The following is a 53,524-nucleotide window of genomic DNA, read 5'->3' on the forward strand; positions in this document are numbered from 1 at the left end:
CTGGCCTGCATGATCTTCGCCGCCGTCTCCGGCTCGTCGCCCGCCACCGTCGCCGCCATCGGCTCGATCGTCATCGCCGGCATGGTCAAGGCGGGCTATCCCGAGGAACTGGCCGCCGGCGTCATCACCAACGCCGGCACCCTGGGCATCCTCATCCCGCCCTCCATCGTCATGCTGGTCTACGCGGCGGCGACCGAAGAATCGGCCGCCCGGCTGTTCATGGCCGGATTTCTGCCCGGCCTGCTGATGGGCACCATGCTGATGATCGTCATCTACGTGGTGGCCCGCATCAAGAAACTGCCCCCCCAGCCCTGGCAGGGCTTCGGCAACCTGGCCAAGTCGTTCGCCAGCGCCTTCTGGGGGCTGATGCTGATCTTCATCGTGCTCGGCTCGATCTACGGCGGCATCTGCAGCCCGACCGAAGCGGCGGCTATCTCGGCGGTCTACGCCTATTTCGTCGCCATCTTCGTCTATCGCGACATGGGTCCGCTCAAGGGCGTTCCCTGGCGGCAGAACCCGGACGACTCCATCGGCCGGATCATCTTCCACAACGTCAGCCAGCTCCTCCTGGCCCTGCCGCGCTCCATCGTGCATCCGGATACCCGCAAGGTGTTCAGGGACGCCTCCAAGGTCTCCATCATGCTGCTGTTCATCATCGGCAACGCCATGCTGTTCGCCCACGTGCTGACCAGCGAACGGATTCCGCACCACATCGCCGAGATCATCGTCGGCTGGGGCCTGCCGTCCTGGGGCTTCCTCATCGTCGTCAACCTGCTGCTGCTGGCTGCCGGCAACTTCATGGAGCCATCGGCCATCCTGCTGATCATGGCGCCGATCCTCTTTCCCATCGCCGTCAAGCTCGGCATCGACCCCATCCATCTCGGGGTCATCATGGTGGTCAACATGGAAATCGGCATGATTACGCCGCCGGTCGGCCTGAACCTGTTCGTGACCGCCGGCATCACCGGCCACAACATCACCTGGGTCCTCAGGGCCGCCCTGCCCTGGCTGCTGATCCTGTTGACCTTCCTGGCGCTGATTACCTACATTCCGCAGATTTCACTCTTTCTGCCGGAATATATTGACCATCTCAAAGGCTACTAGCCGAACGTTGAAAAACGGCATCTCCGGACGAAAAAGGCGGGTCTTCCCCGCCTTTTTCGTCCGTGCCCTGCCAGCACGAGCGATTGTGATAAAATTGTAATTCGAACGACAACCCACAGACAGTGCCGCGAAGGAGGTTTGCCATGCTTCCAGCTTACAGAACCATCCTGGTCACCACCGATCTGACGCCCAATTCGGAACATGCCTTCAAGCACGCCGTGGTTCTGGCCCGACAGACGGACGCAAAGATCCACCTGCTGCACGTCGTTCCGGAAATCGACGCCACCTTCCGTACTTACGTCTCGGCGGTGATGGGTGAAGGGAAACTGGCCAAATTCGAAAAGACCCACGAAGAGGAGGCCCGGGAGGAGGTCCGCCAGGAACTCGACCACCTAGCCCGGACCGAACTGAAGAATCACCCAGAAGACCTCGACCGTTTCGCCGGCACCATCGTGCTTCACGGTCACCCGGTGCCGCAGATTCTGAAAACCGCCGACGTGATCGTGATGGGAACGCACGGCAAAGGTGCCCTCGAATACACCTTTCTCGGCAGCACCGCCGAAAAGGTGCTGCGTAAATCGAAGCGGCCGGTCTTCGTCGTTCCACTGCCCGCCTGAACGCCGACAACGATTATGAAGTACCTGCGTCTTCTTGCCCTCTTGCTCGGCCTGGTGCTGTTTCCCGGAGTTGTCCCTGCGACACCGGCCCGGCTCTCCTTCGTCGGCGGGCCCGATGGCGGCACCTTCCAGTATTTTTCCAACGGCATCGCCACCCGGCTCAACCGGCAGCGCCCGGCGACCTTCCAGGTTGTTCACCTGCCCTCCGCCGGATCAGTGGAAAACATACGCCGGGTCAACAGCGGCGATGCCGATTTCGGCATCGCCTACTCGGGAGACACCTGGCTGGCCCGGCAGGGTAAACTGAGCGACGATCCGAAACCCTACCGCAACATCCGGGCCGTGGCCTTTCTCTACGGCGCGCCGGCGCATCTCGTCGTTCCGGCCGACAGTACCATCCGCAGCGTCGAGGACCTTGCCGGCCACAGCATCGCCGTCGGTGCCACCGGTTCCGGCGCCGCCACCGCCGCCCGGCGCTACTTTTCGGTCCTGGGACTCTGGTCGAAGCTGCGGGTGAAGATGATCGGCTACAACCGGGCGGCCCAAGCCTTGGCCGCAGGCCAGGTCGACGCCATGTGGGCCTTCGCCGGTTTTCCCAACGCCAGCATCACCCAGCTGGCGGCCAAGATGCCGATCCGGCTGCTCGACACCTGGCCGGCAGGCCGGAAACAGGGGCTGGACAGGGTCTTCCCCTTCTACACGCCAGTCACCATTCCGGCCGGCACCTACGCCGGGGTCGATACCGAAATTAAAACCTTTCAGGATGCGGCCATCTGGATCGCCGGCAAGCACCTCGACGCCGACCTGGTGCGGCAGGCACTGGAAGAAATCTTCTCTCCCGAAGGGCTGACTTTCATGGTGCGGGTCAAAAAGACGGCGAAAGAGATGTCCATCGGCAGCGGGCTGACCGGCATCGTCATTCCGGTGCATCCCGGAGCGGCCGCTTTCTGGCGCAGCAAGGGGCTGAAAGCGATCCCGGTCGAGTAAACATCGGGACGAAACCGCCCCCACCAGCGTTGGCCGCCCCCCCTGCCTGAGGTTCAAAACCAGGCCCGGCCGCCGCTTCCGTCCAGAGACGGTACTTGCCATCCGGATCGCTTCGATTGGCGACGGCGCGCTCTCCTCAGGCATCCTCGCCGTAGTCGCAGGAAACCAGGGTCACCGGCGCCTCGAGGTAACTTTTCAGGGTCAGCATGAACTCGGCGGCGTCGACTCCGTCGAGAATCCGGTGGTCGGCGGCCAGGGTCATGCGCGCAATCGGGGCCACCGCCGGTTCGCCGTTTTCATCGACCACCACCTCCCCGCGCACGGTGCCGACGGCGAGCACCGCCGCTTGCGGCGGCGTGATGATGGCGCGAAAGGACTCGACCCCCAGCATCCCCATGTTGGAGATGGTGAAGGTGCCGTCTTCCAGATCCTCGGGAGCCAGCCGGTATTGATGGGCCTTTTCGGCAAGCGCCGCCGCCCGGCGGCTGATCTCCTTCAGGCTCAGCCGGGCGCAGTCCTTGAGCACCGGATTGTAGAGACCACGCTCGGTGGAGACGGCCATGGCGATGTTGACCTGCGGCTGCTCCACCGCCTCGCCGTCAACCCACCAGCTGTTGACCCAGGGATGCTCGTGCAGGCTCCGGGCGACAGCGGTCAGCACGAAATCGTTGATGGTAACGCCGAGATCCTTGCGAAAGCGGATGACATCGGTCATGTCGATGGCGTAGGTGACGTAGAAATGGGGGATGGTGGTCCAGCCCTCGGTCATCTTGCGCGCCATGATGCGACGGATTCGGACCGACTTCTGTTTGCCGCGTCCTTTCTCCGGCGGCTGCTGCGCGGCCTTCGCCGCACCGGCGGCCGCCTCGACATCCCGCGCCACCACCCGGCCGCCGGGTCCACTGCCCCGAACAGCCGTCAGATCGACACCGAGTTCGCCGGCCTTTTTCCGCGCCAGGGGTGAGACCGCCCGGCGGTCGCCGGGCGCGGATTCGGCACCTTTCTCCGCTTCGGCCGTCGACGACGCCTGTGGAGCGGCAACGGCCGTTGCGGCATCTGCCGGCTCCCTGTCGGCAGAAGGCCCGAAAGACTCCTGCTTCACGTCTCTGTCGACCGCGGCCTGTGCCGTCGCAACCGGCCCGTCAAGAACGGCGATGACCGTACCGACCGGAACCGTCTCCCCTTCGACCACGGCAATGCGGCTGATCACGCCATCCTCCCAGGCCTCCATTTCCATGGCGGCCTTGTCGGTCTCCACCTCGGCGATGATCTCCCCCTGCCGGACGGCATCCCCTTCCTTGACCCGCCATTCGAGAATGGTTCCCTCTTCCATGGTGTCGCTCAGCTTGGGCATGATGATTTCCGTGGCCATTGTCGCCTCTCTCCTTACTCCACTCAGAACAGCTCTTCGACCCGCCGGCAGACGGCTTCGGCGTCGGGAATGGCGGCCTTTTCCAGCTCGTGGTTGTAGGGCATGGGGACATCGGCGCCGCCGACCCGCAGCACCGGTGCATCAAGCTCGTCGAAGGCAGCCTCCATGATCCGCACCGCCACTTCGCCGCCCCAGCCGCCAGTCAGCCAGCTCTCCTCCACGGTCACCGCCCGGTGGGTCCGGCGGACGGACGCGATCACCGTGGCCATGTCGAGGGGGTTGAGGCAGCGCAGATCGACCACTTCCGCCGCAATGCCCCGGCCAGCGAGCATCTCTGCTGCCTCGAGGCAGACATAGACCATACGCGAGACGGCGATCAGGGTCACATCGCGCCCGGGCCGCTTGATGTCGGCCTGCCCGAGCTGGACCAGGTGTTCGCCTTCCGGCACCTCTCCCTTGACGCCATAAAGCCCTTCGTGCTCGAGAAAGATGACCGGATCCCGGCAGCGGATGGCGCTTTTCAGCAGCCCCTTGGCGTCGGCCGGCACCGATGGCGCCACCACCCGCAACCCGGGACAGTGCATGAACAAGGGCTCGAGGGAATGGGAATGCTGGGCCCCCAGCTGGTTGCCGCCGCCCCCGGGGGCCCGGATGACCAGCGGCACCTCCACCTGCCCGCCGAACATGTAGCGCACCTTGGCGACATGGTTCATGATCTGATCGAGGGCGACGATGGCAAAGTTGACGGTCATCAGCTCCGGCACCGGGCGCAGACCGACCATGGCCGCGCCGCAGGCCAGGCCTACGATGCCGGCCTCGGCGATGGGGGTATCGACCACCCGCTTTTCGCCGAAACGGGCCAGCAGGCCCCGCGTCACCTTGAACGAACCCTCGTAGAGACCGACGTCCTCGCCGAGGATGAAAACCCGTGGATCTCGCTCCATCTCCTCGGCCAGGGCCTGGTTCAGCGCTTCGCGGCAGGTAATCTCAGCCATGGGGTATCGTCCCTTTCTCCGGCAGAATCACCGCCGGCCAGGGTTCGGCATAGATGTCCTGCCACAGCTCCTCGCGGGGCGGATCGGGGCTCTCCTCGGCAAAGTGGATAGCCTCGGCCAGCAGCGCCTTCTCCTCGGCGTCGACAGCCGCCAACTCCTCCTGCGTGGCCAGCCCTTGCGTGGTCATCAGAGCCGCCAGCCGGGGAATCGGGTCGCGCTCCTTCCACAGCCGGCGCTCCTGCTCGCTGCGATAGGTGCCGGGATCGGAAATCGAATGACCGCGAAAGCGGTAGGTCAGCGCCTCGATGTAAGTCGGCCCGCCCCCTTCCCGCGCCCGGACGACGGCCTCGCTGACGGCCTGCAGCACGGTCAGCACATTCATGCCGTCGACCTTGACGCCCGGAGTCTGATAGGCGCAGCTCTTCTTGTAGAGCTCCTCGACGGCACTGGCCCGCCGGACGCTGGTGCCGATGCCGTAGCCGTTGTTTTCGCAGACGAAGACCACCGGCACATGATAGAGGGCGGCCATGTTCATCGCCTCGTGAAAGACGCCCTGGTTGGTGGCACCATCGCCGAAGAGACAAACCACCACTTGGTCGCCTTCCTGGTAGAGAATGCTGTAGCCGATGCCCACCGCCAGCGGCAAATGCCCGCCGACGATGCCGTAACCGCCCATGAAACGCCGGTCGACATCGAACAGATGCATCGATCCGCCCTTGCCGTGGCTGCATCCGGTCTGGCGACCGAACAGTTCGGCCATCACTTCGTGCGGCCGGGACCCGCGGGCCAGCAGCAGCCCGTGCTCGCGATAGGCGCCGATCATGTAGTCGTCCTGGCGCAGGGCATGGGCCACCCCCACACCGACCGCCTCCTGGCCGCTGTACAGGTGGAGAAAACCGCCAATCTTGCCCTGGCTGTAGAGCCGCGGGCAGGCTTCCTCGAACAGTCTGATCCGGACCATGTCCCGGTACAGGGTGAACAGCTCTTCCCGTTCGGGCAGCCCGGCTTCCTTCGGTTCCGTCATGCCTCACCGGCCTTTCCGGTCCCGTAACGCCGGGACCTGAAAAAAGTCTACCAACTGCCCCGAGCATGACAAGGGCGAGAAAATATTACCCGCCCTTTCCCTGCTCCATCCGGCAAGTGCGCAGCCGTAGCCATGACGCCGCACCGGTTGGAGACGACCCGGACAGTCACGATCTCCCTTTGCCCGACGCCCAAACGAAGAAAAGGCCGGGCAAAGCTTGCCCGGCCTGAGATTGCCGACAAAAAAACAGGTGGCGCGAAAAGGTTCGGCTGCAAGACAACCGACGCTTCAAGGCACGAGAGGTGCCATGCACCGCAAGTCGAGTGTCGAGAAACAAGTAACGCAGCAGAAGGGGTTTGTCCAGCAACCCGAAGGCCGGGCGACAGGCCCGGCCTTCGGCATCATTCAGGAGGTAAGGAGTTGAGGTTCAACCAAGGAAGGTGTTGTTGTTTCTGGCGCGGTTGGCGAGAATCGTCGGGTCGATCACCTCACCGCAGGAGCAGCACTTCCAAGCTTCGAACGACCTGACAAAATCGTAGAATTTTTCAGAATACATCCGGCCACGGCATTTGGGACATTTCATGATCTTCCTCCTTGGGATCGATACGACGAGTTGATTGCCGATCGTTTCATGGGTGCCCCTTGGTATTTCACAGGCCGTGCCAAGCGCCGGAAAAAGGCAGGACATCCGCTACAGACAGGCACAAGCAGACATTTTTCCACCGTAAAATCAATATGTTAGTCAGGCATAAAAAATTCCTTCCAGGCAATGATGGTCTGCTCACCGACCCCGCGAACCCGTTTGAGCGCCGACAAGGAGCCAAAATCGCCATTAATTTGACGATTACGTTCGATGCGCGCCGCCAGCGTCGGGCCGATACCGGGCAGATCCTGCCAGTCATCGAAGGTCATCCGGTCCGGATGCAGGGGAACGCCCAAGGCAATGCGCCGGGCCGCCGACATCCAGCGGCGCACGACAAGACGCTTGCCTCCGCCATCAACATCAATGATTTCAATATGTTCCCCCGAAACAAGGGGCCTTGATGCCAACACCTCGGCCAGCAGCCGCCGATCGGCGGTCGCTGCCGTCAATTCAATGACGGTTTTGGCCCTGCAGGCGTCAGAAAATTGATGCACCCCCCTGGAGACAAAGCCGGCGCCAAGAGAAATACAACAGCGGGGCTCGGAAAGAAAACGGGCGGCGGCCTGTCCGGCAGGGACAGACCGGCCGCCCGCAACGAGGCAGACAAGAAGAACCAGCAGACTCAGGCCGCGCCAGCCGCGCGGATCAGTCCTGCCGATTCTGGCGTTCCTGGTGTTGCAACAGCTTGTACTGGTAGGCATCGACCAGGGCCTGGTAGGAGGCGTCGATGATATTGTCGCTCACGCCGACCGTCCCCCAGCGCGCGAGCCTGTCGCCCGATTCGATAAGCACCCGCGTGACCGAAGCGGTCCCCTTGCCGGTCGGCAATACCCGCACCTTGTAGTCGAACAGACGCATGTCCTTCAGCTGCGGATAGAAGCTCTCGAGGGCCTTGCGCATGGCGTTGTCCAAGGCGTTGACGGGCCCCTGCCCTTCGGCGGCGGTGTGTTCGATCCGGCCGCCGACCTTGACCCGCACCGTCGCCTCCGACAGCGGCCGGGCATCACCATGTCCGCGATAGTCGATGACCCTGAAGCCGAGAACCGAAAAGAAATGTCGCATGGTGCCGAGGGCCCGCCGCATCAGCAGTTCGAAGGAGGCTTCGGCGCCTTCGAACTGGAAGCCCTGGTTCTCGAGGTCCTTGATGTTTTCGAGAATCTCCTGGGTCACCGGATCCTTGCTGTCGAGATTGATGTTGAATTCCTCGGCCTTGGCCAGGATGTTCGACTTGCCGGACAGATCGGAAACCAGCACCCGGGTGATGTTGCCGACCTTCTCCGGCCGGATGTGCTCGTAGGTTTCGGGATGGCGCTGGATGGCCGAAACGTGCACCCCGCCCTTGTGGGCGAAAGCTGAATTGCCGACGTAGGGCTGGTGCTTGTTGGGGACCAGGTTGGCCAGCTCGTAGACGGTGCGGGAAACGATGCGCAGGTTGCGCAGCTGCTCCTCACTCATGCAGGGCCGGTCCATCTTCAGGTTCAGCGCCGGCGCGATCGAACAGAGATTAGCGTTGCCGCAACGCTCGCCGAAGCCGTTGATGGTCCCCTGCACGTGGACGATGCCGTGTTCGACGGCGACCAGGGAGTTGGCCACGGCGCATTCACTGTCGTTGTGGGCGTGAATGCCAAGAGGGGTCCTGATCTGCTTTCGGACCTGATCGATGATCCGTCCGATTTCGAAGGGAAGCGTGCCGCCGTTGGTGTCGCACAGAACGATGCAGTCGGCGCCCGCCCGCTCGGCCGCCTCCAGGGTCTTGATGGCGTACTCGGGATTTGCCTTGTAGCCGTCGAAGAAGTGTTCGGCATCGTAGACGACCTCGTCGACATGCTCCTTGAGATAGGCGAGAGAATCGTAGATCAGCTCGAGGTTTTCCTCCAGACTGATGCGCAGCGCCTCGCGCACGTGGAAATCCCAGGTCTTGCCGAAAATGGTGATCGTGTCCGGCTCGGCCTGGATCAGGGTGCGGATGTTGGTGTCCTTGGCCGGGGTCGTCCTGGCGCGGCGGGTCGAACCGAAGGCGGCGATTTTGGCCTGCTTCAGTTCGACCTTGCGGATCTCCTTGAAAAAGGCGATATCCTTCGGATTGGACCCGGGCCATCCTCCCTCGATGTAATGAATGCCCAGCTCGTCGAGCAGCTGGGCGATGCGCACCTTGTCGGCCACCAGAAAGGAGATGTCCTCCGATTGGGTGCCGTCGCGAAGGGTGGTGTCGTACAGGTAAATCTGGCTCATTGGCATTCTCCCCGAAATACAACAGGGCGGCTCCCATCCTGGAGCCGCACCCGGTCAACAATCGATCAGAGCTTCTCTTCCTTGACGTCTTCGTTGCCCAGGCCGAAGGCCTCGTGCAGCACGCGAACCGCCAGCTCGGTGTACTTGGCGTCGATGACACAGGAAACCTTGATTTCGCTGGTCGAGATCATCTCGATGTTGATCCCCTCCTGCGACAGGGTCTGGAACATCTTGCTGGCGATGCCCGAGTGGGACCGCATGCCGACGCCGACGATGGAGACCTTGGCGATGGAATCGTCGCTGCGCACCTCGCTGGCACCGATCTCGCCGGCGGCCGCCTCGACGATCTGCAGCGCCTTCTTGTAGTCGGCCCGCGGCACGGTGAAGGTCATGTCGGTGTGGCCGTCGATCGAGACGTTCTGGATGATCATGTCGACGGTGATATTGGCGTCCGACAGGGGGCTGAAAAGCTGCGAGGCGATACCCGGCTTGTCGGGCACCCGCAAAACGGAAATCTTGGCCTCGTCCTTGTTGTAGGTCACTCCCGAAACCAGAACGGTTTCCATATCGGCATCCTCCTTCATGACCAGGGTCCCTGAATTGTCGTTGAAACTCGAACGGACATGGATGACCACGCCGTATTTCTTGGCGAACTCGACACTGCGAATCTGCAGCACCTTGGCACCGAGCGATGCCATCTCGAGCATTTCGTCGTAGGAAATCTTTTCGATCTTGGAGGCATTCTCGACGATGCGCGGATCGGTAGTGTAGACCCCGTCGACATCGGTGTAGATCTCGCAGACATCCGCCTTCAGGGCGGCGGCTACGGCGACGGCCGAGGTGTCGGAACCGCCGCGGCCGAGAGTGGTGATGTTTCCTTCTTCGTCGATGCCCTGGAAGCCGGCGACGATGATGATCGTGCCCTTTTCCAGATCGGCGCGCATGCGGCTTTCGTCGATGCTGGCGATGCGTGCCTTGGCGTGGGCGCGGTCGGTCATGATGGGGATCTGGTGGCCGAGATAGCTCTTGGCCTTGTAGCCCATGCTCTTCAGGCACATGGCCAGCAGACCGATGGTGACCTGCTCGCCGGTGGAAACAACCACATCGTATTCCCTCTCGTCGGGAATCTCGCAGATTTCCTGGGTCAGGGCAACAAGACGGTTGGTCTCCCCCGCCATGGCGGAGACGATGACCACCACGTCGTTGCCTTCATCATAGGTCTTGGCGACCCTGCGGGCGACATTGCGGATACGCTCGATACTGCCGACCGAGGTGCCGCCGTACTTCTGGACAACCAAAGCCATAGTCCTTCCATCCTCCTTCGATTCCGCCGGCGCATCGCCGGCGGCGGATCAATCGTCGACCAGAGCCGAAAACCCGGCCCCGGCGGTCATTTTTTGCGGCGGCCGACCTTGTGGACGGCCTTGCCTTCGACATCCTCGGCCGCCTCCTTGACCATCTCCGGCAGAGTCGGATGCGCGTGGATCACCTCACCCAGCTGCCCGGCCGTCATGCCGGCCGCCATGGCGGCGCCGATCTCGGCGATCAGGGTCGAGGCATCGGCCCCGGCGATGGCGGCACCGAGGATGCGCCCCGATGCCTTTTCGGCGATCAGCTTGATCGAACCCTGAACCTCGCCTTCACAGACCGCCTTGCTGGTCGCCATGTAGGCGAAGCGCCCCACCGAAACCTCGATCCCCTGCTGCTTGCACTGCTCCTCGCTCAATCCGACCTGGCTCACTTCCGGCAGGGTGAAGATCGAACTGGGAACCACCCGGTAGTCGGCCCGGGCATCGCCGCCGAGGGCGTTCTTCACGGCGATGCCGGCCTGATAGCTGGCGACATGGGCCAGCTGGATACCGCCGGTGACATCGCCGATGGCGAAAATCCCCTCGGCACTGGTGCGCATCCCCTCGTCGACGACGATGGCGCCGCGCTCGTCGGTGGCGACCCCGGCGCTGTCCAGCGCCAGCCCCTCGGTGTTGGGCCGACGGCCGATGGCGACCAGCACCTTCTCCACGGTCAGGCTCTCACCACCGGAAAGCCGCGCCGTCACCTGGCCGTCGCCGACCTCGAGCCCTTCGACGGCGGTCTTGGTCAGAACCTGCACCCCCTGCTGCCTGAAGGCCTTTTCCACCTCGCGCACCGCCTGCCGGTCGGTATTGGCGAGAATGGAGGGCAAGGCCTCGACCACCGTCACCTTGCAGCCGAAGGTGGAAAAAATGCTGGCGAATTCACACCCTATGTAACCACCGCCGACTACCAGCAGGCTTTCGGGAAGCTCCTTGATAGCAAGAATTTCGGTACTGGTCAAAATATTTCGCCCGTCCACCGCCAGCGCCTTCGGCACCGCCGGCAGCGAGCCGGTGGCGATAATGATGTTGCGGGCCTGGATGTGGCCGACCACCCCCTGGCGCCGGATGCGAATCCGGCCGGGGCCTTCCAGCGAGGCAAAACCGCGGAAAATCTCGACGCCGTTCCCCTTGAGCAGCTGCTCCACGCCATTGACCAGCTGCGCCACCACCCTGTCCTTGCGTTCGGCGGCCCGGGCATAGTCGAAAGCGGGTTCACCAACATCGATGCCGTGGTCGGCGGCATGCCGCAGCCTGTTCAGCATCTGCGCCGTGCTGAACAGGGCCTTGGTGGGAATGCAGCCCCGGTTGAGGCAGGTACCGCCGGGGCGGTCGTTTTCGATCACGCACACGCCGGCACCGGCCTGGGCCGCCTGTATCGCCGCCACATAGCCGCCGGGTCCGGCTCCGATCACCGCAATATCGAACTCTTTCATGGCCTCTCTTCCGTTTCCGCCAGCAACTGTCTGGCGCGCTGCAGCCAGGCGGCCGCCTGCGTCCCCCTGGCCGTGAATGACAGATGTCGCTCCCCGGCGCCGGTGCCGTAGTCCAGCCGGACCAGCAGCCCGTCGGGCTGCAGATCGGGAAAGCGATCGAGCCACTCGACCAGGGTCACCCCCTGGCCGTAGAGGCATTCATCGAACCCGATCTGAAGCAGCTCGTCGGGATCACCGAGCCGATAGAGATCGAAATGGTAGAGGGGAAGGCGCCCCTGGTAAAGGTTGAGCAGGGTGTAGGACGGGCTGGTCACCGGCACCGAAGCCGGCACGCCCAGCCCCTCGGCCACGCCCTTGGCGAAACAGGTCTTGCCGGCACCAAGTTCGCCGCAGAGAAAGAGTGCGTCGCCGGCCGCCGCGGTCCGTCCGAAAAAACGGCCGCAGGCGCGGGTCGCTTCATCGCTGTGGCTTGCCAGCTGCCAGTCAGTGCTCATAGGTTCATCGAGCGGATGATGTCGAGGCGGGCCACCACCCCGACCACCCGGCCTTCGTCATCGACCACCGGCACCAGGTGGGCGGCATGGTCGACCATCAGTTGCGCCACCTCGGCCACCGGCGTCGACTCGCGGCAGGTCACCGGGTCCTTCCGGCAGATTTCCTCCACCGTACGGGCGGTCATCCGTTCGACCTGCTCGCGGAAGCGCTTTTCGCCTTCGAGGTAGATGACGGCGTCGAACAGACTGATCACGGTCGGGATGTGCAGCGGCTTGTCCTGTTCGATCAGGTCGTTCTGCGATACCAGTCCGACCAGAACCCCGTCGTCATCGACCACCGGCAGGGCGTTCTTGTTCAGCTCGACGAACATCTTCGCCAGATCGTCGACCGAGGTTTCAGGGGCGACGGTGTACACCTCGCGGGTCATGATTTCACCTGCGGTCAGCATGCTGTCTCTCCTTTCGGATTCAGGGCCGCCCGGGCGGCGGGCAATTCGCGGCAGATGTCGCCTGCCAGCACGCCGGCGGCGCCGTGCCGCCTGGCCAGCCGGTCCCCGGCCAATCCGTGCAGGTAACATCCGAGACGGGCGGCCTCGAAAGGCGCCAGCCCCTGGGCGATGAGCGCGCCGATCAGGCCGGTGAGGACATCGCCGCTGCCGGCGGTAGCGAGAACCGGGCCGCCGCTGCCGTTGATGCCGATCCGCCCGTCCGGCGCCGCCACCAGGGTCGGTGCCCCCTTGAGCACCAGAACCACGCCGTGGCGGACGGCGAAGGTCCGGGCGACAGCGACCCGATCCTGCTCGACCTCGGCGACGGAACAGCCGACCAGGCGTGCCATCTCCCCCGGATGCGGCGTCATGACCGGGGGAATCCGGCGGCCGGGCGCCAGAACCGACAGGTCGGCGGCCAGCAGATTGAGGGCATCGGCATCAAGCACCAGCGGTAGTCCACAGTCCGCCACCAGCTGCCGCACGAAGGCGGCGGTTCGCGGCGTCTGGCCGAGTCCCGGCCCCAGGGCCAGGGCCGCCTTGCCCTCCAGCAGGCGCCTCACCGCCGGCAGGGCGTCGACGCTGATGCCGCCGTCGTCATCGGCCAGGGGCTCGGTCATGGCCTCGGCCAGGGCCGCGGCGACCACCGGCTGTGCGGACGCCGCCGTGGCGAGAGTCAGTAGACCGCAGCCGCCGCGCAGCCCGGCTTCGGCGGCCAGGATGGCGGCGCCGGTCTTGCCGCGCGATCCGGCGATCACCAGCAGATGACCGAAAGTCCCCTTGTGGCCGGTCGCCGGCCGCTCGGGGAGCAGGGTGGCGGCTTCCTCCCACCGGGTCCAGAGATGAAGGTCGTCGGGCCGGGGGCGCAAATGCTTCGGAATGCCGATGTCGATCACTTCCAGCCGGCCGCAGCACTGCGCACCGGGCGACAGCAGATGCCCCAGCTTGGCGGCGGCGAAGGTGAGGGTCAGATCGGCCTGCACGGCGCGGCCGAGAATGTGTCCGTTGCCGGCATCAACCCCGGAAGGAATGTCGATGGCGACGACGGGCAGGCCGCTGGCGTTGATCCAGTCGATGGCCCGCCGGTAATGCCCCCGCACCTCGGACGAGAGGCCGGTGCCGAACAGGGCGTCGACAATCAGGCCGGCACGGGCATCCACCAGCGCCGCGGCGAGGCTCTCGTCGTCGGGAACGAAGCGGACCGTCTGCCCGCAGCGTTCGAGAATGGCCAGATTGACGGCGGCGTCGCCGCCGATCTTTTCGCGCGGCGCCAGGACCAGCACCTCAACCTTCAGTTCCCGGTTGCGCAGATGCCGGGCGACAACGAAGCCGTCGCCGCCGTTGTTGCCCTTGCCGCAGAGGATCAGCACCGGCGCGCAGCAGCGGTCGGCAAAGGCGCGCAGCAGCGCTTCGGCGCTGGCGCGACCGGCGTTTTCCATCAGCACCAGACCGGGAATACCGATCTCCTCGATCGCCTGCCGGTCGAGATCGCGCATCTGTTCAGCGGTCAGCACACGCATGACGCCTCCAGTATAACAGTTGCCATGGCGTAGTCACCGTCGTGACTGTAGGAGAGCAGAGGCGGCCGCAGGCCGCGCTCCGCCAGCAGTTGCGCGGCCCGGCCGGAAAGATGGAAGGAGGGCTTGCCCAGTTCGTCGCGAACGACCTCCATGTCCTGCCAGCTGAGGCCGTCGCGCAGTCCGAGACCGAAGGCCTTGAGCAGGGCCTCCTTGGCCGCAAAACGGGCGGCCAGGTGCGGCGCCGGATCGCGGCGCGCCAGGCAGTAGGCCCTTTCGTCGGGGGTGAACAGCCGCTCGAGAACCCCCTGCCGGGATCCGTCGAGAAAACGCCGGAAGCGGGAGACGCGCACCAGGTCGACCCCGAGCCCGACCGTGGCGGCGCGACCGGGATTCATCCCTCGACCAGGGCGACCATCTCCCGGACCGCCCGTTCCATGCCGACCAGCACCGCGCGGGAGACGATGCTGTGGCCGATGTTGAACTCGTGAAAACCGCTCATGCGCGCTACGGCCCGGACATTCTGGTAGTTGAGACCATGGCCGGCATTGACCCCCAGCCCCAGCTTTCTGCCGGCCCGCAGCGCGGTCTCGATCTTTTCCAGCTCCCGGCGCTGCTGGTCGGCAGCGCGGGCCTCGCAGTAGGCGCCTGTGTGGATCTCGATGAAATCGGCCCCGACCCGATGCGCCGCCTTGACCTGTTCGATGTCCGGATCGATGAACAGGCTGACGCTGATGCCGCCCTGTTTCAGAAGCCCGACCTGCCTCCGGATCAGGTTGCGATGCAGGCAGACGTCAAGCCCGCCCTCGGTGGTCAGTTCCTCGCGCCGCTCCGGCACCAGGGTAACGCTGTCGGGCAGAATGTCCAGGGCGATACCGACCATCTCGTCGGTCGCCGCCATCTCGAGATTGAGGCGGGTCTGCACGGTCTGCCGCAGCAGGCGCACGTCCCGGTCCTGAATGTGCCGCCGGTCCTCGCGCAGGTGCACGGTGATGCCGCTGGCCCCCGCCAGTTCGGCCAGGGCGGCGGCCGTCACCGGGTCCGGCTCACTGCCGCCGCGGGCCTGGCGGATGGTCGCCACATGATCGACGTTGACACCGAGCAGAGCCATCAGATCACCTCCCCCGTTTCGCTTCCGATCTCGCGCCGCACCGCCTCGGCCATGGCGTCCGCCAGGTCGGTGATCTCTTTTTCGTCCTCGCCTTCGAGCATGATGCGCAGCAGCGGTTCGGTCCCGGAATAGCGGACCAGAACCCGGCCTCGGCCTTCGAGCCGACGTTCGGTGTCAGACAGCATCGCATCGAGAGCAGGCACCTGGCGCAGATCCTTCTTCTCGCGCACGCGCACGTTGACCAGCACCTGCGGCAGCGCGGTCATCACCGACGCCAGCTCCGAAAGGGGTCTGCCACTGCGCTGCATGATCGCCAGCACCTGCAGCGCCGACAGCAGACCGTCGCCGGTGGTGTTGTGATCGAGAAAAATCATGTGTCCCGACTGCTCGCCGCCGAGATTGTAGCCCCCCCGGCGCATCTCTTCGACCACGTAACGGTCACCGACGGCAGTGCGCACGACCTCGCCGCCGACCCGACGCAGGGCGATTTCCAGCCCCATGTTGCTCATCACCGTCGCCACCAGGGTCTTCTTCTCCAAGGCGTCGCGACGCAACATGTCGGTGGCGCAGATCGCCATGATATGGTCGCCGTCGACCTCGTCCCCTTTTTCGTCGACAAAGATCACCCGGTCGGCGTCACCGTCGAGGGCGATACCGAGATCGGCACCATGCTCGCGCACGGCGGCGGCGATCCCCTCCGGATGCAGGCTCCCGCAGTCGCGGTTGATGTTGGTGCCGTCGGGCGAAACCCCGAGCAGAACCAGCTCGGCGCCGAGCTCCGACAGTACCGCCGGCGCCACTTTGTAGGCGGCTCCGTTGGCGCAGTCGAGCACGATTTTCAGCCCCTCCAGATCGAGTTCGCGGGGGAAGGTGTTTTTCAGAAAGACCACGTACCGCCCGCCGGCATCATCGACCCGGAAGGCCTTGCCGACCTCCCCGGCGGTCGGCCGCAGCGCGTCGATGCTGTTGGAGAAGATCAGTTCCTCGATTCTGAGCTCCTGCTCGTCCGGCAGCTTGAAGCCGTCGCGCGAGAAGAACTTGATGCCGTTGTCCTGGTAGGGGTTGTGGGAGGCGGAAATGACCACCCCGGCGTCGGCGCGCATCGACGCGGTGATGAAGGCGATGCCGGGCGTCGGCAGGGGGCCGACCAGCAGCACGTCCACTCCCATCGAGCAGATGCCGGCGGCCAGCGCGTTCTCGATCATGTAGCCCGACAGCCGGGTGTCCTTGCCGATGACGATCCGGTGCCGACGGTCACTGTCCCTGAAAATGTGGGCGGCGGCGCGCCCGAGCTGCATGGCGATCTCGGTGGTCATCGGGTGAATGTTGGCCACCCCGCGCACACCGTCGGTTCCAAAGAGGCGTTTCTTCATTTCTCCTTCATGTCCTTTTTCGAAGAGGCGGCGGCGTCGGCCGGAATCTGTTCGACCAACCCCCCGGCCGGCGGCTTCGGTCCTTCGATGGCGACCCGAACCTCGACCGCGGTCTCCTCCTTGAGATAGGTGAACTTGCCGCGGTAGACGACCGGCACCATCAGGGTGAAACTTTCCCGGGACTGGGAAAGGTCGACCGGCTCGGTCTCCACCTCACTGACATCCTTCAGTTCGCTCTCCGCCCCCTCGACCGTCACCAGCCCCGGCCTGACCTTCACCTCGCCGAGACGGTAGCCCTCGGGCGGCTCGCCCTGGAGCAGCACCTTGACCGGCACCTTCTTCTGGCGGATCCGCTCGAGCTTGACATCGACGTACGAAGGCGACAGGCGGGTCACCTTCAGGGCGGTGGGAATGTTGAGACGTTCGTCCAGCCGCTTGAACGAGGTCACGCCCGGCTTCAGGTCGCGCAGATCGACGGAGATGCTGATGTCCTGCGGGCTCAGATTCATCAGCAGGGTGCGCGGCCCGCTGATGCGGACATCGATCAGGTTGGGCACCTCGTTGGCCACCATCAGACCCTCGGGGATGTTGACCAGGTTGAGGGGAACGGGAAAGCCGATCTCCTGCTTGCGCTCGCCCATGACAAAAAACCAGAGCATCAGGGCGAATACCAGGGACACCAGCTTGAGCAACCAGTTCTGCGTCAGACTCTCGAACATGGTCTACCTCTTCCTGGTCCTGCGCTGCCGACGCCGGTCCCGCGGCTCAAGAAGCCGGGTCAGCACCCGCTTCAGGCTGGTGGCGTCGAGGTCGCGGGTGATGCGGCCGCCGATGACCACGGAAATCTTGCCCGTCTCCTCCGAAACAACGATGGCGACGGCGTCGACCAGCTCGGTCAGGCCGACCGCGGCCCGGTGACGAGTGCCGAGATTGCGGCTCACCTCGGTATCCTGCGCCAGGGGCAGAAAGCAGCCCGCCCGCTTCAGCCGCCCCTGCTGCAGCACCAGGGCGCCGTCGTGAATCGGCGACTTGGGATTGAAGATGGCGACGATCAGATCGGCGTTGACCCTGGCGTCGAGTTCGACGCCGATCTCGAGAAAATCCTTCAGGCCGGTTTCGCGTTCGATGACGATCAGGGCACCGATCCGGCGGCCGGCCATGGTGACGCAGGCCTTGACCAGCTCCTCGAGCACCTCGGTCTCTTCACGGAAGGACATGTCAGCGAAAAACGGATTGCGGCCGACATGAATCAGCGCCCGCCGGATGTCGTTCTGGAAGATGACGACGATGACCAGGATGATCGACGAGAGGAAGTTGTCGAGCAGCCAGTGCAGGGTGTAGAGGCCGCCGACCTGCGAGGCGGTGTAGACGATGAGAATGACCACCAGCCCGAGCAGCATCTGCACAGCCCGGGTGCCCTTGATCAGGAGGATGATCCGGTAGATGATGAACGCCACCAGCCCGATATCGATGATATCGAGCAGCCAGCGCATATTCTGGAATCCGTCGGACAATCCTCCCATGACCCAACTGCTCCGCCGGCAACGGCAGGCGATCGAAAAAAACGCTTTTCACCCGCCCGCTAGGTTCCCCTGCCGGACCCTCCCCTTTCGATGGCCCAGGCGACCAGCGCCGTTTCGCGCGCCGGACGCACATCGTGTACCCGGTGAATCATAACGCCGCGGCTGACCCCCAGGGCCACAGTGGCCAGGGTACCGTACAGCCGGTCGCCGGGATCTTCCAGGCCGAGAATGCGGCCGATGAAGCTCTTGCGCGAGGTTCCCAGCAGCACCGGAACGCCCAGCCCGGCAATTTCGTCCAGTCGGCCAAGCAGCTGCAGGTTGCCGTCGAGATCCTTGCCGAAGCCGATGCCGGGATCGACGGCCAGGTGGTCCTTCGGCACACCGGCCGCCCGCGCCCGGGCGAGAGCTTCGCGCAGAAAGGCAATCACCTCCTGGCAGACATCGGCGTAGGCGGTTCGCTGCTGCATGATCTCCGGCCGGGCCGGAGTATGCATCAGAAAGAGCCCGGCCCGGTGACGGACAACCGGAACGAGAATCTCCGGATCGAAGGTCAGTCCACTGATATCGTTGACAAAATGGGCGCCGGCGGCCAGGCAGGCCGCGGCGACTTTCGCCTTGGTCGTGTCGATGGAGAGGGGAATGTCGAACCGCCGGACGATCGCTTCGACCACCGGCACCACCCGCGTCAGTTCCTCGTCGACGCTGACGGCGGGAGCCCCGGGACGCGTGCTTTCGCCGCCGATGTCGATCAGGTCCGCCCCCTCCCCAACCATCTGCTCGACCCGCCGCAAAGCGGCGTCCAGCCCCCGGTAACGACCGCCGTCGTAGAAGGAGTCGGGCGTCAGGTTGAGAATGCCCATGATCCGCGGCCGGTCCAGGACCAGCTCCCGGTCACGCCCTTTCAGAACGGACGGAGCAGCCGAATCAGGCATCCTCCGCCACTCCGGCCTCGCCTTCACTCAGGGCCTTGCCCTTGCCGACGCCCGGCCCTTCCGGGGTGCCTCCCTCGGGACCGAGAACCATTGCCCGCAGCTCCTTGCCGTCGAGGGTTTCCCTCTCCAGCAGAGCCTCGGCCACCTTGACCAGATCGTCGTGGTGCTCCTGCAGCAGCTCGCGGGTCCGTTCGTAACACTGACGGACAATGGCCTTGATCTCCTCGTCGATCTGAACGGCCGTCGCCTCGCTGTAGTTCTTGATGTGCCCTATGTCGCGGCCGAGGAAGACCTCGCCCTCCTTCTCGCCGAAGGTCACCGGCCCCAGCTTGTCGCTCATCCCCCATTCGCAGACCATCTTGCGGGCGATGGCGGTAGCCCGCTCCAGGTCGTTGGAAGCGCCGGAAGTGACACTGTCGAAGGTCAACTCCTCGGCAACCCGGCCGCCGAGGAGGGTGCAGATCTTGGTACAGAGCCCGTCTCGGGTCTCATTGTACTTCTCCTCTTCCGGCAGGTACATGGTCACACCCATCGCCCGGCCGCGCGGAATGATGGAAACCTTGTGCACCGGATCGGCACCGGGGATGAAGAGGCCGATCAGGGCGTGTCCGGCCTCATGGTAGGCGGTGACCCGCTTCTCCTCTTCGGTGATCACCATCGAGCGCCGCTCGGCCCCCATCATCACCTTGTCCTTGGCCGACTCCATGTCCTCCATGTCGACCGCCTTCTTGTCGAAGCGGGCCGCCAGCAGGGCCGCCTCATTGACCAGGTTGGCCAGATCGGCCCCGGAAAAACCGGGGGTGCCGCGGGCGATGACCTCGAGATCGACGTCGGATGACATCTGCACCTTGCGGGCATGCACCTGCAGGATCTTCAGCCGCCCCTTGACATCCGGACGCGGCACCACCACCTGCCGGTCGAAACGGCCGGGCCGCAGCAGCGCCGGATCGAGCACGTCGGGACGGTTGGTGGCGGCAATCAGGATCACCCCCTCGTTCGACTCGAAGCCGTCCATCTCGACCAGCAGCTGGTTCAGGGTCTGCTCCCGCTCGTCATGGCCGCCTCCCAGGCCGGCGCCGCGATGCCGGCCGACGGCGTCGATCTCGTCGATGAAGATGATGCAGGGGGCGTTCTTTTTCCCCTGCACGAAGAGGTCACGCACCCGACTGGCGCCGACGCCGACAAACATCTCGACGAAATCGGAACCGGAGATGGAGAAGAAGGGGACCCCGGCCTCGCCGGCGATGGCCCTGGCGAGCAGGGTCTTGCCGGTACCGGGCGAGCCGACCAGCAGCACTCCCTTGGGAATGCGGCCGCCAAGTCGGGAGAACTTCTTCGGATCCTTCAGGTAGGAGACGATCTCCTCCAGCTCCTCCTTCGCTTCGTCGATGCCGGCCACGTCCTTGAAGGTGACCCGCGTCATGCCGTCGCTGAGCAGCTTGGCCCGGCTCTTGCCGAAGCTCATCGCCTTGCCGCCGCCCGACTGCATCTGCCGCATGAAGAAGATCCAGACGGCGATCAGCAGCAGGATCGGCCCCCAGGAAACCAGCAGTGAAAACCAGAAGCTGCGATCCTCCTCCGGCCGGACCTCGATGACGACATCCTTGGCGCGCAGGTTGTTGATCAGGTCGGGGTCGTCGGGGATGTAGGTCTTGAAATGGCGGTCATCGGCAAAGCTCCCCTCCAGATTCCGTCCCTGGATGGTCACCTCTTTGACCTGGCCGTTTTCGACGGCCTCGAGAAAAGCGGTATAGGATATCGGTTTCTGCACCTGTTCCCGCTGGGTCATCATGTTGAAGAGCAGGATCATGACCAGAGAAATGACCAGCCACAGGGCAAGATTTTTGTAAAACTGGTTCACGCTACCCCCTAGAAGTTTTTTTCAGTCTCGACGCGGCCTTAACAGGCCGGAACAATCAGCAAAACTTAACATGAAAGCGATGCCGCCTCAAGCCGTTTCAGCCACTTTCGCCCTCCGAAAAGGCGACTTTGAGGGTCTTCGCGCCGGCGTGCGGACGCCGGCCCTCGCATCGGCGCAGGCCGACCACCCACAGGATGGTATCGTCCGACAGCAGCAGCGGCAGGGCATCCCGCCTCTCCCGGGGAATCTTGGCGTCGATGAAGAAGTCCTTCAGCTTGCGCCCTCCCGGCGCCCCGGCCGGATGAAACCGGTCTCCCGGCCGCCGGTTCCGCGCCCGCAGCGGAAAGGGCGTCTCGGCCAGGGCGAACTCGGCAACCCCGCCGGTCTCCCCCGCCGGTCCCTCTTCGACCGATACCAGCAGCTCTCCCCCGGTCGGCAGCATATAGCGACCCGGACCGTCGATGAAAACCTCCCAGGATGTGGCAGGTTCCGGCGGCCGGCGCCGGATGAGAATCGCCTGGTAGCGGCGACCGACCCAGAGCGAAGGCAGGTGAATCTCGGCCTGGGGGCGGCCGGACAGCAGGTTGTCGCAGGCGGCGAGGTGAACGGAGGTCAGGTCGGTCTGGCGTCCGGCCACCCGGCGCAGCGCCGCCAGCCAGATTCGCAGCCGCAGGGCTTCATGACAGGATCGCAGGGCAGGCAGCTCGAGACACAGACCCTCTTTTTCCGGCGCGGCGTGCCTGGCCAGCCAGGCCTCCACACGGCGGCGCCAGTCATCCTCGTCGATGGCCGTCCGGGCGGCAAAATCCGCCAGCTTGTCGACCACGTCCGGCTGCAGCTCGGTCAACAGGGGGAGCACCCGGTGCCGCAGCAGGTTGCGCGCCCGGCCCAGATCCCGATTGCTGGCGTCCTCCCGCCAGCTGATGCCTTGGGACCGCAGCAAAGAGCGCAACTGTCGGCGACGAAAACCGAGCAGCGGCCGGATGAAGGGAGGATCGCTCCAGGCCATGCCGCGCAGCCCGGTGGAGCCGCTGCCGCGCAGCAGGCGGAAGAGAACCGTTTCGGCCTGGTCGTCGCGATGGTGGCCGAGGGCAATGAAACGCGCCCCTGTACGGTCGGCAACCTCGCGCAAGAACTCCCGCCGCAACCGCCGGCCGGCAGCCTCCAGGTTCTCTGCCATGCGCTCGGCGACCTCCGCGACATCGACTCGCCGTTGAAAAAAGGGCAGATCGAAACCGGCGGCGAGCTCCGCCACGAAACGGGCGTCGTCGCCGCTCTCCAGGCGCAGACCGTGATCGAGGTGGGCAACCTGCAGCCGCAGTCCGAGCCGGTCAGCGGCTTCGACCAGCAGCGTCAGCAACGCCGTCGAGTCGGCACCGCCGGAACAGGCGACGACAATACCGTCTCCCGGCTCGACGCCGCAGCACCGCTGCAGGCGGTCAAGAAAGGACGGGAGCACCTTTTCCATCACAGAACAGAACAGCCCCCTCCGGCCTGGAGGGGGCTGCGTCGTTTTGGTGGCGGTGCAGAGATTCGAACTCCGGACACTGCGGATATGAGCCGCATGCTCTAACCAACTGAGCTACACCGCCTGAAACTATGGCAAGAGGTCCGCAAACGAACCGTCTCGATGACATGGTTGCGGGGGAGGGATTCGAACCCCCGACCTTCGGGTTATGAGCCCGACGAGCTACCTGACTGCTCCACCCCGCGTCAGGACTTGGAAATTTACCCGCACGATTCGACAAAGTCAAGAGATTTTTCCGCCTTCCTGCCGGCACTACTGACGGCGGACGAGCGGCGAGAATTTCTCCTTGAGTTTCAGCTTCTTCGCCGCCTTTTCCGCCGTCGGCCGATCGCTGTAGGGACCGACGTAAACCCGTTGCCAGATGCCCTTGCCACCGAGATCGACCCGCCGGACGAAAGCGTCATATCCCTTGCCGGCCAGGCGGCGGCTCAGGGCTTCGGCCTGTTTGACGTCCCTGAACGAGGCCACCTGCAGCACATACCCGGACTCGTTCGTCGACGACGTGGCAGCCGGTTCCGCTTGCCGTTCGGGCGCGGCCGGCCGGGCCGGCTGTACAACCGGCTCCGGTTTGCCGGCAGGCGCCGGCTGCGGCGACGGAGCGATGGTCGCCGCCTGCTCCGGTTGCGGTTGCTTCGCCGACGGCTTGGGCAGGTTGATGCCGCTGCCCAGAGGCTGCTCTCCCCGGGGCAGGGTATCGTAGAACGTCAGTTTCTCTTCCACCGGCGCCGCGGCGGACTTTTCTTCGTCATGCTCGACCGCCGGCGGCTCCAGCGGCGCTGGCTTCGCCTCAGGCAGAATCAGGGGCTTGCCGGCGGCAGCGGACCGGGGCGCCGGGCGATGCCCGCTCCGACCGACCATGACCCCAAGGGAAAACGAGACGAGCGCCACCACCAGAACGGCCACGAAAAGGAGCATCGCCTGACGGCGCGCCATGCGGCGCTGGGTTCGCGTCCCCGCTTTTGCAGTCATGCCTCCCCTCCTACATTCTTTCCGGCGCGCTGACTCCCATCAGATGCAGGGCGTTGGCCAGTACGATCCGGACGGCATTGACCAGGTAGAGCCTGGCCCGGCTGGTCGCGATGTCGTCGACCAGAATGCGGCTACGATTGTAGTAGCTGTGAAACTGCGCCGCCAGATCCTGCAGATAGTAGATGACCCGGTGCGGCTCGAGATGGCGCGCCGCCGCGACAAGGACTTCGGGGTACTGCTGCAGCAGCTTGGCCAGCGCCAGTTCATCCTCCTGCTCCAGCCGGTCGAAATCGACCTCTCCGGCCGTCGGCAGGGCGATTCCCGCCTCGGCGGCGTTGCGGTTGACGCTGCAGACCCGGGCATGAGCGTACTGGACGTAATAGACCGGGTTGTCGTTGCTCTGCTGCTTGGCCAGCTCCAGGTCGAAATCGAGCTGGCTGTCCGGCCGGCGGGTCAGAAAAAAGAAACGGCAGGCGTCCCGCCCCACTTCGTCGACCACTTCGCGCAGGGTGACGAACTGCCCCGAACGCTTGCCCATGGCCACCGGTTCGCCGCCGCGCAGCAGGTTGACCATCTGGATCATCAGAATCTGCAACGCCTCGGGATCGCGGCCGAGTCCGGCCAGCATCGCCTTCATGCGCGGCACGTAGCCGTGATGGTCGGCCCCCCAGACATCGATCACCCGCTGGAAACCGCGGTCGAACTTTTCCATGTGATAGGCGACGTCAGAGGCGAAATAGGTCGGCGATCCGTCGGAGCGGATCAGAACCCGGTCCTTGTCGTCGCCATGGTCGGTGGTGCGCAGCCAGAGAGCGCCGTCCCGTTCGAAGGTCAGCCCCTTTTCGGTCAGCTTGGCCAGTTCGGTCTGCACCAGGTTGCGCTCGTAGAGGGACGATTCGCTGTACCAGGTGTCGAAACGGATGCCGAACTCGGCCAGATCGTCCCGGATGCGGTCGAGCAGGAAGCGGACGCCGAAACGGCTGCAGACCTCGACCGCCTCGTCATCGGCCAGCTCGACGACATCCTGTCGCTCCGCGAGCAGGGCGCGGGCGACATCGCGGATGTACTCGCCCCGGTAGCCATCCTCGGGAAAATCGACCTGAAGGCCGGACAGCTCCTTCGCCCGACAGAGGATGGAGCGGCCGAGCAGCGTGACCTGGTTGCCGGCGTCGTTGATGTAATACTCCCGCTCGACCCGGTGGCCTGTCGCTTCCAGCACGCTGGCGACGGCGTCACCGACCACGGCTCCCCGGCCATGACCGATGTGCAGCGGACCCGTCGGATTGGCGCTGACGAACTCCACCTGCACCCGTTCGCCGCCACCGATCCCGCTGCGGCCGTAGGTACTGCCCTGACGATGGATCTCGTCCAGCACCCGGTACCAGCAGCGGCGGCTGAGAAAGAAGTTGACAAATCCCGGCCCGGCGATCTCCACCCGCTCGAGGAAGCCTTCACCGTCGCCCAGCTCGCCGACCAGAATCTCGGCGATCTGCCGCGGCGCCTTCTTCTCGGCGCGGGCCATGAGCATGGCGACATTGGTGGCGAAATCACCGTGCTCCGGGTTGGCCGGAACTTCGATGGTCAGCTGCTCGGGGATCTGGCCGGAGACGAGGCTGCCGCTGTCGAAACAGCGCCGCAGACCGGCGTGAATAAGATTCCTGATTCGTTCTTTCATGGTGTCAGTCTTGCTCGTCGCCGGCCCCGGATTCGTCCGTTCCGGAAGCAGCCGGCGTCTTTTTCAGGGTCAGATCTTCGGTAAAATCCGGGCAGAAGAGGGTTTCGTCCTTGCCCATGGTGAAGCGCTTGACGCAATTGGCGCGCCAGGCGCAAATCAGACAGGCGGCCTGCTTGTTCTTGCTCATGCGCGATTCTCCTCGGCAGGGCAGGGTATGGTAGCCCCGCCCCCGCAGGGTGTCAAGCTTGCGACCGACGCTCAGGGCAGGGGCGCCGGCCCGGAAGCGCTCGTCTTGCCGCGGCTTCCCTTTTCGGCCTGGGGAAACTGGTAGATGATTTCATCCTTGCGCACCATGCCCAGTTTCTGCCTGGCGATGGCTTCGATATAGCGCCAGTCGTTCTTCAGGGCGTCGATCTCCCGCCGCAGCCGGTCGTTCTCGCGCTGCAGCCGCGCAACCTCGACCTGCAGCTGCTGTTTCTGCCGATAGCGCTTGAACATGTGAACGACGCCGTTCTCGCCGAAAAAGGCGAACCCGAGAAAGAGCAGCAGCGGCACCAGCCACCAGGCCGGAAAACGCCACCTCTCTTTTCTGACCTGTTCACCCGCCATCGTCATTCCGCCTCAGTTTCCGCCGCCGAGACTTCCGCCGATGCTGCCGACCCGACCGAGTCCGGCCAGCTCGAAAGTCACCATGAAGGAACGATCGCCTTCACGATCGCGCAAAGTCAGAAAGAGACTCCAGCACTGGCTGCGGTATTCCAGGTCGAGAGCCTTCTCCAGTTCTTCATCGTCGCGCAGATCGTACCGGTGCCGGTAATCGAGATAGACGGGTCGGAACAGATCGAATTCGAGCGTCGCGTCGACGTATTCGACCTGGTTTCTGGCATAGCGGTACTCGGCCTTGATGCCGTTCCCCCGACCGTCCCGGTAGCGCCCCAGCAGGTTGAAGGTGGAAAAACGCTGCCGGCCGGCATCCGGATCGTAACGGAAATCGAGATCGAGCAGGGTGCCGGCATTCGGCCGCAGGATCATCTCGGTCCGCAACGATGAAAAGGGACGCTTTTCGTCGGTCGGATCGAGCAGGGACCGGCGCGACTCCCTGATATCATACTCCTGGGAGAGCCGCAGATAAAGGAATTCGTGGTAGACGGGACTGCCGTCCTCGCCGCTCCACCTGCCGACAAAGCGGTTGACCAGGCCGTAGCTGATCCGGTTGCGAGCATCGATCCGGTCACGGACATCGAATTCGGGCAGCTGCGACTGATCGCGGTTGGGGACGAACTCGTAGCGGATATCCGGTTCGATCGAGTGCCGCAGGCGCTCGACCCGCATGTCGACGGGCTGATAGACGCGGGAGATGCGAGTGGAGACTCGGGTGCTGAAATCGAACAGTCCCTTCTCCTCGTAACCAGGTCCGTCGTTCGACGTCCAGTAGAGACGCTCGGTGTAGCCGATCGTCGGCTGTATCTCGAAGACATCCCACAGGGACCAGTCGGCGGACAGGGCCGGCCGCAGCAGAAGCCGTTCTCCCTTGATTCCTTCCCGCCGCCAGAAATAGGTGGCGGACGACTCCAGCTCCCATGAATAGGCCGTCTGGCCGATACGCTGTCGCAGCACGTCGAGGCGGACCTCGGGCAGCCGCTGCAGGGTCTGATCGTTGTCGCCCTGCAGATCCTTGCTGTAACGCAGCTGTCCGGTCAGGTTGATGCGCCGCCAGCCCTTGCCGAGAGTGAGAGTCGAATCGACCTTGTCCTTGTTGTACTCGCCGGCGACTTCGCCGAAATCCTGCCAGTAGTCACGGCTGCTGACATACTCGCTGTCGGAAGTGAAAATCCAGCCGCCCGGCAATGGCCCGACATGGTCCCACTCGACCGCGTAGCGGTCGCCAGCCCCCCCGGTTCCGCTGACATGATAGTAGCGGGCTTCGCCGGCGTTCTCCTGTCCGAAGATGTAACGGTACTCGATCCCCTTGCCCAGGCCGAGCTCGGAGAGCCAGTCGAGATAGAAGGTGGCGTCCTGGTTGCGGGCGATCGCCCAGTAGAAGGGAACGGAAATCTGGGTGCCGCGCCGCTGCGAATAGCCGAAACTCGACATCAGCAGGCCGGTCTCCCGCTCCCTCTTGACCGGGAAAAGGATGTAGGGAGTGTAGAGTACCGGCAGCCCGCCGAGGTAGAAGAACGCGTGCCGCCCCCGGGCGTAGCCGTCGACGGTCACCTTCAGGTCGCGGGCGGAAAAATGCCAGTCAGGATCAATGCCGTCGCAACTGGTGAAGGTGCCGCGGCGAACGGTATAGGTCTTCTCCCCGATCTTCTCGATCAGGTCGCCGGCAATGTGAAAGTTGTTTTCACGCAGAAAGACGCTGCCGCCGTCGAGACGTCCCAGGCCGGTGCCGAGGTTCATGGCCAGCCTGTCGCCCCGCAAAATGCCCTCCGGCCCCTCCAGCACGACATGTCCCTCGGCCAGAACGTCCTCGGTTTCCGGGTTGACCCGCACCCGGTCGGACAGGAGGCTGACCGGGCCGGAGGTGACACGGACATTCCCCTCGGCGCGGTACCAGCCGGCCTGCTCGTCCTGTTCGAGCCGGTCGGCGGCGATGTCGACCGGTCGGCGCTGGAGTTCTTCGAGCGATGTCTTTCCGTCCCTGACGGCCTGTTTGCCTCGATTGGCGGCCTTCGGCTGCGCGACGGCGGGCACGGCGGCATCCTGCTCCGCCACGGCGACCGGCACACCGTCCACTGGCGACGGTTTCCCCTTTGTCGCCGTTTCGGCAACGGCCTGGCCGGCGAAAGCCAGCAGCAGGCAGAGATGAAGAAGAACGCGAAACTGCATGAAATCAACCCGTCGAAACCTGCCTGGTGCCGGCCGTCGGCACAGCCATCCCGACAACCTGCGGCCGCAACTCCCCCACCAGGTAAAGGGATCCGGCCACCAGCACCCCGACGCCGGCCCCGGCCGCCTTGACCGCCTGGCGCAGGGCATCCCCGGCGCTGGCGCAACAGACGGCCTCCAGACCGAACTTCTGCGCCAGTTGCCGCATCCGCTGCGGCGCGACACAATCCAGGTCCGAGAGCGGCGCGCAGTAGACACCTGCAAGATGCGGCGACAAACGCTCCACCGCATACTGCCAGGCCTTGTCCGCCTTGAAGGCGGCCACCCAGGACCATCCCGGCCTGCCGAGACCGGCCAGATAGTCGGCCAGTGCGTCGATGCCGGCCGGATTGTGGGCGCCGTCGAGCAGCACCGGCGGCCGGGTGTCGAACCATTCGAGACGTCCCGGCCAGGCAAGCTGCGCCAGCCCCTGCCGGACATGAACCGGTTCAATGCCGAAATCGGCGGCGAGGCATTCGGCCGCCGCCAGGGCCAGCCCGATGTTCTGCCGCTGATGCACTCCGGCCAGGGGAAGGCTCAGTCCGGCCAGCTCCCAGAGGCGGCCGGAATAACGGCAGCGCCCCTCCGGCTCCGGCAGCATCCGCCAGTCACGATCGGCCGTCAGCAGGGGTGAGCCGAGCTCGCCTGCCCGGCGCTTCAGAACCTCTTCGGCCTCCGGCGGTTGGACCGCCGTCAGGACCGGCACACACGGCTTGATGATGCCGGCCTTCTCGGCGGCGATCGCCGTCAGTCCGGAGCCCAGGTGTTCCTGGTGATCAAGGCCGATCGGAGTGATCAGGCAGAGCCGGGGGCAGACCGCGTTGGTGGCGTCGAGCCGGCCGCCCATGCCGGTTTCGAGAATGGCCAGCTCGATCCGGCGCCGCCGGAAGTATTCCAGCGCCAGCACGGTGGTGAACTCGAAGAAAGTGGCCGGGATGCCGGCAAACTTCCTGCGCAGCTCATCGGTCAGGCCAGCGACCTCCGCTTCACCGATCGGCCGACCGTCGATCCGGATCCGCTCGGTAAAGGAATGCAGATGCGGTGAGGTGTACAGACCGGTGCGGACGCCGGCAGCCGTGGTCACGGCTGCCAGGGCGGCGGCCGTCGAGCCCTTGCCGTTGGTTCCGGCCAGATGGACGATGGGGAAAGCCTCGTCCGGATATCCGAGCCGGCCCAGCATCCGGCGGACGTTGTCCAGCCCCAGCTTGATCCCGAACCGCTGCAGGCCGTACAGGTAGTCGAGGCTCCGCCGGTAGTCCAAGGGTCAGCCCTTGGTGAAGATGCGCAGAATCTGCGCCAGCCTGGCTTTCATTTCCTGACGCGGCACGATCATGTCGATCATGCCGTGCTCCAGCAGGTATTCCGAACGCTGGAAACCGTCGGGCAGCTGCTGGCGGATGGTCTGTTCGATGACCCGGGGGCCGGCGAAGCCGATCAGCGCCTTCGGTTCGGCCATGTTGATGTCGCCGAGCATGGCGAAACTGGCCGTCACGCCACCGGTCGTCGGGTCGGTCAGCACCGAGATGAAGGGAATGCCGGCCTGTTTGAGCTTCGCCAGGGCGGCACTGGTCTTGGCCATCTGCATCAGCGACAGAATGCTCTCCTGCATGCGGGCGCCGCCGGAAGAGGAGAAGACAATGACCGGCTTCTTCTCGGCAAGTCCGCGTTCGATGGCCCGGGTGATCTTCTCGCCAACCACCGACCCCATGCTGCCGCCCATGAAGCCGAAATCGAAGACACCGACCACCACCGGCAGCCCTTCGATGGTGCCGGTGCCGCAGATGACGGCATCGCCGCCGCCGGACTTGGCGACTGCGGCCTTGATGCGGTCCTTGTACTTTTTCGAGTCTTTGAAGTTGAGAAAGTCGACCGACTCCATGCCGGCGTCCATCTCCTCGAAGGAACCGGCGTCGAGTACCAGGTCGATGCGCGCCCGGGCGGAGATGCGGAAGTGGTAGCCGCACTTGGGGCAAACGTTCAGATTCCGCTCGATTTCCCGGGTATAGACAATTTCGTTGCAGTTCTTGCACTTGGTCCAGATCCCCTCCGGCATCTGCACCTTTTTCTTTTCCACCTCTTTGGTCAGAGGTTTCTTTTTTCTCTTGAACCAGGACATGGGTTCACCTCACGGCTCGGGCCCGGTCGGCGATCTCGAAGATCTCGCCGCCCTCAAGCAAGCTGATCCGATCGTCGCCGAGCTCCTTGAGTTCAGATTCAACCTCCCCGAGAAACTGGGGTTTGACATGAAAGACCAGAACCGGAACGTCGGGCCGGTCGAGCTTGGACAGTTCCGTCGCCAGCATGGCCGGCGTCAGATGACCGCTCGCCTCCGCCAGGCCACGCAGCCGGTCGGGGAAAGAGGTCTCGACAAAGGCGAGTTTCAGTTCGGGACATTCGCGCCCCAGCCGCCAGACCGCGTCGGTGGTTGCGGTGTCCCCTGAAAAGAGCATGGCCGCTCCATCGGCGCGCAGCAGATAGCCGGCAGTCGGAACCGGATGCCGGGTCCAGCGCCATTCGACCTCGATGCCGGCGACCCGCGTCCGTCCCTCGTCCGGCAGGGGGCAGAAACGCAGAACGGGACGATCCGGTTGCGGTATGCGGGTAAAATCGGGCCAGACTTCGTCGTTGAAGAGGTTCCGGTGCAGGCTGTCGAGAACCGCGGCCGGCGCCCAGATGCGAAGCGGGTGCGTTCTGCGCGTCAGTACGTTGTCGACCAGAAAGGCCAAGTCGACCATGTGGTCCAGATGGGCGTGGGTCAGCAGCACATCGTCGATGGTCGCCTGCTCCTCGAGATCGAGGATGGCGGTCACTGTGCCGGCATCAACCAGCAGCCGGTCGTCGATCAGCAGGCTGCTGGTATGGAACCCCGGCAGGCGGGATCCATAACTGCCCAGGACCTTGATCTTCATCCGTCTCTCTTTCGACGCGCCTCAGACGCCGTCGATCCCTTCCCGCAGGGCCCTGACGAAAGCGGCGACCTTCTCCGCCAAGTCAGGCGAAGCACCGTGTTCACCGATGATTTTCACCAGGGCGCTGCCGACCACCACGCCGTCGGCGAAGCGGGCGACAGCGGCGGCATCGCCGGGGCTGGTGATCCCGAAGCCGACCGCCACCGGCACGCGGCTGAAACCGCGAATCTCCTCGACCTCGACGGCAATGGCCGTCGGATCGATCTGGCGGCTGCCGGTAACCCCGGTCATGGAGACATAGTAGAGGTAGCCTTCGGCTCCTGCTGCCAGCTGCCGCCGCCGCTCCGCCGGCGTCGTCGGCGCCAGCAGGGTCACCAGATCGATCTGCCGCTGCTGCAGATACGGCTGGAGTTCCCCGGCCTCCTCGGGCGGCAGGTCGACCAGCAGCAGGCCGTCGACACCGGCCTCGGCGGCCCTTTCGGCGAAACGTTCGGGGCCGAAGCGCAACACCGGATTGTAGTAGCCCATCAGCACGATGGGGGTGTTGGTGTGCTGCCGCACCCGTTCCACGGTCTGCAGGACTCCGGCCAGGGTCGTCCCCGATTCCAGGGCCCGCAGGGAAGCTTCCTGGATGGTCGGCCCGTCCGCCATGGGATCGGAAAAGGGGATCCCAAGTTCGATGACATCGGCGCCCTCTTCCACCAGCAGGTGCAACAGCCGCTCGGTGGTGTCCAGGTCAGGATCACCGGCGGTGAGAAAAGGGATCAGCGCCTTGCGCCCTTCCCTTTTCAGCCTGGCAAATGTCTCCGCGATACGACTCATCTCTGCCCGATCTCGATCAAATTCCGTCAGTCTATAAGATGGGACCCGCCTTTTCAACCATTATCCCCGGCCAGCTCCCTGACCGTCTGCAGCAGCTCACAGAACATGGTCTCGGTCAGCCTGCCGGTCTGGATGTTGTAGCGGCTGGTGTGATAGCTGCCGACCAGAACCGGCGCGGCCGCGAAGCGGTAGACCACGCCGTGGCCGAAGGGATAATCAGCCAGACGCTGCAGATGCCCCTGCTGACGGTAGAGGCGCAGCAGGCTGCGAAAGGCATCTCCCCCGAGGGCGAGAATCACCCGCAGATTCTTCAGGGCGGCAATCTCCTGCGCAAGAAAGGGACGACAGGCGGTGAACTCGTCCGCCTTCGGCTTGTTCTCCGGCGGCAGGCACTTGACGACGTTGGTCAGGTAGAGATCAACCAGCCGCAGGCCGTCATCGCGAGAGACCGCGTCGGGCCGGTTGCTGAAGCCGGCCTGGAAAAGAAGCGGATACATGAAGTCGCCAGCACCGTCGCCGGTGAAGGGGCGTCCGCTGCGATTGGCGCCATGGGCGCCGGGAGCCAGGCCGACCAGGCAGATCCGGGCTTCGGGATCGCCGAAGCCGGGCACGGGACGCGACCAGTAATCGGACCGGCGGTAGCCGGCTTTCGGCTTCAGCTCCACCATACCCCGCACCAGCCGGTCGCAGCGACGGCAATCGAGCAGCCCCGGCAGCTCAGCACCCAGCATTGCGCGCTCTCCTCCGAGGATCAAGCATCGGATTTGCGTTCCCTGGCACCGCCGCGCCGCCGGCGGCGCGGCCGGCGCTTCTTCTCGCCACCGCCGGTCGCGGGCTTCGGCGTCCTCTTTCGCGAAGCCGGGCGCCGGTAGTCCCAGACAAAATCGTCATCAAGCGGAAAACAGCTGGGAATCTTCTGCCCGAGATAGCTCTCGATATCCTCCAGGTGAAAGACCAGGTCCTCGTCGGCCAGGCTGATCGCCTTGCCGACGGCGCCGGCGCGGGCGGTGCGGCCGATCCGGTGCACGTAATCCTCGGGATCCTGCGGCAGATCGTAATTGATGACGTGCGTCACCCCTTCGATGTGGATGCCGCGGGAGGCGACATCGGTCGCCACCAGGAAATTGAGCCTGCCCGCCTTGAATTCGTCGAGAATCCGCATCCGCTTGCGCTGCGGGATGTCGCCGGAGATAACCGCCGCCTTGAACTCGTTGGCCTTCAGCCGCTCGACCAGGTGTTCGGCCTCTTTCTTGGTGTTGACGAAGACGAGCACCCGTTCCATTCCCGGATCCTTGCGCAAAAGCCCCATCAGAAGCGGAAATTTTTCCCGCCGGCTGACATGGTAGAGCACCTGCTCCACCCTCTCGGCCGTCACCTGTTCGGGAGCGATGCGCACCTTTTCGGCAATGTCCATGAACTCGTAGGCCAGCTCCATGACCCGCTGGTTGAGGGTGGCCGAAAAGAGCATGGTCTGCCGCTTGTCGAAGGGCGGCAGCTTGCGCAACAGGTAGCGCAGGTCGCGGATGAAGCCCATATCGAACATGCGGTCGGCCTCATCGATGACCACCGCCTCGATCTTCTTCAGGGAGAAGACCCGCTGCTTGTAGTAGTCAATCAGCCGGCCCGGCGTGGCGACGATGATGTCGACACCGGAACGCAGGGCACTGCGCTGTTTTTCGTAGTCGACGCCGCCGAAGATCGGCTGAACCCTGAGGTCGCAGCCGCTGCCGAGCACCTCGGCATCGGCACAGATCTGTACCACCAGCTCGCGCGTCGGCGCCATGATCAGCGCCCGCGGATCGGGGGAAGCCGGCCGGCGGTTGCGCAGCAGGCGGGTAAACAGCGAAATGAGAAAGGCGGCGGTCTTGCCGGTACCGGTCTGCGCCTGGGCGGCGACGTCCTTGCCCTGCAAAGCCAGGGGGATGGATTCTTCCTGCACCGGGGTCAATTCCTTGAACCCCGCCTTTTCAATCCCTTGCAGAACCTCTTTCGGCAGGTCAAGTTCGGTGAATTTCATCATTTTCTTTCCGCTCGGCGCGCCGTCGCCGGAAGGCGGCAGCGGCAAGCCAGGCCGCGCCGGCATACTGCCGGCGCGGCCTGATTCTAGAGTTCGGCGTTCATCGCTTCGGCGACGGTATGGATGTCCTTGTCCCCCCGGCCGGACAGGCAGACGACGATGACCTGGTCCTTCTTCATCGTCGGCGCGCGCCGGATCACTTCGGCGATGGCGTGGGCGCTCTCGAGCGCCGGGATAATCCCCTCCAGCCGGGTCAGCAGATTGAAGGCTTCGAGCGCCTCGTCGTCGCTGGCGGCGACGTACTCGGCCCGCCCCAGGTCACTGAGCAGGGCATGTTCCGGTCCGACCCCCGGATAGTCGAGACCGGCGGAAATGGAATGGGCGTGTTCGATCTGCCCGTCTTCGTCCTGCAGCAGATAGGTCTTGTTGCCGTGCAGCACCCCGACCCGACCGGCGCCGATGGAAGCGGCGTGGCGGCCGGTCTCGACGCCCAGCCCCGCCGCCTCGACCCCGACCAGCTGCACCTGTTCGTCGTCGATGAAGGGATAAAAGAGCCCCATGGCGTTGGAGCCGCCGCCGACGCAGGCGATGGCCACGTCCGGCAGTCGTCCCTCGGCCTCCAGGATCTGCCGGCGGGTCTCGCGACCGATGACCGACTGGAAATCCCGCACCATCTCCGGGTAAGGGTGCGGTCCGGCGACCGTTCCGATGACGTAGAAGGTGTCGCGCACATGGGTGACCCAGTGGCGCAGGGCATCGTTCATGGCGTCCTTCAGGGTCGCTGTGCCGCTGACAACCTCGTGCACGCTGGCACCGAGCAGTTTCATGCGGAAGACGTTCAGCGCCTGCCGGCGGATATCCTCGGCCCCCATGAAGACCTGGCATTCCATGCCGAACAGGGCAGCCACGGTGGCGGTGGCGACGCCGTGCTGGCCGGCGCCGGTCTCGGCGATCACCCGGGTCTTGCCCATGCGCCGGGCGAGCAGCGCCTGGCCGATGGTGTTGTTGATCTTGTGGGCGCCGGTGTGGTTGAGATCCTCGCGCTTGAGAAAGACCTTGGCGCCACCGAGATGCTCGCTCAGCCTCCGGGCGAAATAGAGGGGACTGGGGCGACCGACGTAGTGACGGAAGTAGTAGTCGAGCTCCCGCTGGAAGGAAGAGTCGGCCCTGGCCTTGCGATAGGCGGCCTCCAGTTCCTGCAGCGCCGGCATCAGGGTTTCGGCGACATAGCGGCCGCCGAAAGGTCCGAAATGTCCATTCTGGTCGGGATAATGGTAACTCAACAGTTCACTCCCCCGCCCACCCCATCCTCGGCGGGCGCATTCTTCCTGGCATTGGCGATGAAGGCGGCGACCTTCGCCGGATCCTTGATTCCCGGCGAGGACTCGACGCCGCTGGAGACATCGACGGCAAAGGGGGCGACCCGGCGCACCGCCTCGGCCACATTGTCCGGGTTCAGGCCACCGGCGAGAATCAGCGGCCGGCGGCGGGCCAGACCGGCGGCCAGCTCCCAATCGAAGGTTTTGCCGGTGCCGCCGTAACTCTCCGGGCACCAGGCGTCGAGCAGAAGGCCGTCGACCCGGTAGTCGTCAACCCGCTGCAGGCTCTGCCGGTCCCGTACCCGCAGAGCCTTGATGACCTTCAGCCCTGGCAGCCGACAGTCTTCGGGGGACTCGTCTCCATGCAACTGTACCAGGTCGAGACGGCAGGCGGCGGCCGTGCGCCGGATCGTCTCGGCATCGGCATTGACGAACAGGCCGACCAGGCTGACAAAGGGCGGCAGCCCCTCGACCAGCCGGCAGGCCGCCTCCAGTTCAACGTAGCGCGGACTGCCGGGGTAGAAAACCAGCCCCAGGGCATCAGCGCCACAGGCGATGGCGTGTTCGGCGTCCTGCCGCCGGGTGATGCCGCAAATCTTGACCCGGACGTTCACTCAGTCTCCCAGCTCAACCTTCGGCAGCCTGCAGAGGGACTCTCTGATCGCCTCGGCCGGATAGGCATAGTCCTCCAGCTCGCCGGCGAAATAGGCATCGTAGGCCGCCATGTCGACATGGCCATGACCGGAGAGGTTGAAGAGGATGGTCCGCTCGACCCCTTCTTCCTTGGCCTGCAGGGCCTCCTCCACCGCCGCCTTGATGGCGTGGGAGGCCTCGGGCGCCGGGATGATCCCCTCGGCGCGGGAGAAGAGGACCGCCGCCTCGAAGCAGCCGGTCTGGCCGAAGGCCCGCGCCTCGATCAGGCCGGCGTCGAGCAGCTGCGAGACCAGCGGCGCCGCACCATGATAGCGCAGGCCGCCGGCATGAATGCCGGGCGGCATGAAATCGTGTCCCAGGGTGTACATCTTGGCGATAGGCGCCATCTTGGCGGTATCGCCGTAATCGAACTCGTAAACCCCCTTGGTCAAGGTCGGACAGGACTGGGGTTCGGCGGCAACGATCCGCACCTCCTTGCCGGCCGCCTTGTCCGCCAGGAAGGGGAAGGAGATGCCGGCGAAATTGGAACCGCCGCCGTGACAGCCGATAACCACGTCCGGATAGTCGCCAGCGATGGCCATCTGCTCCTTGGCCTCCAGACCGATGACCGTCTGATGCAGGCAGACGTGATTGAGCACGCTGCCCAGCGAATAGCGGGTATCCTCGTGGGTGGCCGCATCCTCGACCGCCTCGCTGATGGCGATACCGAGCGAACCGTTGCTGTCGGGATCCTGCTCGAGAATCGCCCGGCCGGCGTTGGTCCGGTCAGAAGGCGAAGCCAGCACCTCGGCCCCCCACAGCTGCATCATCGACTTGCGGTAGGGCTTCTGGTTGAAGGAGACCTTGACCATGTAGACGGTACATTCCAGACCGAACATCTGGCAGGCCATGGCGATGGAAGAACCCCACTGCCCGGCGCCGGTCTCGCTGGCGATGCGCCGGGTGCCGGCCAGCTTGTTGTAGAAGGCCTGCGGTACGGCGGTGTTCGGCTTGTGACTGCCGGCCGGCGATACCCCTTCGTACTTGTAGTAGATTTTCGCCGGCGTTCCCAGCGCCTTTTCCAGCCGGCGGGCGCGGAACATCGGCGTCGGCCGCCAGAGCCGGTAGATTTCGCGCACTTCCTCCGGAATCGGAATCCAGCGCTCGGTCGAAACCTCCTGCTCGATCAGCCCCATGGGGAAGAGCGGCAGCAGGTCGTCGGGCGTCACCGGCTTGCCGGTCGCCGGATGCATGACCGGAGCCGGCGGGCCCGGCAGGTCGGGGATTATATTGTACCAGGATGCGGGAATGCGGTCCTCGGACAGGATAATCTTGCTCTGATCAGACATGGGTTCCTCCATTCGTTCCCAGTAGTTCGTAAAGCTTGACCGCCGGATCAGCCTCGCGCATCAGGCTTTCGCCAACAAGAAAGGCCCTGGCCCCGGCTCTCAGCAGGCGTTCGATATCGTCCCGGCAGTGAAGGCCGCTTTCGGCGACCGGCAGGCAGTCTCGCGGCAGCAGCGGCAGCAGCCGCTCGCTCACCGCCAGGTCAGTGTGAAAAGTCTTCAGGTCGCGGTTGTTGATGCCGATCATCGGCACCGCGGCGCCAGCGCTCTTCGCCAGTTCGGCCTCGTCGTGCACCTCGAGCAGCACATCGAGTTCGAGCTCCGCCGCCTCGGCAGCGAAATCCTCGAGCTGGGCCGGTTCGAGGGCCGCCGCGATCAGCAGCACGGCGTCGGCGCCAGCCGCCCGGCTCTGATAGAGCTGATAGCGGTCGATGATGAAATCCTTGCGCAGCAGAGGCAGAGCGACCTGCCGGCGGATCTGCTCCAGATAAGCCAGCTCACCATGGAAGAAATCCCGGTCGGTAAGCACCGACAGGCAGGCGGCACCGCCCCGCTCATAGGCGGCGGCGATGGCGAGCGGATCGAAATCCTCGCGGATCACCCCCTTGGAGGGCGACCCTTTCTTCACCTCGGCAATGATGGCAGTTCCGGTTTCGGCCCGCACCGACAGGGCGGCGGCGAAACCGCGCACCGGTTCGGCGTCGCGGCAACGGGATCGCTGCTCCCGCAGGTCGCTTTGGCCACGGGCGGAAGCGACTTCCTCCCTTTTCCGTTCGATGATTCTGTCGAGTATGGTCATGCGCTCTCTGTCAGCTCCTGAACCTGCAGGTCGCCTCGACCAGCCGCTCGAGGGTCTGCCGGGCCCGCCCGCTGTCGATCGCGGCGGCGGCAAGCTCCAGTCCCTGATGCGGATCGGCGGCGGCATCGGCCGCAACCAGGGCGTAGGCGGCGTTGAGCAGCACCACGTCCCGTTTCGGCCCGGCGGCGCCACCGAGAATCTCGCGAACGATGGCGGCGTTACGGCTCGCATCGCCGCCCTGCAAGTCCTCCAGCCGGCAGCAGGTGAAGCCGAATTCGGCCGGGTCGATCTCGCCCGGCTCCACCCGGCCGTCGACGATGGCGGCCATGGTCGTGCGGCCGGTCAGGGTGATCTCGTCCATGCCGTCGCTGCCGTGGACGACGAATCCCTTGCGGCAGCCGAGCCCGGCCAGCACCTCCGCCAGGGGCCGGACCATGTCCTGGCGAAAGACGCCGAGCACCTGCCGGTCGGCTCCGGCGGGATTGGTCAGCGGCCCGAGGATGTTGAAGATGGTGCGGATGCCGATCTCCCGGCGCGGCCCGATGGCGTGCTTCATGGCGCCATGCAGCGCCGGGGCGAACAGAAAACCGACCCCGACCTGCTCGATGGTTTCCGCTACCTGTTCCGGGGTCAGCTCGAGATTGACGCCGAGAGCCTCCAGCACGTCGGCGCTGCCGCAGGCCGACGAGACACTGCGGTTGCCATGTTTGGCGACCCGCACGCCGCAGGCGGCCACCACCAGGGCGACAGTGGTCGAGATGTTGAAGCTCCGGGTGCCGCTGCCGCCGGTACCACAGGTGTCGAGAATCGACTCCCGGTCGAGATTGATCTCGTCCCGGTCGAGATCGACGGTTTTGCCAACCCGAATCGGCGTCGCCCGGTCGCGCATGACGCGGGCGGCGCCGCGGATCTCCTCGACCGTCTCCCCCTTGATGCGCAGAGCGGTGATGAAAGCGCCTATCTGGGCCGGGGTCGCCTCGCCGCCCATGATCTGGTTCATGACCTCGATCATTTCCACCTCGGTCAGATCCTCTCCTTCCACCACCCTGGCAATCGCTTCCCTGATCATACGCCCTTCTCCATCACGACGCCTGTTTCAAATCGAGAAAGTTTTGCAGCAGCCTCTTGCCCTGCAGGGTCAGAATCGACTCGGGATGAAATTGCACCCCCCAGACCGGCAGCTGGCGGTGGGCCAGCCCCATGATCAGTCCGTCATCGGTCCAGGCGGTCACTTCCAGGCAGTCCGGCAGCGACTCCCGCTCGACGATCAGGGAATGGTAGCGGGTCGCCTCGAAAGGATCGGGCAGACCGGCGAAGACCCCCTGACCGTCATGATGGACGGCGCTGACCTTGCCGTGCATCAGGTAGGGGGCGCGAACCACCTTGCCGCCGAACGCCTGGCCGATCGACTGGTGCCCCAGACAGACCCCCAGGATGGGGATGCGGCCGGCCAACTCGCGGATGGCCTGCACCGAAATGCCGGCCTGGTCGGGGGTGCAGGGCCCGGGCGAAACCACCAGGTGGGTCGGTGCCAGGCGAGCGATCTGCTCGACCGTGATCCGGTCGTTGCGCCAGACCCTCACCTCGGCCCCCAACTCCCCCAGATACTGGACCAGGTTGTAGGTAAAGGAATCGTAGTTGTCGATCATCAGCAGCATGGTCAGTCCAACCCTTCCCTGGCCATTTCCACCGCCCTGAAGACGCTGCGTGCCTTGTTCAGTGTTTCCTGGTATTCCATCTCGGGATCAGAATCGGCGACGATGCCGGCGCCGGCCTGCACGTGAATCCGCTCCCCCTTGGCCACCAGCGTGCGTATGGCGATGGCCATGTCCATGTTGCCGGAAAAGCTGAAATAGCCGACGGCGCCGCCGTAGATCTCCCGGCGGACCGGCTCAAGCTCCTCGATGATCTCCATGGCTCTTATCTTCGGCGCTCCGGAGAGGGTTCCGGCGGGAAAGGTCGCCCGCAGCACGTCGAAACAGTCTCGGCCCGGCTCGACCTCGCCGCGCACGTTGGAGACAATATGCATGACGTGCGAGTAACGCTCGATGACCATCAGCTCGCTCACTTCGACACTGCCGATCCGGCAGACCCGGCCGATGTCGTTGCGGCCGAGATCAACCAGCATGATGTGCTCGGCCCGCTCCTTGGCGTCGGCAAGCAGCTCCTTTTCCAGCGCCAGGTCCTCCTCGGGCGTTTTGCCCCGCGGCCGCGTTCCGGCGATCGGCCGCACCTCGACCCGCCCCTCCTCCATGCGCACCAGGACCTCGGGCGAAGCGCCGATCACCAGCACGTCGTCGAAACGGAGAAAGAACATGTAGGGCGACGGATTCAGCGTCCGCAAAGCCCGGTAGACGTCGAAAGGATCGGCGCCCAGATCGCCGGAAAAGCGCTGGGACAGCACCACCTGGAAGATGTCACCGGCAGCGACGTACTCCTTGCAGCGCCGCACCGCCGCCATGAAATCCGGCTTGCTGAAATTGGGAACCAGTTCGGATGCCGGCCGGCCGGCGTCAGATGCGGCGGGAACGGCCTGCCGCAGCCGGGTGATCAGCTCCCGGATGGTGGTGACCGCCCGGTCGTAGACCCGGCCGGCGTCTTCGCCCGGACCGGCAAAAGCGTTGCATACAACCTTGATCGTCTGACGCACGTTGTCAAAGATCAGCAGGCTGTCGGTGATGAGAAAGCAGGCGTCCCAGACGTCGACGGCGCGCGGCCGGGTCGCCGGGATCTCCTCGACGAAACGGACCATGTCGTAGCCGTAATAGCCGACGGCGCCGCCGAAAAAACGCGGCAGGCCGGGAACGGAAACCGCCCTGTAGGCCGCCATCATCTCCTGCAGGGCGGCAAGCGGATCGTCGCTGTCGCCGCTGACGGCGACCACGCCGTCCTCGAGAATTTCGTAGTAGCGGTCCTTGCAGCGAAAAACCCGGCGGACGCCGCTGCCAAGAAAGGAATAGCGCGCCCACTTTTCGCCCCCCTCGATACTCTCGAGCAGAAAGGATGTCCTGCCGTCGTCGATCTTGCGAAAGGCCGAAACCGGGGTTTCCATGTCGGCCAGGATCTCGCGCCAGACCGGGATCAGGTTCCCCTGGGCGGCCAGCTCGACAAATTGTTCTCTGGTGGGTGAAAACATGGAGACTCCAGGGAGTTGCAATCGTTCATGATTAGCATTTTAACCCCGGATGCGTCAAGAACGGCGCCATAAAAAAGGCAGGGCGAATCCGCCCTGCCTCCGGGTCTGTTCCAGGACCGTGATCAGTCCTTATTCTCTTCCTCGGCGGAAGCCTTTTCGGCCTGCTCTTCCGCCGGAGCCTCGCCGACCGGCTGCTCGTCAGCCACTGCCTCCTGCCCTTCGGCTTCTTCGGCCGGAGTCTCCCCAGCAGCGGCTGCTTCACTGGCGCCCTCTTCCACCGCCGGTGCCTCGGCCTTGGGCTCGGCCTGCTTCGCCGCCGGCGTTTTCTTCTTCGGCTTCACCCGGATTTCCTCTTCGACCAGCTCGATGATCGACATTGCGGCATTATCGCCGGAGCGATGGCCGATCTTGATGATGCGGGTGTAGCCCCCGTTGCGCTCCTGGTAGCGCGGCGCGATACGCTCGAACAGCTTGGCCACCACCTTCTTGTCACGAATCACCTCCAGAGCCTGCCGCCGGGCGTGCAGCGTGCCGCGTTTGCCGAGGGTAATCATCTTCTCGGCGAGCTTGCGCAGCTCCTTGGCGCGGGCATCGGTGGTGGTGATTTTCTCATGCTCGAACAGCGACGTCACCATGTTGCGGAGCATGGCCTTGCGGTGACTGCTGTTGCGGCCAAGTCTCCTTCCTGTCTTACGATGGCGCATATGTCATGAATCCTTTCCGGCAGAAATATGGCGGACTACTCTTCGTCGGCCTGTTTCTGCAAAATTTTCAGGTACTCGGGATCGGGGAAGTTCTCCAGGGTCATGCCCAGGCTCAACCCCATCTCGGCCAGGATGTCCTTGATCTCGTTCAGCGACTTGCGGCCGAAGTTCTGCGTCTTGAGCATTTCGGCCTCGGTCTTCTGCACCAGGTCGCCAATCAGGCGGATGTTGGCGTTCTTCAGACAGTTGGCGCTGCGAACGGACAGCTCGAGCTCCTCGACCGACCGGTAGAGGTTTTCGTTGATCCGCCGATCCTCCTCGCTGATCTCCTCTTCCTGCGGCTCCTGGTCCTCATCGAAATTGATGAAGATCTGCAGCTGCTCCTTCAGGATCTTCGCCGCGTAGGCGACGGCGTCGTCGGGCCGGACGCTACCGTCGGTCCAGACCTCGATGGTCAGCTTGTCGTAGTCGGTGATCTGGCCGACACGGGCGTTGGTCACCGTGAAGTTCACCTTGCGGATCGGCGAATAGAGGGCGTCAATGGGGATAGTTCCGACCGGCGCCTTCTCGTCCCGGTTGCGGTCGGCGGGGACATAGCCCTTGCCCATGGTGACCACCATGTCGATCTCTACGTCGGCGTCCTTGGAGCAGGTCGCGATGTGGTGGTCGGGATTGAGGATCTCGACATGCGAGTCGGTCACGATGTCGCCGGCAGTGATGACGCCGGCGCCCTTCTTGACGATTCGCACGTTTCTGCTCTCGTGACCGTGCAGCTTGATCAGCACCCCCTTAAGGTTGAGGATGAGATCGGCGACGTCCTCGGTCACTCCCGGGATGGTGGAGAACTCGTGCAGGACACCCTTGATCCGCACCGAGCTGATCGCCGCTCCCTGCAGGGATGAAAGCAGAACCCGACGCAGCGAGTTGCCGAGCGTCGTCCCGAACCCGCGCTCGAAGGGCTCGGCGAAGAACTTCCCGTAGGCATCCGTCAGGGTATCCGCTTCAACCTGGAGACGCTTGGGCTTGATCAGGTCTCTCCAGTTTTTATACATGCGCTTCCCTCCGCTTCAGGCCGGAGCCTGAGGTCACGATGTTTTATTTCGAGTAGAGTTCGACGATGAGGCGTTCGTTGAACGCTGGGGTGGTCATCTCCTCGCGAACCGGCAGCGTCTTGACCACGCCCTTGAAGTTGTCGCGGTCGAGCTCGACCCAGGACGGGATACCGCGCCGCATCACGCCGTCGAGAGCCTCGGAAATGCGGGCGATCGAACGGCTCTTCTCGCGCAGGACAATCTCATCCCCGGGACGAACGAGGTAGGAGGGGATGTTGACCTTGCGGCCGTTCACCAGAAAATGGCCGTGACGCACCAGCTGCCGCGCCTCGTTGCGCGAGGTGGCGAAACCGAGCCGGTAGACGATGCTGTCGAGACGCCGCTCGAGCAGGACCAGCAGGTTTTCGCCGGTCACACCCCTCATCCGGTCAGCCTTCTGGAAATAGGCGCGGAACTGCTTCTCAAGCAGGCCGTAAGTGCGCTTGACGCGCTGCTTCTCGCGAAGCTGGGTCCCGTAGTCGGACACCTTGCTGCGGCCCTGACCATGCTGGCCCGGCGCGTAATTGCGCCGTTCGATGGCGCACTTGTCGGTATAGCACCTGTCCCCCTTGAGGAACAGCTTCATGTTTTCCCGCCGACACAGACGGCAGACGGAACCTGTATATCTAGCCAACGTTCGTCCTCCTTAACTGGTTAGACTCTGCGACGCTTGGGGGGGCGGCAGCCGTTATGCGGGATCGGGGTGACGTCGCGGATCGACGTCACCGACAGCCCGGCGGCAGCAATGGCCCGCAGGGCCGACTCGCGGCCGGAACCCGGCCCCTTGACCCGAACCTCGACGCTGCGCATACCGTGCTCCTGGGCCGCCTTGGCGGCGCGCTCGGCGGCGACCTGGGCGGCAAAAGGAGTACTCTTGCGGGAACCGCGGAAGCCCGATCCTCCTGCGGTCGCCCAGCTGATCACGTTGCCAGCGGGGTCGGTAATGGTGACGATGGTATTGTTGAAGGTCGCCTGGATATGCGCGATACCCGTGGCGATGTTCTTCTTCTCGACCTTCTTTCTCGATGTACGCTTGCCTGGCTTGGCCATGATTCCTCCGCCTTATTTCTTCTTGCCAGCGACAGTCTTGCGCGGCCCTTTACGGGTCCTGGCGTTGGTTTTGGTCTTCTGCCCGCGAACCGGGAGCCCCCGGCGGTGCCGCAGGCCGCGATAACAGCCAAGGTCCATCAGCCGCTTGATGTTCATGGTCACATCGCGACGCAGATCGCCCTCGACGGTGTAATCGCTGTCGATAATGGAGCGAATCTTGGCGACTTCACTTTCGGTGAGATCGTCCGACCGGGTGTTGAAATCGACGCCGGCCTTCTTCAGGATTTCCTGCGAGGTCGACCGGCCAATGCCGTAGATGTAGGTCAGGGCAATCTCGATCCGTTTGTTCCTCGGCAAATCAATACCAGCTATACGTGCCAATGTCTTGCTCCTTTACCCCTGTCTCTGCTTGTGCTTGGGATTCTCGCAGATAATGCGAACAACACCCTTGCGCTTGATGACTTTGCATTTGTCGCAGATCTTCTTGACCGAAGCTCGAACTTTCATGGTCCGTTTCCTTTTCTGGCTTTATGCGAATAACCGTCTGTCCAGGTCTCAGTCCTGGAGCCGCGTCAGTATTTCAGGCCCGTTCTCGGTCAGGGCGACGGTATGCTCGAAGTGCGCCGAATCCTTGCCATCGACCGTCACCGCCGTCCAACCGTCCTCGAGGATCCTGACCCCCGGACGTCCGGCGTTGATCATTGGCTCGATGGCCAGAACCATGCCGGCCTTCAGTTTCGGCCCCTGGCCTGGAAGACCGAAGTTGGGCACCTGCGGCGACTCGTGCAGCTTGCGTCCGATACCGTGGCCGACAAACTCGCGGACCACGCTGAAACCTTCAGGTTCGACACAGGACTGAACGGCGTGGGAAACATCGCCCAGACGCGCATCGAGCCGCATGTTGTCGATCGCCGCCGCCAAGGAGCGTTCGGTGACCTCGAGCAACCGTTTTCTCTGCGGCGAAATCTCGCCGACCGGAATGGTCAGGGCGGCATCGCCGTAAAAACCGTTGTACAGAACGCCGAAATCGATGCTCAGGATATCGCCTTCCCTGAGCGGCTCGGCATTCGGAAAACCGTGCACCACCTTTTCGTTGGGCGATGCACAAATCGAAAAAGGAAAACCGCCGTAGCCCTTGAAGGCTGGCGCGGCCTTCCTTTTGCGACATTCACGTTCGGCGAGCCGGTCGAGCTCAGCCGTGGTCACGCCAGGTCTGACCTTTTCCCGCAGGATGGCCAGTATCTCGGCGACCATCCGCCCGGCAACCCGCATCCGCTCGAGTTCCTGCCGGGTCTTCAGGACGATCATCTAGAGCTCCCGAAGGGTGGCCAGGATGTCCTCCTGGACGGCTGCCATCTCCTGCATGCCGTCGATCGCCACCAGAAGCCCTTCACGCTGGTAATACTCTACCAGAGGCGCCGTCTGCTCCTGGTAGACCTGCAACCGCTTGCGAATCGTTTCTTCGCGGTCATCGTCGCGCTGGAAAAGCTCGCCGCCGCAGGAATCGCAGACATCCGCCTTGGCCGGCGGATCGAACTTCAGATGAAAACCGCGGCCGCAGTCGCGGCAGGTCCTGCGCCCGGTCAGCCTCTCGATCAGGGCCTCGACATCGACCTCCAGCGAAATCACTGCCGACAGAGCCTTGTCCAGCCCGGCCAGGGTCGCCTTGAGCGCATCAGCCTGAGGCACGGTGCGCGGAAAGCCGTCGAGAATGAAACCCTTGTCACAGTCAGCCTGCTGCAGCCGCTCGCCGACAATCCCGATAACCACCTCGTCAGGAACCAAGGCTCCGGCATCCATGCACGCCTTCGCCTTCAGCCCCAGCTCGGTCTTCGCCGCGACGGCGGCACGAAGCATGTCCCCAGTGGAAATCTGCGGGATCCCGAAGCGTTCGATCAGCATTTTCGCCTGCGTGCCCTTACCGGCACCGGGCGGTCCAAGCAGAATGAGATTCACCGTTCAGCTTCCGTTTCAGCCACGCCGTCCCTTGAGGGTAACCCCCTTCATGAAACCCTCGTAAGACCGCGAAATGAGATGCGATTCGATCTGGGCTGCCGTATCCATACCGACGCCGACCACGATCAGCAGGGAGGTCCCGCCGAAGTAGAAGGGGACGTTCAGCTTGCCAATCAGGATGGTAGGCAGCACACAGACCAGCGACACGTAGATGGCGCCAGCAAAAGTAATGCGTCCGAGTACCATATCGATGTACTCGGCCGTTGCCTTGCCGGGACGGATCCCCGGCACATATCCTCCCTGCTTCTTGATGTTGTCGGCAACATCGACAGGGTTGAAGGTGACAGCCGTGTAGAAGTAGCAGAAAAAGATGATGAATGCAACGAAAAAGACGTTGTAGAGCCAGTGGCTCGGCGTCATCATCGAGGCGATCTTCTGCACCCACGGCACGTCGACCAGGTTGGCCACCGTCGCCGGGAACATGATGATCGAGCTTGCGAAGATCGGCGGAATGACACCGCTCATGTTGATCTTCAGCGGCAGGTGGCTGGTCTGGCCGCCCATGTTGCGCATACCGACCACACGCTTGGCGTAGTGAATTGGCACCCGCCGCTGGGCGCGCTCCATGAAGACGATGGCCCAGACGACGGCCACCATGATCACCAGGATGACCAGCAGGGTGATCGGGCCGAGCTCGCCGGTCTTGAGCAGGCGCACGGTGTTGATCAGGGCCGCCGGAATGTTGGCGACGATACCGGCGAAAATGATCAGCGAAATGCCGTTGCCGATCCCCCGCTCGGTGATCTGCTCGCCGAGCCACATGATGAAGGCGGTACCCGCCGTCAGGGTGATGACCGTCAGCAGAATGAAGCCCATGCCGGGGTTGGGCACCACCGGCTCGCCGGCGGGACCAGTCATGGTCTGCAGACCGAAGGCGATGCCGGTCCCCTGGATGACCGAGAGGATGATGGTGCCGTAGCGGGTCCACTTGGTGATGGTCTTGCGTCCCTGCTCACCCTCCTTGGCCAGCCGCTCGACCGGCTCGAAGACGACGGTCAGCAGCTGCAGGATGATCGACGCCGAGATGTAGGGCATGATGCCCAGGGCGAAGACCGTCATCCGTTGCAGGGCACCGCCGGTAAAGGCACTGACCAGACCGAGAAGCGTTCCCTCGGTCCCCTCGAAGAACTTGGCCAGAACATTGGCGTCGATCCCCGGGGTCGGCACATGGCAACCCACCCGGTAGATGGCGAGCATGCCGAGGGTGAACAGGATCCTGCGACGCAGCTCGGGTATGGAGAAGATATTCTGGATGAAGGCGATCAATTTAGACAACCTCGGCCTTGCCGCCGGCCGCTTCGATCTTGGCTACGGCCGACTTGCTGAATTTGTGAGCCTGGACCGTCAGAGCCTTGGTCAATTCCCCGTCGCCGAGAATCTTGACCCCGTCGCCGATCTTGTTGACCAGACCGGCCTTGCCGAGGGCGGCGACATCGACCACGCTTCCGGATTCGAACAGTTCAAGGTCACGCAGGTTGACGAGCGCATAGACCTTCTTCTTCAGCGGGGTGAACCCGCGCTTGGGCAGACGGCGCTGCATCGGCATCTGGCCGCCTTCGAAGCCGGCCTTGACACCGCCGCCGGAGCGGGCGTTCTGACCCTTGTGCCCCTTGCCGGCGGTCTTGCCTGTACCGGAGCCGGGTCCGCGTCCGATCCGCTTTCTATTTCTGGTAGAACCGATTGCCGGTTTCAGATTGCTCAAATCCATGGTGCGATTCCTTGTCGATTCTTTAATCCTCAACCAAAACCATGTGGGAGACCTTGTTGATCATCCCGCGAATTTCGGGAGTGTCCGGCAGCACGACCGTCTTGTTCAGCTTGGTCAGGCCGAGTCCCTTGAGCACCTTGCCGAAATAGGCCGGACGCCCGATGGGGCTGCGCTTGAGCGTGATTTTCAGTTCCTTCGCCATGGGTACCAATCTCCCGCTAGCCTTCCTGGGACGACTCGACCAGGCCGCGCCGCCGCAGGATGGTTTCTTCACTCTTGAGTTTCGAAAGGGCGTTCATGGTGGCCTTGACCACGTTGTGCGGGTTGTTGGACCCGAGGCACTTGGAGAGGATGTCCCCGACCCCGGCCACCTCGAGCACCGCACGCACGGCGCCGCCGGCGATGACGCCCGTACCTTCGGATGCCGTCTTCAGCAGCACCTTGCCGGCGCCGTACTTGCCGATGACATCATAGGGCACGGTCGTCCCCTTGAGCGGAACCTTGATCATGTTCTTGCGGGCCTTCTCCACGCCCTTGCGGATGGCTTCAGGAACCTCGCGCGCCTTGCCGAGTCCATAGCCAACCTGTCCTTTGCCGTCACCGACGACGACCAGCGCCGAAAAGCTGAAACGCCGGCCACCCTTGACGACCTTCGCGCACCGGTTGATGTGGATGACGCGATCAATCAGTTCGTTTTCCACCTGATCATTGCGTTGCAAGGATAACCTCCTTCACCTTAGAACGACAGGCCGGCTTCCCGCGCCGCGTCGGCAAGGGCCTTGACCCGACCGTGGTAAAGAAACCCGTTACGGTCAAAAACCACCTTGTTGATGTTCTGGGCAATCGCTTTTTCGGCGATGGCCTTACCCACCGCCCGCGCTGCCTCGACATTGCCGGTCGAATTCAGCTCGCCGGCGATCTCCTTGGACATGGTCGAAGCGGAAACCAGGGTCTTCCGCGCGACATCATCGATCAGCTGCACGTAGATGTGACGCGAGCTGCGAAACACACTCAGACGCGGGCGCTCGGCCGTACCACGGACCTTCTTCCGCACCCGGGTCTGTCGCTTGATTCGGGACTGGCGCCGCTTTTCTGCGATATTCACCGTCTGACTCCTTGCCCAGTTACTGTTTATTTCTTACCGGCCTTGCCGGCCTTCCGGACGATGCGCTCGTCGGCGTACTTGATCCCCTTGCCCTTGTAGGGCTCGGGAGTACGGAAGGACCGGATCTTGGCGGCGGTAGCTCCCACGAGTTCCTTGTCGATCCCGCGCACGATGATCTTGGTCTGCTTCTCCACCTCGGCGGTGATGCCTTCCGGCAGCGCGTAGACGACGGGATGGGAGAAGCCGAGGGACAGATTTAGGTTCTTGCCCTGCAGATCGGCACGGTAACCGACGCCGTTGATCTCGAGGACCTTTTCAAACCCCTTGCTGACGCCTTCGATCATGTTGGCAATCAGCGAGCGGGTCAGGCCCTGCATGGCGGTTCCCTTGCTGTCGTCGACCATCCTGACCTGAATCGTCTCGGCATCGACCTCGACGCTCACGGCAGGGTTGAGAACGCGGCTCAGCTTCCCCTTGGGACCCTCGACGTTGATGCAGTTACCCGAGAGCGCGACCTTGACTCCCGAGGGTATGCTGACTGGCTTTTTTCCGATTCGAGACATCCGAAACTCTCCTTTTACCCCTACCAGACGGTACAGATGAGTTCGCCACCGACCTCTGCCTCACGGGCGGCGGCATCGCCCATGACCCCTTTCGAGGTTGACAGGATGGCGCAACCGAGGCCGTTCTTGACCTTCGGAATGTCATCCTTGCCAACATAGACGCGACGCCCGGGAGTCGAGACCCGCTGCAGTTCGTGGATGACATGCTGCTGCTGCTCGTCGTACTTCAGGTAGATTCGCAGCATTCCCTGCTTCTGGTCAGGGGTTTCCTTGAAATTCTTGATGTACCCCTGCTCCTTGAGCACCGTGGCGATGGCAACCTTCATCTTCGACGAAGGCAGATCGACCTTCTGGTGTTTGGCCATCCCGGCGTTCCGGATCCGGGTCAGCAAATCCGCGATAGGATCTGTCATTGACATGGGCTGTAACTCCTCAGGGTATTACCAGCTGGACTTGATCACGCCGGGGATCTTCCCCTCGGACGCCAGCTTGCGCAGACAGATTCTGCAAAGGTTGAACTTGCGATAATAGGCACGGGGACGGCCGCAGACAGGGCAGCGATTGTACTCACGCACCTTGAACTTCTTGGGCCGTTGGGCCTTGATGATCATCGATTTCTTCGCCACTTTTTTCCTCCGCCTGCCTAGTTTTTACGAAACGGCATGCCAAGCTCGCGCAACAGCGCACGGCCCTGCTCGTCCGTTTCGGCAGTGGTCACCACGGTGATGTTCAGCCCCTTGACCTTGTCGATCTTGTCCAGATCGATCTCGGGAAAGATGATCTGTTCCCGGATCCCCAGGGTATAGTTGCCGCGGCCGTCGAAGGCCTTGGGCGAAATGCCCTTGAAGTCGCGGACCCTCGGCAGGGCGATGTTGATCAGGCGATCGAGGAACTCGTAGGCCCGTTCCCGACGCAGGGTCACCATCGCACCGATCGGCATCCCCTCTCTCAGCTTGAACTGGGCGATCGATTTCTTGGCCTTGGTCACTACCGGCTTCTGGCCGGTGATCCGCTCCAGTTCCTCGACGGCGGATTCCAGCACCTTGATGTTCTGGATCGCCTCGCCAAGCCCCATATTGACAACCACCTTCTCGATCCTGGGCACCTGCATGATGTTCTTCAGGCCCAGCTGCTCCATCAGGCGGGGGACCAGCTCTTTTTCGTATTTTTCTTTCAGTCTGGCCATGGAAAAAACTCCGTTACTTGTCGACGATTTCGTTGCACTTCTTGCAGAAGCGGACCTTGGAACCGTCATCCAGGAAGCGATAGCCGGTGCGGGTGGCCTTGTTGCAGGCACCGCAGACCAGCATCACGTTGGAAATGGCGATCGGCGCCTCTTTTTCGATGATCCCGCCTTCCTGGTTGGCCTGGCTGGGACGGGTGTGCCGTTTCACCATGTTGAGGTTTTCGACGATGACCCGGTCACTGTCACGCAGCACCCGCAGGACCTTGCCGGTCTTCCCCTTCTCCTTGCCGGCAAGCACCATGACGGTGTCATCCTTTTTTACATGATATTTCTTCGCTGCCATAGCTTTCGATCTCCCAGCGATACGCGTTACAGGACTTCCGGAGCGAGGGAAACGATCTTCATGTACCGTTTGGCACGCAGTTCCCTCGCGACGGGACCAAAGATACGGGTCCCGATCGGCTCGCCGGCATTGTTGATCACAACGGCCGAGTTGTTGTCGAAACGGATGTAGCTGCCATCCTGCCGCCGGATCTCCTTCTTGGTGCGGACGATGACAGCCTTGACGACATCACCCTTCTTGACCTTGGAGTTCGGCATCGCTTCCTTGACGGAACAGACGATGACATCCCCCAGGCCGGCGTACTTGCGCTTGGACCCTCCCGGGACCTTGATGCAGCAGAGTTTCCTGGCCCCGGAATTGTCCGCCACATCGAGCATGGTTTGCATCTGGATCATGGCCTGTATCTCCTGAAACTACCTGGCTTAGACGTTCTTTTCGAGAATCTGGCGGACCCGCCAGCGTTTTTGCTTGGAGAGCGGCCGGGTCTCGACAATCAGAACCTTGTCGCCGACCCTGCATTCGTTTCTCTCGTCATGAGCTTTGCAGGTGTAGCGACGCTTGATGTATTTCTTGTACACGGGATGCTTGACCAGATTGTCAACCTTGACAACGACGGTCTTGTCCATCTTGTCGCTGACCACGATCCCTACCCGCTCTTTTCTGTTACCACGCTGCGTCATCTGTCTTCCTCGTCGCGTTGGTTAAGCCTGCTTCTCGCGCAGGATGGTCCTGGTCCGCGCGATGTCCTTGCGCACCTGCCCGATGCGGGCGGTATTTTCAAGGTGGCCGGTATGCAGCTGGAACCGGAGGTTGAACAGCTCCTGGTTCAGCTCGCTGACTTTCTTCTCCAACTCAGCCACACTGAGCTCTCTCAGTTCCTTAGCCTTCATGGGAGTCCTCCCTGCACACAAACTTGGTCTTCATGGGCAGCTTGTGGGCCCCAAGGCGCATCGCCTCGCGGGCGACCTCTTCAGACACCCCCTGCATCTCGTACAGCATCACGCCCGGCTTGATGACGGCGACCCAGCTTTCGGGCGAGCCCTTGCCCTTGCCCATTCGGGTCTCGGCCGGCTTGCGGGTCAGCGGCTTGTCGGGGAAGACCCGGATCCAGATCTTTCCGCCACGCTTGATATAGCGCGTCATGGCACGGCGTGCGGCCTCGATCTGACGCGACGAAAGCCAGCCGCATTCGGTCGCCTGCAGACCATAGTCGCCGAAATTGAGCTCGGTGCCACCCTTGGCGGCGCCCTTCATGCGCCCCTTGAACTGTTTTCTATGCTTGACCTTCTTGGGCATTAACATGGTCAGGGAACTCCTCTGGAAATCGTCTTTTTCTTACTGGCCTGCAGCCTGCTCCTGGCTGAGGACCTCACCCTTGAAGATGAGGACCTTGACGCCGATGATGCCGTAGGTCGTCTTGGCTTCGGCAAATCCGTAGTCGATGTCGGCGCGCAGGGTGTGCAACGGCACCCGGCCTTCGCGATACCACTCCCGGCGGCTCATCTCGGCGCCGCCGAGACGGCCGGAACACTCGACCTTGATCCCCTCGGCCCCGAACTTCAGCGCCTGGCCGACAGCCTTCTTCATCGCGCGCCGGAAGGCGACACGCCGCTCGAGCTGCAGGGCGACGTTCTCGGCGACCAGCTGGGCATCGACTTCAGGCTTACGGACCTCCTGGATGTTGATGAAGACTTCCTTGTCGGTCAGCCTGGCCAGTTCACTCTTGAGAGCTTCGACTTCGGCGCCCTTCTTTCCGATGATGATGCCGGGCCGGGCGGCGTGAATGTTGACCTTCACCTTTCCGGCTGCCCGCTCCAGCTCGATCTTGGAGATACCGGCGTGATAGAGCCGCTTCTTGAGGTAATCCCGGAGCTTGATATCCTCATGCAGCAGGTTCGCATAATCCTTCGAGGTGGCGAACCACTTCGAATCCCAGGTACGGATGACTCCGAGACGGAATCCTATCGGATGAACTTTCTGGCCCAAAGTCTTACCTCCTCAACGCCTATTTCTCATCCAGGACCACGGTAATATGGCTGGTCGGTTTACGGATGCGGGTGGCACGGCCCTGGGCGCGCGGGATAAACCGCTTCAGCGCCGGCCCCTGGTCGACAAAAATCGATTTGATATAGAGTCTGTCGACATCGGCAACGCCCTTCTGTTCAGCGTTGGCGATGGCCGAGTTGACGACGCCGGCGACAATACCCGCCGCCTTCTGCGGCGAAAACTTCAGGGTCGTCAGGGCGTCCTGCACCCGCTTGCCGCGAATCATGTCGACGACCCAGCGCGCCTTGCGGGGCGACAGACGTGCGTATCTCAATCTGGCCTTGGCTTCCATGAGAACAACTCCTCGCCGGAATTACTTTTTCTTCTTCTTGTCCGTACCATGACCGTAATAGGTCCGGGTGGGTGCGAATTCGCCCAGCTTGTGACCGACCATGTTTTCGGTGACGAAAACAGGAACGAACTTGCGGCCGTTGTGCACAGCGAAGGTGTAGCCGACAAACTCGGGGATGATCGTCGACCGACGGGACCAGGTCTTGATGACCTTCCGGGAATCGGGTGCAGCATCGGGGTCGATCTTGCGCATCAGGCTCTCTTCGACGTAAGGGCCCTTTTTGATCGATCTGGCCATTTACCTATCTCCTGTAACTTGCATCCGCCAGGCGGAATGGA

Annotated in this window: 65 protein-coding genes and 2 tRNA genes; 3 read left to right on the forward strand and 64 right to left on the reverse strand. The window is 63.6% G+C overall.

Annotated features, from left to right (window positions below):
- The 3 genes from EDC39_RS14140 to EDC39_RS14150 all read left to right on the forward strand — a co-directional run.
- Positions 1–1,104, forward strand: a 1,104-nt coding sequence (locus tag EDC39_RS14140) for a TRAP transporter large permease (RefSeq protein WP_148897048.1), incomplete at its 5' end; no start/stop codon positions are given.
- 143 nt (positions 1,105–1,247) lie between these two features.
- Positions 1,248–1,721, forward strand: a complete 474-nt coding sequence (locus tag EDC39_RS14145; RefSeq protein WP_148897049.1) for a universal stress protein — start codon at positions 1,248–1,250, stop codon at positions 1,719–1,721.
- A 15-nt stretch (positions 1,722–1,736) separates the two neighbouring features.
- Entirely contained in the window at positions 1,737–2,708 is a 972-nt protein-coding gene (locus tag EDC39_RS14150) for a TAXI family TRAP transporter solute-binding subunit (RefSeq protein WP_148897050.1), read from the forward strand.
- A 136-nt stretch (positions 2,709–2,844) separates the two neighbouring features.
- On the opposite strand, the gene EDC39_RS14155 is transcribed toward EDC39_RS14150, so the two are convergent.
- From EDC39_RS14155 to rpsS, 64 genes are all read right to left on the reverse strand, one after another.
- Positions 2,845–4,080 carry a dihydrolipoamide acetyltransferase family protein gene (locus EDC39_RS14155; protein ID WP_148897051.1) on the reverse strand — a complete coding sequence of 412 codons (1,236 nt, stop codon included), beginning with the start codon at positions 4,078–4,080 and terminating at the stop codon, positions 2,845–2,847.
- Positions 4,081–4,103: 23 nt separating this feature from the next.
- Positions 4,104–5,075 carry an alpha-ketoacid dehydrogenase subunit beta gene (locus EDC39_RS14160; protein WP_148897052.1) on the reverse strand — a complete coding sequence of 324 codons (972 nt, stop codon included), beginning with the start codon at positions 5,073–5,075 and terminating at the stop codon, positions 4,104–4,106.
- Positions 5,068–6,099, reverse strand: coding sequence for a pyruvate dehydrogenase (acetyl-transferring) E1 component subunit alpha (gene pdhA / locus EDC39_RS14165; RefSeq protein ID WP_148897053.1), 1,032 nt, complete (start codon positions 6,097–6,099; stop codon positions 5,068–5,070). Before pdhA ends, EDC39_RS14160 begins: the two co-directional genes overlap by 8 nt.
- 427 nt (positions 6,100–6,526) lie before the next feature.
- Positions 6,527–6,682, reverse strand: coding sequence for a hypothetical protein (locus EDC39_RS14170; RefSeq protein WP_148897054.1), 156 nt, complete (start codon positions 6,680–6,682; stop codon positions 6,527–6,529).
- A gap of 155 nt (positions 6,683–6,837) precedes the next feature.
- A complete protein-coding gene (locus EDC39_RS14175) occupies positions 6,838–7,443 on the reverse strand; it encodes a ComEA family DNA-binding protein (protein ID WP_148897055.1) in 606 nt (201 codons plus the stop codon).
- Positions 7,388–8,974 (reverse strand): citramalate synthase, encoded by a 1,587-nt coding sequence (gene cimA, locus EDC39_RS14180; protein WP_148897056.1) that lies wholly within the window; start codon positions 8,972–8,974, stop codon positions 7,388–7,390. The genes EDC39_RS14175 and cimA overlap by 56 nt, the downstream gene beginning before the upstream one ends.
- 65 nt (positions 8,975–9,039) lie before the next feature.
- Positions 9,040–10,278 carry an aspartate kinase gene (locus EDC39_RS14185; RefSeq protein ID WP_148897057.1) on the reverse strand — a complete coding sequence of 413 codons (1,239 nt, stop codon included), beginning with the start codon at positions 10,276–10,278 and terminating at the stop codon, positions 9,040–9,042.
- 86 nt (positions 10,279–10,364) lie between these two features.
- Complete coding sequence (gene lpdA, locus EDC39_RS14190; RefSeq protein ID WP_148897058.1) at positions 10,365–11,762, reverse strand: dihydrolipoyl dehydrogenase; 1,398 nt, start codon at positions 11,760–11,762, stop codon at positions 10,365–10,367.
- A complete protein-coding gene (gene tsaE / locus EDC39_RS14195; protein WP_148897059.1) occupies positions 11,759–12,256 on the reverse strand; it encodes a tRNA (adenosine(37)-N6)-threonylcarbamoyltransferase complex ATPase subunit type 1 TsaE in 498 nt (165 codons plus the stop codon). Before tsaE ends, lpdA begins: the two co-directional genes overlap by 4 nt.
- Positions 12,253–12,705 carry a CBS domain-containing protein gene (locus EDC39_RS14200; RefSeq protein ID WP_148897060.1) on the reverse strand — a complete coding sequence of 151 codons (453 nt, stop codon included), beginning with the start codon at positions 12,703–12,705 and terminating at the stop codon, positions 12,253–12,255. Before EDC39_RS14200 ends, tsaE begins: the two co-directional genes overlap by 4 nt.
- Positions 12,699–14,264, reverse strand: a complete 1,566-nt coding sequence (locus tag EDC39_RS14205) for an NAD(P)H-hydrate dehydratase (RefSeq protein ID WP_148897061.1) — start codon at positions 14,262–14,264, stop codon at positions 12,699–12,701. The genes EDC39_RS14200 and EDC39_RS14205 overlap by 7 nt, the downstream gene beginning before the upstream one ends.
- Positions 14,252–14,659, reverse strand: coding sequence for a holo-ACP synthase (gene acpS, locus EDC39_RS14210; protein ID WP_148897062.1), 408 nt, complete (start codon positions 14,657–14,659; stop codon positions 14,252–14,254). The genes EDC39_RS14205 and acpS overlap by 13 nt, the downstream gene beginning before the upstream one ends.
- Positions 14,656–15,372, reverse strand: coding sequence for a pyridoxine 5'-phosphate synthase (locus EDC39_RS14215; RefSeq protein ID WP_148897063.1), 717 nt, complete (start codon positions 15,370–15,372; stop codon positions 14,656–14,658). Before EDC39_RS14215 ends, acpS begins: the two co-directional genes overlap by 4 nt.
- Positions 15,372–16,745: a phosphoglucosamine mutase gene (gene glmM / locus EDC39_RS14220; RefSeq protein WP_148897064.1), complete on the reverse strand. Its 1,374-nt coding sequence runs from the start codon at positions 16,743–16,745 to the stop codon at positions 15,372–15,374. Before glmM ends, EDC39_RS14215 begins: the two co-directional genes overlap by 1 nt.
- On the reverse strand, positions 16,742–17,464 hold the full coding sequence (locus tag EDC39_RS14225) for a CdaR family protein (RefSeq protein ID WP_148897065.1): 723 nt from the start codon (positions 17,462–17,464) through the stop codon (positions 16,742–16,744). Before EDC39_RS14225 ends, glmM begins: the two co-directional genes overlap by 4 nt.
- Positions 17,465–17,467: 3 nt before the next feature.
- Positions 17,468–18,268 (reverse strand): diadenylate cyclase CdaA, encoded by an 801-nt coding sequence (gene cdaA, locus EDC39_RS14230; RefSeq protein WP_148897066.1) that lies wholly within the window; start codon positions 18,266–18,268, stop codon positions 17,468–17,470.
- 59 nt (positions 18,269–18,327) lie between these two features.
- Positions 18,328–19,200 (reverse strand): dihydropteroate synthase, encoded by an 873-nt coding sequence (gene folP, locus EDC39_RS14235; protein WP_148897067.1) that lies wholly within the window; start codon positions 19,198–19,200, stop codon positions 18,328–18,330.
- A complete protein-coding gene (gene ftsH / locus EDC39_RS14240) occupies positions 19,193–21,061 on the reverse strand; it encodes an ATP-dependent zinc metalloprotease FtsH (RefSeq protein WP_148897068.1) in 1,869 nt (622 codons plus the stop codon). Before ftsH ends, folP begins: the two co-directional genes overlap by 8 nt.
- A gap of 97 nt (positions 21,062–21,158) precedes the next feature.
- Positions 21,159–22,529 (reverse strand): tRNA lysidine(34) synthetase TilS, encoded by a 1,371-nt coding sequence (gene tilS, locus EDC39_RS14245; protein ID WP_148897069.1) that lies wholly within the window; start codon positions 22,527–22,529, stop codon positions 21,159–21,161.
- Between the two features lie 47 nt (positions 22,530–22,576).
- Positions 22,577–22,653 (reverse strand) — tRNA-Met (locus tag EDC39_RS14250).
- Between the two features lie 44 nt (positions 22,654–22,697).
- Positions 22,698–22,774: transfer RNA gene (locus EDC39_RS14255), tRNA-Met, on the reverse strand.
- A 67-nt stretch (positions 22,775–22,841) separates the two neighbouring features.
- Complete coding sequence (locus EDC39_RS14260; protein WP_148897070.1) at positions 22,842–23,558, reverse strand: SPOR domain-containing protein; 717 nt, start codon at positions 23,556–23,558, stop codon at positions 22,842–22,844.
- Between the two features lie 10 nt (positions 23,559–23,568).
- Positions 23,569–25,233 carry an arginine--tRNA ligase gene (gene argS / locus EDC39_RS14265; protein ID WP_148897071.1) on the reverse strand — a complete coding sequence of 555 codons (1,665 nt, stop codon included), beginning with the start codon at positions 25,231–25,233 and terminating at the stop codon, positions 23,569–23,571.
- Positions 25,234–25,237: 4 nt separating this feature from the next.
- The gene (locus EDC39_RS14270; protein WP_148897072.1) at positions 25,238–25,420 is read right to left on the reverse strand and encodes a hypothetical protein; all 183 of its coding nucleotides are present in this window, start codon (positions 25,418–25,420) and stop codon (positions 25,238–25,240) included.
- A 71-nt stretch (positions 25,421–25,491) separates the two neighbouring features.
- On the reverse strand, positions 25,492–25,842 hold the full coding sequence (locus tag EDC39_RS14275; protein WP_187426823.1) for an FtsB family cell division protein: 351 nt from the start codon (positions 25,840–25,842) through the stop codon (positions 25,492–25,494).
- Between the two features lie 12 nt (positions 25,843–25,854).
- The gene (locus EDC39_RS14280; protein WP_148897074.1) at positions 25,855–28,062 is read right to left on the reverse strand and encodes an LPS-assembly protein LptD; all 2,208 of its coding nucleotides are present in this window, start codon (positions 28,060–28,062) and stop codon (positions 25,855–25,857) included.
- Between the two features lie 4 nt (positions 28,063–28,066).
- Complete coding sequence (locus EDC39_RS14285) at positions 28,067–29,362, reverse strand: bifunctional folylpolyglutamate synthase/dihydrofolate synthase (RefSeq protein WP_148897075.1); 1,296 nt, start codon at positions 29,360–29,362, stop codon at positions 28,067–28,069.
- 3 nt (positions 29,363–29,365) lie between these two features.
- Positions 29,366–30,217: an acetyl-CoA carboxylase, carboxyltransferase subunit beta gene (gene accD, locus EDC39_RS14290; RefSeq protein WP_148897076.1), complete on the reverse strand. Its 852-nt coding sequence runs from the start codon at positions 30,215–30,217 to the stop codon at positions 29,366–29,368.
- Positions 30,218–30,221: 4 nt separating this feature from the next.
- The gene (locus tag EDC39_RS14295; RefSeq protein WP_148897077.1) at positions 30,222–31,010 is read right to left on the reverse strand and encodes a 3',5'-cyclic-nucleotide phosphodiesterase; all 789 of its coding nucleotides are present in this window, start codon (positions 31,008–31,010) and stop codon (positions 30,222–30,224) included.
- A gap of 21 nt (positions 31,011–31,031) precedes the next feature.
- The gene (gene trpA, locus EDC39_RS14300; RefSeq protein ID WP_148897078.1) at positions 31,032–31,832 is read right to left on the reverse strand and encodes a tryptophan synthase subunit alpha; all 801 of its coding nucleotides are present in this window, start codon (positions 31,830–31,832) and stop codon (positions 31,032–31,034) included.
- A gap of 53 nt (positions 31,833–31,885) precedes the next feature.
- A complete protein-coding gene (locus EDC39_RS14305; protein ID WP_148897079.1) occupies positions 31,886–32,563 on the reverse strand; it encodes a uracil-DNA glycosylase in 678 nt (225 codons plus the stop codon).
- 20 nt (positions 32,564–32,583) lie between these two features.
- Complete coding sequence (locus tag EDC39_RS14310; RefSeq protein ID WP_148897080.1) at positions 32,584–33,849, reverse strand: DEAD/DEAH box helicase; 1,266 nt, start codon at positions 33,847–33,849, stop codon at positions 32,584–32,586.
- An 86-nt stretch (positions 33,850–33,935) separates the two neighbouring features.
- Positions 33,936–35,132, reverse strand: coding sequence for a tryptophan synthase subunit beta (trpB, locus tag EDC39_RS14315; RefSeq protein ID WP_148897081.1), 1,197 nt, complete (start codon positions 35,130–35,132; stop codon positions 33,936–33,938).
- Complete coding sequence (locus EDC39_RS14320) at positions 35,129–35,782, reverse strand: phosphoribosylanthranilate isomerase (protein WP_148897082.1); 654 nt, start codon at positions 35,780–35,782, stop codon at positions 35,129–35,131. Before EDC39_RS14320 ends, trpB begins: the two co-directional genes overlap by 4 nt.
- Entirely contained in the window at positions 35,783–37,150 is a 1,368-nt protein-coding gene (locus EDC39_RS14325; protein ID WP_148897083.1) for a TrpB-like pyridoxal phosphate-dependent enzyme, read from the reverse strand.
- Complete coding sequence (gene trpC, locus EDC39_RS14330) at positions 37,143–37,946, reverse strand: indole-3-glycerol phosphate synthase TrpC (RefSeq protein WP_148897084.1); 804 nt, start codon at positions 37,944–37,946, stop codon at positions 37,143–37,145. Before trpC ends, EDC39_RS14325 begins: the two co-directional genes overlap by 8 nt.
- Positions 37,947–37,956: 10 nt before the next feature.
- Positions 37,957–39,015 carry an anthranilate phosphoribosyltransferase gene (gene trpD, locus EDC39_RS14335; protein WP_148897085.1) on the reverse strand — a complete coding sequence of 353 codons (1,059 nt, stop codon included), beginning with the start codon at positions 39,013–39,015 and terminating at the stop codon, positions 37,957–37,959.
- Between the two features lie 13 nt (positions 39,016–39,028).
- Complete coding sequence (locus tag EDC39_RS14340; protein ID WP_148897086.1) at positions 39,029–39,604, reverse strand: anthranilate synthase component II; 576 nt, start codon at positions 39,602–39,604, stop codon at positions 39,029–39,031.
- 2 nt (positions 39,605–39,606) lie between these two features.
- Entirely contained in the window at positions 39,607–41,082 is a 1,476-nt protein-coding gene (trpE, locus tag EDC39_RS14345; protein WP_148897087.1) for an anthranilate synthase component I, read from the reverse strand.
- Between the two features lie 122 nt (positions 41,083–41,204).
- Positions 41,205–41,786, reverse strand: coding sequence for a 50S ribosomal protein L17 (gene rplQ / locus EDC39_RS15880; protein ID WP_148897088.1), 582 nt, complete (start codon positions 41,784–41,786; stop codon positions 41,205–41,207).
- A 35-nt stretch (positions 41,787–41,821) separates the two neighbouring features.
- Positions 41,822–42,838 (reverse strand): DNA-directed RNA polymerase subunit alpha, encoded by a 1,017-nt coding sequence (locus tag EDC39_RS14355; RefSeq protein WP_148897089.1) that lies wholly within the window; start codon positions 42,836–42,838, stop codon positions 41,822–41,824.
- 43 nt (positions 42,839–42,881) lie between these two features.
- Positions 42,882–43,511 (reverse strand): 30S ribosomal protein S4, encoded by a 630-nt coding sequence (rpsD, locus tag EDC39_RS14360; protein WP_148897090.1) that lies wholly within the window; start codon positions 43,509–43,511, stop codon positions 42,882–42,884.
- Positions 43,512–43,531: 20 nt separating this feature from the next.
- On the reverse strand, positions 43,532–43,927 hold the full coding sequence (gene rpsK, locus EDC39_RS14365; protein ID WP_148897091.1) for a 30S ribosomal protein S11: 396 nt from the start codon (positions 43,925–43,927) through the stop codon (positions 43,532–43,534).
- A gap of 12 nt (positions 43,928–43,939) precedes the next feature.
- The gene (gene rpsM / locus EDC39_RS14370; RefSeq protein WP_148897092.1) at positions 43,940–44,308 is read right to left on the reverse strand and encodes a 30S ribosomal protein S13; all 369 of its coding nucleotides are present in this window, start codon (positions 44,306–44,308) and stop codon (positions 43,940–43,942) included.
- Between the two features lie 12 nt (positions 44,309–44,320).
- Positions 44,321–44,434: a 50S ribosomal protein L36 gene (gene rpmJ, locus EDC39_RS14375; protein WP_085009314.1), complete on the reverse strand. Its 114-nt coding sequence runs from the start codon at positions 44,432–44,434 to the stop codon at positions 44,321–44,323.
- A gap of 48 nt (positions 44,435–44,482) precedes the next feature.
- Positions 44,483–45,235, reverse strand: a complete 753-nt coding sequence (gene map, locus EDC39_RS14380) for a type I methionyl aminopeptidase (RefSeq protein WP_148897093.1) — start codon at positions 45,233–45,235, stop codon at positions 44,483–44,485.
- A complete protein-coding gene (locus EDC39_RS14385; RefSeq protein ID WP_148897094.1) occupies positions 45,236–45,883 on the reverse strand; it encodes an adenylate kinase in 648 nt (215 codons plus the stop codon).
- Between the two features lie 15 nt (positions 45,884–45,898).
- On the reverse strand, positions 45,899–47,209 hold the full coding sequence (gene secY, locus EDC39_RS14390) for a preprotein translocase subunit SecY (protein WP_148897117.1): 1,311 nt from the start codon (positions 47,207–47,209) through the stop codon (positions 45,899–45,901).
- Position 47,210: 1 nt separating this feature from the next.
- Positions 47,211–47,651 carry a 50S ribosomal protein L15 gene (gene rplO / locus EDC39_RS14395; protein ID WP_148897095.1) on the reverse strand — a complete coding sequence of 147 codons (441 nt, stop codon included), beginning with the start codon at positions 47,649–47,651 and terminating at the stop codon, positions 47,211–47,213.
- A 22-nt stretch (positions 47,652–47,673) separates the two neighbouring features.
- Entirely contained in the window at positions 47,674–47,853 is a 180-nt protein-coding gene (gene rpmD / locus EDC39_RS14400) for a 50S ribosomal protein L30 (protein WP_148897096.1), read from the reverse strand.
- 16 nt (positions 47,854–47,869) lie between these two features.
- The gene (gene rpsE / locus EDC39_RS14405) at positions 47,870–48,370 is read right to left on the reverse strand and encodes a 30S ribosomal protein S5 (protein WP_148897097.1); all 501 of its coding nucleotides are present in this window, start codon (positions 48,368–48,370) and stop codon (positions 47,870–47,872) included.
- A gap of 17 nt (positions 48,371–48,387) precedes the next feature.
- The gene (gene rplR / locus EDC39_RS14410; protein WP_148897098.1) at positions 48,388–48,756 is read right to left on the reverse strand and encodes a 50S ribosomal protein L18; all 369 of its coding nucleotides are present in this window, start codon (positions 48,754–48,756) and stop codon (positions 48,388–48,390) included.
- A gap of 26 nt (positions 48,757–48,782) precedes the next feature.
- Positions 48,783–49,319, reverse strand: coding sequence for a 50S ribosomal protein L6 (rplF, locus tag EDC39_RS14415; RefSeq protein WP_148897099.1), 537 nt, complete (start codon positions 49,317–49,319; stop codon positions 48,783–48,785).
- A 20-nt stretch (positions 49,320–49,339) separates the two neighbouring features.
- Entirely contained in the window at positions 49,340–49,738 is a 399-nt protein-coding gene (gene rpsH, locus EDC39_RS14420; RefSeq protein WP_148897100.1) for a 30S ribosomal protein S8, read from the reverse strand.
- Between the two features lie 21 nt (positions 49,739–49,759).
- On the reverse strand, positions 49,760–49,945 hold the full coding sequence (locus EDC39_RS14425; protein WP_148897101.1) for a type Z 30S ribosomal protein S14: 186 nt from the start codon (positions 49,943–49,945) through the stop codon (positions 49,760–49,762).
- A 17-nt stretch (positions 49,946–49,962) separates the two neighbouring features.
- A complete protein-coding gene (rplE, locus tag EDC39_RS14430) occupies positions 49,963–50,505 on the reverse strand; it encodes a 50S ribosomal protein L5 (protein ID WP_148897102.1) in 543 nt (180 codons plus the stop codon).
- Positions 50,506–50,518: 13 nt separating this feature from the next.
- Complete coding sequence (gene rplX / locus EDC39_RS14435) at positions 50,519–50,848, reverse strand: 50S ribosomal protein L24 (RefSeq protein WP_148897103.1); 330 nt, start codon at positions 50,846–50,848, stop codon at positions 50,519–50,521.
- Positions 50,849–50,874: 26 nt separating this feature from the next.
- Positions 50,875–51,243 (reverse strand): 50S ribosomal protein L14, encoded by a 369-nt coding sequence (gene rplN, locus EDC39_RS14440; protein WP_148897104.1) that lies wholly within the window; start codon positions 51,241–51,243, stop codon positions 50,875–50,877.
- A gap of 27 nt (positions 51,244–51,270) precedes the next feature.
- Positions 51,271–51,528: a 30S ribosomal protein S17 gene (gene rpsQ / locus EDC39_RS14445; RefSeq protein WP_148897105.1), complete on the reverse strand. Its 258-nt coding sequence runs from the start codon at positions 51,526–51,528 to the stop codon at positions 51,271–51,273.
- 21 nt (positions 51,529–51,549) lie between these two features.
- Positions 51,550–51,738 carry a 50S ribosomal protein L29 gene (gene rpmC / locus EDC39_RS14450; protein WP_148897106.1) on the reverse strand — a complete coding sequence of 63 codons (189 nt, stop codon included), beginning with the start codon at positions 51,736–51,738 and terminating at the stop codon, positions 51,550–51,552.
- Positions 51,728–52,150 (reverse strand): 50S ribosomal protein L16, encoded by a 423-nt coding sequence (gene rplP, locus EDC39_RS14455; protein WP_148897107.1) that lies wholly within the window; start codon positions 52,148–52,150, stop codon positions 51,728–51,730. Before rplP ends, rpmC begins: the two co-directional genes overlap by 11 nt.
- A gap of 33 nt (positions 52,151–52,183) precedes the next feature.
- Positions 52,184–52,834 carry a 30S ribosomal protein S3 gene (rpsC, locus tag EDC39_RS14460; protein ID WP_148897108.1) on the reverse strand — a complete coding sequence of 217 codons (651 nt, stop codon included), beginning with the start codon at positions 52,832–52,834 and terminating at the stop codon, positions 52,184–52,186.
- A 19-nt stretch (positions 52,835–52,853) separates the two neighbouring features.
- Entirely contained in the window at positions 52,854–53,186 is a 333-nt protein-coding gene (gene rplV / locus EDC39_RS14465) for a 50S ribosomal protein L22 (protein ID WP_148897109.1), read from the reverse strand.
- A 21-nt stretch (positions 53,187–53,207) separates the two neighbouring features.
- Positions 53,208–53,483, reverse strand: a complete 276-nt coding sequence (gene rpsS / locus EDC39_RS14470; protein ID WP_148897110.1) for a 30S ribosomal protein S19 — start codon at positions 53,481–53,483, stop codon at positions 53,208–53,210.
- Between the last annotated feature and the right edge of the window lie 41 nt (positions 53,484–53,524).

Origin of the sequence: Geothermobacter ehrlichii (genome assembly GCF_008124615.1) — a bacterium.
In the GTDB taxonomy this organism is placed as follows: domain Bacteria; phylum Desulfobacterota; class Desulfuromonadia; order Desulfuromonadales; family Geothermobacteraceae; genus Geothermobacter; species Geothermobacter ehrlichii.

What these genes read in the sequence shown, in the direction of transcription:
- EDC39_RS14205 (WP_148897061.1), bottom strand. Translation starts at nt 14,264, where the DNA reads ATGCGTGTGCTGACCGCTGAACAGATGCGCGATCTCGACCGGCAGGCG.
- rpmD (WP_148897096.1), bottom strand. Translation starts at nt 47,853, where the DNA reads ATGGCGAAGGAACTGAAAATCACGCTCAAGCGCAGCCCCATCGGGCGT.
- pdhA (WP_148897053.1), bottom strand. Translation starts at nt 6,099, where the DNA reads ATGACGGAACCGAAGGAAGCCGGGCTGCCCGAACGGGAAGAGCTGTTC.
- rplF (WP_148897099.1), bottom strand. Translation starts at nt 49,319, where the DNA reads ATGTCTCGAATCGGAAAAAAGCCAGTCAGCATACCCTCGGGAGTCAAG.
- EDC39_RS14355 (WP_148897089.1), bottom strand. Translation starts at nt 42,838, where the DNA reads ATGTATAAAAACTGGAGAGACCTGATCAAGCCCAAGCGTCTCCAGGTT.
- acpS (WP_148897062.1), bottom strand. Translation starts at nt 14,659, where the DNA reads ATGAATCCCGGTCGCGCCGCCACGGTCGGGCTCGGGGTCGACCTGGTG.
- rpsH (WP_148897100.1), bottom strand. Translation starts at nt 49,738, where the DNA reads ATGTCAATGACAGATCCTATCGCGGATTTGCTGACCCGGATCCGGAAC.
- tilS (WP_148897069.1), bottom strand. Translation starts at nt 22,529, where the DNA reads ATGGAAAAGGTGCTCCCGTCCTTTCTTGACCGCCTGCAGCGGTGCTGC.
- rpsS (WP_148897110.1), bottom strand. Translation starts at nt 53,483, where the DNA reads ATGGCCAGATCGATCAAAAAGGGCCCTTACGTCGAAGAGAGCCTGATG.
- EDC39_RS14215 (WP_148897063.1), bottom strand. Translation starts at nt 15,372, where the DNA reads ATGGCTCTGCTCGGTGTCAACGTCGATCATGTGGCGACCATCCGCCAG.
- EDC39_RS14145 (WP_148897049.1), top strand. Translation starts at nt 1,248, where the DNA reads ATGCTTCCAGCTTACAGAACCATCCTGGTCACCACCGATCTGACGCCC.
- rpsQ (WP_148897105.1), bottom strand. Translation starts at nt 51,528, where the DNA reads ATGACGCAGCGTGGTAACAGAAAAGAGCGGGTAGGGATCGTGGTCAGC.
- trpC (WP_148897084.1), bottom strand. Translation starts at nt 37,946, where the DNA reads ATGACCATACTCGACAGAATCATCGAACGGAAAAGGGAGGAAGTCGCT.
- accD (WP_148897076.1), bottom strand. Translation starts at nt 30,217, where the DNA reads ATGTCCTGGTTCAAGAGAAAAAAGAAACCTCTGACCAAAGAGGTGGAA.
- trpD (WP_148897085.1), bottom strand. Translation starts at nt 39,015, where the DNA reads ATGATCAGGGAAGCGATTGCCAGGGTGGTGGAAGGAGAGGATCTGACC.
- rplQ (WP_148897088.1), bottom strand. Translation starts at nt 41,786, where the DNA reads ATGCGCCATCGTAAGACAGGAAGGAGACTTGGCCGCAACAGCAGTCAC.
- EDC39_RS14225 (WP_148897065.1), bottom strand. Translation starts at nt 17,464, where the DNA reads ATGTTCGAGAGTCTGACGCAGAACTGGTTGCTCAAGCTGGTGTCCCTG.
- EDC39_RS14270 (WP_148897072.1), bottom strand. Translation starts at nt 25,420, where the DNA reads ATGAGCAAGAACAAGCAGGCCGCCTGTCTGATTTGCGCCTGGCGCGCC.
- cdaA (WP_148897066.1), bottom strand. Translation starts at nt 18,268, where the DNA reads ATGGGAGGATTGTCCGACGGATTCCAGAATATGCGCTGGCTGCTCGAT.
- trpA (WP_148897078.1), bottom strand. Translation starts at nt 31,832, where the DNA reads ATGAGTCGTATCGCGGAGACATTTGCCAGGCTGAAAAGGGAAGGGCGC.
- rpmC (WP_148897106.1), bottom strand. Translation starts at nt 51,738, where the DNA reads ATGAAGGCTAAGGAACTGAGAGAGCTCAGTGTGGCTGAGTTGGAGAAG.
- rplV (WP_148897109.1), bottom strand. Translation starts at nt 53,186, where the DNA reads ATGGAAGCCAAGGCCAGATTGAGATACGCACGTCTGTCGCCCCGCAAG.
- EDC39_RS14325 (WP_148897083.1), bottom strand. Translation starts at nt 37,150, where the DNA reads ATGTCTGATCAGAGCAAGATTATCCTGTCCGAGGACCGCATTCCCGCA.
- rplO (WP_148897095.1), bottom strand. Translation starts at nt 47,651, where the DNA reads ATGGATTTGAGCAATCTGAAACCGGCAATCGGTTCTACCAGAAATAGA.
- EDC39_RS14200 (WP_148897060.1), bottom strand. Translation starts at nt 12,705, where the DNA reads ATGCTGACCGCAGGTGAAATCATGACCCGCGAGGTGTACACCGTCGCC.
- tsaE (WP_148897059.1), bottom strand. Translation starts at nt 12,256, where the DNA reads ATGAGCACTGACTGGCAGCTGGCAAGCCACAGCGATGAAGCGACCCGC.
- rpsK (WP_148897091.1), bottom strand. Translation starts at nt 43,927, where the DNA reads ATGGCCAAGCCAGGCAAGCGTACATCGAGAAAGAAGGTCGAGAAGAAG.
- cimA (WP_148897056.1), bottom strand. Translation starts at nt 8,974, where the DNA reads ATGAGCCAGATTTACCTGTACGACACCACCCTTCGCGACGGCACCCAA.
- EDC39_RS14305 (WP_148897079.1), bottom strand. Translation starts at nt 32,563, where the DNA reads ATGCTGGGTGCTGAGCTGCCGGGGCTGCTCGATTGCCGTCGCTGCGAC.
- EDC39_RS14275 (WP_187426823.1), bottom strand. Translation starts at nt 25,842, where the DNA reads ATGGCGGGTGAACAGGTCAGAAAAGAGAGGTGGCGTTTTCCGGCCTGG.
- rpmJ (WP_085009314.1), bottom strand. Translation starts at nt 44,434, where the DNA reads ATGAAAGTTCGAGCTTCGGTCAAGAAGATCTGCGACAAATGCAAAGTC.
- EDC39_RS14280 (WP_148897074.1), bottom strand. Translation starts at nt 28,062, where the DNA reads ATGCAGTTTCGCGTTCTTCTTCATCTCTGCCTGCTGCTGGCTTTCGCC.
- EDC39_RS14260 (WP_148897070.1), bottom strand. Translation starts at nt 23,558, where the DNA reads ATGACTGCAAAAGCGGGGACGCGAACCCAGCGCCGCATGGCGCGCCGT.
- argS (WP_148897071.1), bottom strand. Translation starts at nt 25,233, where the DNA reads ATGAAAGAACGAATCAGGAATCTTATTCACGCCGGTCTGCGGCGCTGT.
- EDC39_RS14160 (WP_148897052.1), bottom strand. Translation starts at nt 5,075, where the DNA reads ATGGCTGAGATTACCTGCCGCGAAGCGCTGAACCAGGCCCTGGCCGAG.
- EDC39_RS14295 (WP_148897077.1), bottom strand. Translation starts at nt 31,010, where the DNA reads ATGAAGATCAAGGTCCTGGGCAGTTATGGATCCCGCCTGCCGGGGTTC.
- map (WP_148897093.1), bottom strand. Translation starts at nt 45,235, where the DNA reads ATGATCGTCCTGAAGACCCGGCAGGAACTCGAGCGGATGCGGGTTGCC.
- EDC39_RS14150 (WP_148897050.1), top strand. Translation starts at nt 1,737, where the DNA reads ATGAAGTACCTGCGTCTTCTTGCCCTCTTGCTCGGCCTGGTGCTGTTT.
- EDC39_RS14340 (WP_148897086.1), bottom strand. Translation starts at nt 39,604, where the DNA reads ATGCTGCTGATGATCGACAACTACGATTCCTTTACCTACAACCTGGTC.
- rplP (WP_148897107.1), bottom strand. Translation starts at nt 52,150, where the DNA reads ATGTTAATGCCCAAGAAGGTCAAGCATAGAAAACAGTTCAAGGGGCGC.
- rplE (WP_148897102.1), bottom strand. Translation starts at nt 50,505, where the DNA reads ATGGCCAGACTGAAAGAAAAATACGAAAAAGAGCTGGTCCCCCGCCTG.
- EDC39_RS14310 (WP_148897080.1), bottom strand. Translation starts at nt 33,849, where the DNA reads ATGAAATTCACCGAACTTGACCTGCCGAAAGAGGTTCTGCAAGGGATT.
- lpdA (WP_148897058.1), bottom strand. Translation starts at nt 11,762, where the DNA reads ATGAAAGAGTTCGATATTGCGGTGATCGGAGCCGGACCCGGCGGCTAT.
- rplX (WP_148897103.1), bottom strand. Translation starts at nt 50,848, where the DNA reads ATGGCAGCGAAGAAATATCATGTAAAAAAGGATGACACCGTCATGGTG.
- glmM (WP_148897064.1), bottom strand. Translation starts at nt 16,745, where the DNA reads ATGAAGAAACGCCTCTTTGGAACCGACGGTGTGCGCGGGGTGGCCAAC.
- trpE (WP_148897087.1), bottom strand. Translation starts at nt 41,082, where the DNA reads ATGTTTTCACCCACCAGAGAACAATTTGTCGAGCTGGCCGCCCAGGGG.
- EDC39_RS14185 (WP_148897057.1), bottom strand. Translation starts at nt 10,278, where the DNA reads ATGGCTTTGGTTGTCCAGAAGTACGGCGGCACCTCGGTCGGCAGTATC.
- EDC39_RS14170 (WP_148897054.1), bottom strand. Translation starts at nt 6,682, where the DNA reads ATGAAATGTCCCAAATGCCGTGGCCGGATGTATTCTGAAAAATTCTAC.
- rplN (WP_148897104.1), bottom strand. Translation starts at nt 51,243, where the DNA reads ATGATCCAGATGCAAACCATGCTCGATGTGGCGGACAATTCCGGGGCC.
- EDC39_RS14155 (WP_148897051.1), bottom strand. Translation starts at nt 4,080, where the DNA reads ATGGCCACGGAAATCATCATGCCCAAGCTGAGCGACACCATGGAAGAG.
- folP (WP_148897067.1), bottom strand. Translation starts at nt 19,200, where the DNA reads ATGCCTGATTCGGCTGCTCCGTCCGTTCTGAAAGGGCGTGACCGGGAG.
- EDC39_RS14175 (WP_148897055.1), bottom strand. Translation starts at nt 7,443, where the DNA reads ATGCCTACCAGTACAAGCTGTTGCAACACCAGGAACGCCAGAATCGGC.